The following is a 50503-nucleotide window of genomic DNA, read 5'->3' as shown; positions in this document are numbered from 1 at the left end:
GGGACAACCTCCCCGACACCATCCGCGCAGCAGCCGGTCTCCTGACCGACCAACAAGCAACCCAACACACCAAGGCACTCGCACTGCCCACCACACAGACCTGATCACAACACCGGCGACGAGCTCAACACGACCGCACACCAATCACGCACGAGGTCGTTAGCGCGCTCCAGCTCATCGAGGAGCACGACCCCGCCCAGTGCATCCGGTACCCGACACTCCGGGACCTTCGCGACGGACGTGCCGAGCTCCCGAAGTAATAGCCGTCGCTCACCCAGTACTGTGCGCACCGGTTTAGGGACTGCCATAGAACGGGGTGGCGGAGCAGGGTAAACCCGGCTCGACCGTGCATCTGGCGCATGATGCACTTGGTCTTCGTGTTCACGCCTTCGCTGCCGCCGTTGTATTAGGGCAGGGTGAGAGCAGCGCGGACGGCGTCGAAGTCCTTGGTTGAGGCCGCGGGTGAAGGCATGCAGGTGGGGCAGGTCGGCGGCACGGGCGGCGGTGGCGCGGCGGGGCGCTTCGGCGTAGGTGCCGGAGCCGTCCCGGCATACGAGCTGCACTCCGGGATGGGCGCGTAGCCTGGCTTCCAGGGTGTCGGCGGTGGGTGCGGCGAGCTGGGCGTGCAGCCACGGCGTGCTGCTGCACGGGCTGTAGAGGGTTGGGGACCCGGCCGATTAGCCCGTCGGTGCGTGGATGGCGATCAGCCTCACGAACACACCGGGCCAGCCGATTGTCCAGGCAGAAAGGCCGCCCGTTCGTCCGAAGTCAGCTCGCGGTTGACGCGCCGACAGATTTGCCGGATTGCTGCGCTGGGATCGGGGAGGACCGAATCCCACAGCCGTACGGTCTGGTCGGCGCTGCCGGTGGCAAGGGTGCGTCCATCGGGGCTGAACGCCACCGCCCGCATCGCACCCGTGTGGCCGGTGAGGGTGGTGCGGGTCTTGCCGGTGACCACGTCCCACAGCCGTACGGTCTTGTCGGCGCTGCCGGTAGCAAGGGTACGTCCGTCCGGACTGAACGCCACCGCCCACACCTCACCCGTGTGGCCGGTGAAGGAGGCGCGGGTGTTGCCGGTAGCCATCTCCCACAGCCTTGCGGTCTTGTCATCGCTGCCGCTGGCGAGGGTGCGTCCGTCGGGGCTGAACGCCACCGCCCACACCGCATTCGTGTGGCCAGCGAAGGTGACGCGGGGCTTGCCGGTGGCCACTTCCCACAGCCGTACGGTGTTGTCGGCGATGCCGGTGGCGAGGGTGCGCCCATCGGGGCTGAACGCCACAGAGGCCGCCGCGAACCCCGCGCCATGGGTAACGGTGAGGGTGGTGCGGGACTTGCCGGTGGCCACGTCCCACAGCCGTACGGTGTTGAAGCTGCCGGTGGCGAGGGTGCGTCCGTCGGGGCTGAACGCCACAGAGGTCGCCGCGCGCGTGTGGCCAGTGAGGGTGGTGCGGGTCTTGCCGGTGGCCACGTCCCACAGCCGTACGGTCTTGTCGTCGCTACCGGTGGCAAGGGTACGTCCGTCCGGACTGAACGCCACCGCCTCCACCTCACCCGTGTGGCCCGTGAAGGTGGCACGGGTCTTGCCGGTGGCCACGTCCCACAGCCGTACGGTCTTGTCGTCGCTACCGGTGGCAAGGGTACGTCCGTCCGGACTGAACGCCACCGCCCACACCTCACCCGTGTGGCCCGTGAAGGTGGCACGGGTCTTGCCGGTAGCCATCTCCCACAGCCGTACGGTCTTGTCGTCGCTACCGGTGGCAAGGGTACGTCCGTCCGGACTGAACGCCACCGTCTCCACCGCACCTGTGTGGCCCACAAAGGTCGCGCGGGTGTTCCCGGTGGCCACGTCCCACAGCCGCGCGGTTTGGTCGGCGCTGCCGGTGGCAAGGGTACGTCCGTCCGGACTGAACGCCACCGCCCACGCCGAGTCGGTGTGGCCGGTGAGGGTGGTGCGGGTCTTGCCGGTCGCCACGTCCCACAGCCGCGCGGTCTTGTCGGCGCTGCCGGTGGCAAGGGTACGTCCGTCCGGACTGAACCTCGCAACCCAGACCGCATCCTTGTGGCCCACAAAGGTCGCGCGGGTGTTCCCGGTGGCCACGTCCCACAGCCGCGCGGTCTTGTCGGCGCTGCCGGTGGCAAGGGTACGTCCGTCCGGACTGAACGCCACCGAGTACACCCAGTCGGTGTGGCCGGTGAGGATGGTGCGGGTCTTGCCGGTCGCCACGTCCCACAACCGGGCCGTGTGGTCCTTGCTGCCGGTAGCGAGGCTGCGCCCGTCCGGACTGAACGCCACAAAATTCAAGGCACCCCGGTGGCCGGTGAGGATGGTGCGGGTCTTGCCGGTCGCCACGTCCCACAACCGGGCCGTGTGATCAGTGCTGCCGGTAGCGAGGCTGCGCCCGTCCGGACTGAACGCCACCGACCACACCTCGTCCCTGTGGCCGGTGAAGATGGTGCGGGTCTTGCCAGTGGCCACGTCCCACAACCGGGCCGTGTGATCAGTGCTGCCGGTAGCGAGGGTGCGTCCGTCCGGACTGAACGCCACCGAGTACACCTCACGCGTGTGGCCGGCCAGGCGCTGATGCAGTGGGAGAGCCGCGGCGTCCTGCAGACTCGAAACAGCTTCGGGTGTATGGCTCGTGCGGTATGCCTGGATGGCCAGCAGTGACGCTAGATCGGGATTTGTGCCGATGAGACTGTTGGACTCCACAGCCAGCCGCCGGGACAGGGCTGCTTGTCGCTCGGCCTCGGCGGTCCGCCATTGCCACAGCGCGCCCCCGGCGGCGGCGAGTGCAAGGGCCAACACGGTAGCGAGGATCACATTGAGGCGTCTGCTGCGCCGGATGACCGCCTGTTGGCGTTGCTGACTGGCGGCCAGGTAGGCGGCAATGCCCGCTGGCAGATGACGTTGCTGTTGCCACTCGAGGCCCTCTGCGAGTGCTGTCCCTCCAAGCAGGTCTCCAGGGTCAGCCGCTTTGGCCCAGCGGGCATGCCGTGCGCGGGTGTGCTCGAGCCATTCCTGAAAGCGGTGGTCTTGACGGACCCACTCGTGCAGCGTGCCCCAGTCACGGATGAGTGCATCGTGGATCAGCTCGGCCACCGGTTGCCTGTGAAGGGTATCGGCGTCTTCGGAAGCGCCGGGCGTGTGGGTGGTGATGACGCGATGGCGTGTGAGGACAGCGAGGACCTCGTCGAAGGCTACGTCACTCTCTGGCGCGGTGTTGGGGTCGGTTGCCAGATCACGTAGTTCCCCCAAAGGGACCTGCGTGCGGACGGCAGGAATGTGATGGCCAGGATCAGCGGGTCGCACCAAGGAGGTCAGGATCCGCTGCGCGATTGGTCGTTGATCAGGGGCGAGCTGATTGAGGACGGTGTCGGCCCAAGTGGCAAGGCTGCCGGTTGTTCCGCCGATGCGCTGGTAGGCAGCGTGAGTGAGGTATCCCTCGCGGCGCCTCTGCCACAGCTGGCTGAGTGCCAGCTCAACGAGCGGTAGCACGGTGGCAGGAGCCTGACGGGTTGTCGCCCCTTCGGGGGTCGTGGCCAGCGCGTCGCTGATGATGTGTCCCGGCAGTCCAGGCTCGAAGTGGGCCCCCACGTCGTGGGCGGGGAAGGTGATGATGTCGTACAGGTCGCGCTCGCTGAGAACGGCCGGCACGTTGAGGAGTCCCGGCATCGCGGCTTCCAGCAGCTCGGGTGCCTGGGCAGCGAGCTGGGGATAGAAGTCATCGCGCATGATGAGGACCACACTGAGCTGGCCCTGGGAGTTGACCGCCTCGGCAATCTGATCCATGACGATCAGGCGGGCGTCGTGCTGGCCAGCAGTGGGCTGGATGAATTTCTCTTCGAACTGGTCAATGATCAGCAAGACGCGCTGACAAGTGGGTTCTGCCGCGAGTTTTTGGCTGACCGCTACGGAGATCCCGTCGCTGCCGACACCGGGCAGTCCCGCGTGTTCCAGTTCGGCCAGCAGATCCTGCCTCGGCCGCACGACCAAACAAAGCCAGCTATCGCTGCCAGGCAGCGCTCCTGCAGCAAGTGCAGGCAGGACTCCGGCTTGAATCAGCGATGTCTTTCCCGAGCCGGAGGGCCCAAGCAGCAGCGTGAGCCGCCGCTGACGCGCCAGCCTAGAAATCACCTGCCGTACCGCGTCTTCCCTGCCCTTAAACCAGCGAGCATGCTCAGCGGTGAACGGCTCCAGCCCCCGGTAGGGGAAAACCTCCTGCTCAGTCAGTTCGGGCCAGATCTCTCGCAGCACCTGCGTCGGGGTGACGTAGGCAATGCCTTGTCCCCTTTCGTGTTCATCAGGAGAGGTGATTTCGGTGAGCATGCCGATGACCAGACCGGTCACCTCATCGAGGACGGGGCCGCCGCTGAACCCCGTGGTTAGGTCGTTGGCAACAGTCAACTGCAGATGGATGCCCCTGCTCTCGGTACCTCTCAGCAAATCGCCGCACACACCAAACCCAAAGTGCCCACCAGGCGGGGCCTGGGCGGGGAACCCGAACGAGCGCACCTGGTGGCCCCGGCAACCTTCCGCGGAGCCCAACGGCAACCCAGTCATGTCGGCTGACGTGCTGCTCAGGCGCACGATGGCCACGTCTTCGTTTTCAGGAGAATGCCATGGCTCGTCTAGGACTTGCCCCTCCACCTGGGGAGCACCATCCACGTGAGGGAAGATCAGCTGTACTCTCCCGCCGGGACCGGAGCCGGCGGCGTGTACAACGTGCGCGCAGGTGACTAGGAGGCCTTCTGCTACCAGAAAGCCCGCCCCGGCCACCTGATCCTGCTGCCCGAGGACCTGAGCCACGGCATTCGGTAGCCCCCACGCATGTCCACTGTCAGAGCCCGTTCCAAGTACGTCCATCAGATCAGCCCCCGCCCCCCTCCAGGTCGGGATGTATGGACTCATTCCTTTTCCACATCACAGTCACCTGCAGGTGGCAATTGGCCCTGGTCTTGGTGATGACGGCTCCAGCCTCAACCGCGAGGTCAACACCGAACTCGACCGCGACCTCGTGGGGACCGGCCTTGCGCAGTTGTTCGAGTGTGGCGCGCGCCGCTGCAGTGACTGGTTCCAACGCCTCTTGGAGACTCCCCGGCAGGTCATGGATGGTGTCACTGACGCGGCCAGCCTTCACCGGCCCCTCCACTGCAGGCGACGCCTCGACCAGGATGCAGCCCCCACTCTCCAGCAGAATCCGAGCCAGATGTGACAAGGCGCCTCATTCCTTACTGTTCCGGCAGGTCTCTCGGTTGTGGCATGTGATGCAGGTCCAGCCGTTGGCTGCGGAAACAGGACGGGGGAGCCGACAAGTGGCCGAGAGCACGCTGGGCATGCTCGTCTTGATCGTCGTCGAATCCGACCGGGGGCGCATCCCGAGTAGCCTGTTCGAACGAGACCGACGGTCACACCGCCCCGGCGGCATCTGGGACGAGGCTAGAGGGCCTTGGCGCAGGTAGCGGCGGTTTCGGCGCGAGGAGTACGCCTAATGGAATGCGAAGGACGGTACGCGAGCCCAGGCCTACGACGAAGCGACCGCCTTCCCGAACCAGCAGAGTTCTCCCCCGAAGCAGCTTGACGCTTATCCGCGTGGGATGTCTTGTCGCCGCCCAGGTGGTCCGGCCAGGTGCGGGGATGTCCGCCGCCGGACCGGGGAACGCGTGCGAGGACGGGGGATCTGGCTCCCACGGTGACGCACTTCGGCATGCAGCACGGTCCCGCACGTTCCGCGACACCGCTCACGTAGCCGTGCTTCTAGCCGTGAACCACAGGCGAAACCTGCACATCCAGGCACCCCAGGTGTCATCCTGAAGACGAAAGAAGCAGGTAGGAGCCATGGGCTACAGGTCCTGTTGCCCTCCTAAAGCGGGTGTCGCAGGTTCGAATCCTGCCGGGGGCACCAGAAAGTACCAGGTAATGGGACATATCGACCCTCCGTGAGTGCCACGGAGGGTCGTTTTTGTCCCAGATGGGAACCTGATGGGAACGGCACGATGGGTGCCTTTGGATAACTCTACGTCGACGACGCGATTCGGTTTTACGAGCATTTGCCCGATTCAGTGACCAGCTACCGCGGCTGGCGATCTGCTTCCTGGGCGATGCTGAGCACAATGTGGCGGCGGTGGGCGATTCGCGGATCGTCGGCCGCGAGTCGTGCGGGTTACCGAGTACCAGGGTGCCGACGGATCAGGTCTACCCCGGCCTACCGCTGGCACCAGGTCTCCGCAAACCAGCAGGCGGTCGATGTCTCTCACGCCAACGTTCGCGCCGCGGCAGACCAGGCCATGGCCACCCTCAAGGCTTGGCGGCTCCTGCGCAAGCTCCGTTGCAGCCCGAGCCGCATCACCGAGCTCGTCCGGGCGGTCCTCGCTCTCCGCCTCAACATCCTGATGGATACCCAGACTCCGGGCGATGCCAGCGAGGGAGCGGTCCTTCGAGGAGCGCACCAGATCCACCGCGTCCCCTTGAACTCTGCGAGGTAATGCTTCCGCTTCACCACCATGGCCACTCCCCTGGATCGAAAAATCCAGCGTCCAGGTGTCGGAAGTGTCGGGGGTCACTCCACTCGACCCCGCCCCTGCACCTCGGCCCCTGCCCTCGCCCCGTCCGGGGCCCACGCCGGGCACTCACACAAAGAAGGGATTCTTGAATAAGTCCAGATATAATAAGCCCACCTATCCATACAGAGGTGTGCCGTGGACAAACCTGCCGAGATGTTCGACCGCGACTTCGAGTGGGCCGAGCTGACCCGATTCGCCGCCCTACCCGGCCCGCGTGCCACCCTCGGTGTGGTCTCCGGCCGCCGCCGCCAGGGCAAGACCTTCCTCCTGGACGCCGTCACGCGGGCAAGCGGCGGCTTCATGTTCACCGCCACCGAGACCACCGAAACCGATGCCCTGCGCCAGTTCGGCGAAGCCCTCGCCCGCCACCGCGGCCAGCCCACCCCGTTCCGCTTCACTCATTGGGACGAGGCCGTCACCGAGCTCATGCGCATCGCCGACAGGGGCGGCCCCACCATCGCGGTCATCGACGAGTTCCCCTTCCTCGCCAAGGCCTCCCCCGCCCTCCCCTCGATCATCCAGCGCGCCCTCGACCCAGCCGCCCAGCACACCAACACCCCCGTACGGCTCCTGCTGTGCGGCTCCGCCCTGTCCTTCATGGGCGGACTCCTCGCCGGCAACGCCCCGCTGCGCGGCCGCGCCGGCCTGGAACTCGTCGTCCCCACCCTGGACTTCCGCCTCGCCGCCGAGTTCTGGGAGATCACCGACCCGCGCACCGCACTGCTCACCCACGCCATCGTCGGCGGCACCCCCGCCTACCGCCGCGAGTTCACCCAGGGCGACGCCCCCGCCGGGCCCCACGACTTCGACGCCTGGGTCACCCGCGCCGTCCTCAATCCCGCCCGTCCGCTCTTCCGCGAGGCCCGCTACCTGCTCGCAGAGGAACCCGAACTCCACGACACCGCGCTCTACCACTCCGTCCTGGCCGCCATCGCCGCCGGAAACGCCGCACGCGGCGGCATCGCCGACTACCTCGGCCGCAAGTCCACCGACCTCGCCCACCCGCTCAGCGTCCTCCAGGACGTCGGCATGATCACCCACGAGGCCGACGCCTTCCGCCGCAACCGCTCCGCCTACCGCATCGCCGAACCTCTCATCGCCTTCTACCACGCGGTCATGCGCCCCGCCTGGGGCGATCTGGAACGCCCCGGACGCGCCCCCGCCGTCTGGCGCCGCGCCCAGTCCACCTTCCGCAGCAAGGTCGTCGGCCCGCACTTCGAACAGGTCTGCCGCGAATGGTCCCGCTGGCACGCGTCCCCCGCAACCCACGGCGGGCAGGTCACAAGAGTCGCCAGCGGCACCGTCAACGATCCTGCCGCGAAGACCAGCCACGAAGTCGACGTCGCGGTCCATGGCGAGACCGACAGCGGCCGCGAAACACTACTCGCCATCGGCGAAGCCAAATGGAACGACGTCATGGGAAAGGGCCACCTCGAACGTCTCCAGCACATCCGTGCTCTCCTCACCGCGCGCGGCACCGCCACCGACGTCACCCGGCTGCAGTGCTACAGCGGCACCGGCTTCACCGACGAACTGCGCCACCTCGCCGAGAACGACCCCGCCATCCAGCTGATCGATCCAGTTCGCCTCTACCACGGCGACTGACCCGGCCGCAGTCACCGCCCCTGTACCGGGAACATGACTCCACCATTACCGGCGTCCCGGAGAGCCTCAGCTCACGCCCAATCCCAGTCTGCTGACCTGCGAAAACGGCCACTGGTGGCCGATCTGGAGTTCGTTCACCCACTCCTAGGCCAGCGCGAGGCTCGGGGCGGTGCCGACCACCTGGTACGCGAAGTCGTCCAGCACGCGCAGGGAGTCCGGGTCGGCGTCCAGCCGAATCCGACGAATCCGCCCGGCACCCGCGTCTGGGAGCAGTGAGGGCACGCCACCAATCCCTGGCGGGCCTGGTCAGGACGGTTCCCTTCAGGGCGGGTACGACCTTGTGTAATTGGGGTCGGACGCGCATCCGGTGGGCGCTCCGGCAGGAACATCGAACGGCGTCGCTGCTGGTCACTCGGAGGGCCGGGGCCCCGCGGCGCGGCGGAGCCGGTTGGCGATCGCGAGTCCCAGCCCCTCCTCCACCGGCAAGGACGCGACGATGAGGTCGCACCCCCGCTGGTCGAGCTCGCGCAGGAACCCGTACAGCCCGCGCGCGTAGGCGGCCATCGAACCGGGGACCGCCACCACGGCGTGCGCCTTCACCGGAGCGTCGGCGAAGGAGGGGGGAAGAAAGATGCCCACCTGGTGCCCTAGCTCCTGCGCGAGCTGCGCTTCGGCGACGACCTTCTCGGGCTCGACGAGGACGACCCGCGCACGCGGCGCGTAGTGTGACGGATGCTGGCCCGGCACCCGAACGCGGCTCGTCGAGTGGACCGCAAGCGGGCACCCCAGCACCGCTTCGAGGTCCTCGCGCGTCACCCCGCCTGGCCGAAGGACGCTCGGGATCTCGCCCGTGGCGTCGACGATGGTCGACTCGACGCCGACCTCGCAGGGGCCGCCGTCCAGCACGAAGTCGACGGCGTCACCGAGCTCCGCACGGACGTGGTTCGCCGTTGTGGGGCTGACCGAGCCGAAGCGGTTGGCGGACGGGGCCGCGACACCGCCGCCGAAGGCCGCCAGCAGCGCGAGTGCGACGGGGTGGTCGGGCACGCGCACGGCCACCGTCTCCAGGCCACCGGTTGCTTCGAGGGGCACCCGGCGACCGCGCCGCAGGACCAGCGTGAGTGGCCCCGGCCAGAAGCGTTCAGCCAACAGGCGCGCCGCCGCGGGCACGTCCTCGACCCAGTCGCCCAGGTGCTCCGCGCCGCCGATGTGGACGATCAGCGGGTGGGAGGGCGGGCGCCCCTTGACCTGGAAGACGCGCGCGACGGCGGCGGAGTCCTCGGCGTTGGCGCCCAGACCGTAGACGGTTTCGGTCGGGAAGGCCACCAGGCCTCCGGCGCGCAGCACACCGGCCGCCTTCTCGATGTCACTGCTTGCCGTCACCCTCGCAATCCTCCCACTGTTCCGCTCTCCACATTCCGTGGTCTCGTCGGCGCATGACGAGGAACCAAGGCCGACGGCACCGCGTGAGCGAAGGCCGCACGAAAACCGTCACGGCGGCACCAGGGAACACCGCCAGCGCAGCCCGGCTCAGCGTAGAGCCCGCAGGCCCTACCCCGGCTGGCCGGTCACCGCCGGGCGTCGCCTGGTGCGGGCAGACTGGTGACCTCGGCGGTCGCCTCCGGCGGCGGCTTGAAGTAGCGGCGGACGTTCTGGATTGGGACCTGGGCGAGACCCACGGCACGGTGGCCGTCCGGATGCCCGCGCATCCGGTGGCCATCGACCTGCTCAACCAGACCGGGCCGCTGGCCGTCTCCAGCGCCAACCTGACCGGGCAGCCGTCCCCGCAGGACTGCGACGCGCCCCAAGCCATGCTCGGCGAGGCCGTGACTATCTACCTCGACGCCGGCCCCACCCCGGCGGCCGTGCCGTCGTCGATCGTGGACGTCACCGGCATTGTCCCCGTCCTGCTGCGCGCGGGCGCGATCAGCGCCGGCCAGCTCCGCAAGGCCGTCCCCGACCGCCTCCAGGAACGCTGAACACCGGGCGGCCCGCTGGCAGCGGGTTTCACCGTGCGGAGGCAGCAGCCCTGGTCAGGCCGTGGGAGGCGACCAGCTGCGCACTGCCGTCGGCCAGTCGGTAGGACAGACCCGCCACGGCGAGGCGGCCGGCGGCCACCCGCTCGGCCAGGACGCGGGAGCGGTCCAGCAGCAGGTCGACGGTGTGCCGGATGTGCTCATGGAGGATCTCCTCGGCCTGGTCGCGTCCGGCGGCGCGGGCCGCCAGCACGCTCGGGGTCACCCGCTCGACGACGTCACGGACAAAGCCGACGGGCGCCCTGCCGCCGTCAGCGACGTCGCGGGCAGCCGCGATGGCCCCGCACGAGTCATGGCCCAGAACCACGACCAGCGGGCAGTCCAGCACGCTCACCCCATACTCGATGCTGCCCAGCACCTCCGAACCGACCACATGCCCCGCCGTGCGGACCACGAACAGATCACCCAGTCCCCGGTCGAAGATGATCTCGGCGGCCAGCCGGGAATCGGAGCACCCGAACAGCACCGCGAAGGGACTCTGAGCCGGTGCGGTCTCGGTGCGGCGTGCGGCGTCCTGGTTGGGGTGCTCCGGCGAGCCGGTGACGAACCGCTGGTTGCCGTCCAGCAGCATCTCGAAGGCATCATCGGGAGTCGGCGTCGGTATCTCAGTCATGGCCGCAGGCTACGGCCGGCCCAGTGGAAACGCGCGGCCAGGGCCACGGACGGCGGCCGTCCGCACCTCCGCTGGCGGCACACCTAAACGCCGGGCGATGTCGCCCTCGACCTGCCTCCTCAGCGCGCTGCGGAACTGCTCGGCCCACAACGGCACGCCTGCGCCGCCTGGCCATGCGCCAGCCTATTCGCACCACTTTCGGCGATATGCCCGGCCGGAGGCTCGGTCGAGCCTCCGGCCGGGCGGCAGATCCCTACGGCGAGGTCCTTACGGCGCCGTGGCCTTCACCGGTTGTGCGGTCGTGACCTTCACCGGTTCGGTGTCCGGTGCGCTGTGCCGCTCGGCCCAGTTCTCCAGGGCCAAGCGGCAGGCGTGGTCGAGGTGGTGCAGCCCGGACAAGTCCACCTCGATCGGCCGGTCCTGGGGAAGGGCCTCCAGGCTGTCGAGTATCTTCGGCAGCCGCAGGAACGTCGCGTTGCCCGACAGGTACACCTGGATCGGCCCGGCGCCCTTGTCTATGACCTCCGTCTTCAGGTGCGATGCCTCCCAGGCGGTCTTGATCACCGCCAGGGCCAGACCGATGAGCACGCCCTCGAACATGTTCACCGCGACGATCGACACGGCCGTGACCACGAGGATCAGCGCCTCACCCTTGTGGCCCCGCCACAGCCCGGCGATCTGGCGGAACGGGATCAGCTTCCAGCCCGCGTGCACCAGGATGCCGGCCAGGGCGGGCAGCGGGATCAGCGCCAGCGCGGAGGGCAGCGCGGCGGCGAACAGCAGGATCCACACGCCGTGCAGCACACGCGACGCCTTGGTCTTCGCGCCCGCCTGGACGTTCGCGGAGCTGCGCACGATCACCGCGGTCATCGGCAGCGCGCCGAGCAGACCGCATACCGTGTTGCCCGCACCCTGAGCGATCATCTCCTTGTTGTACTGGGTGCGTGGGCCGTCGTGCAGCCGGTCCACGGCCGCCGCGCTGAACAGCGACTCGGCGGAGGCGATCAGCGCGAACGCGATGATGGTGCCCCAGATGGCCGGGTTGGCCAGTTCACCGAAGGCGTCGGACCCGGGCGGCTGGATGACGCCGAGCAGACCCTCCACCTCGACCGTGGCGACCGGCAGGCTGAAGGCGAGCGAGGCGAGAGTGGCCAGCATCACCGCCGCAAGGGCGCCGGGCACGGCCTGCACCTTCTTCGGCATCTTCTTCCACAGCACGATGACGGCGACGGTGCCCGCGCCGATCGCGAGCGAGGTCAGGGCCTCGGTGCTGCCGAGCGCGTCGGCGAACGCCCCGGGCAGGCCCACGATCTTGCCGATGCCGGTCTCCGGGGCCTTCAGGCCCGACGCTGCGTAGAGCTGGCCGGCGATGATCACCAGACCGATGCCGCAGAGCATGCCCTCCACGACGGCGACGGATATCGCCCGGAACCAGCGGCCCACCCTGAGGAAGCCCATTGCGAGCTGGAGCAGCCCGGCCATCAGCACGATCACGCCGAGCGCGGCCACTCCGAACTCGCTGACCGCCTCGAAGACCAGCACAGTCAGGCCTGCCGCCGGCCCCGACACCTGAAGACTGCTGCCGGGCAGAAAGCCGGTGACCAGCCCGCCCACAATGCCGGTGACCAGGCCCAGCTCCGCGGGGACACCGGAGGCGACCGCCACGCCGACGCACAACGGCACAGCGACCAGGAAGACGACGATGGAGGCGGCGAAATCCTGCCGCAGGTAAGGGAACCTCGACATCACAGGCATGGTGTCCCTCACAGCGCCTCGAACGTGTCGGTCTCCGCGCGGCGTTCGCGCACGGCTCCGGTGTGCACCTCGTAGTACCAGCCGTGCACCCGGAGTTGGTCCGCCTGCAGGCGCTTCTCGATGCAAGGGTAGGAGCGCAGCCGCAGCAGCTGCGTCAGGACGTGGTGCTGCACAGCCTCGGCGACCGTCGGGTCGGCGGGGTCGGAGCACTTGGGCTCGTCCGCGGCGTGCGCGAGCCAGTCACGCACGGCGGGTACGGCGTTCAGGTCGTCGCCGCGCACCACAGCGCCCACGGCGCCGCAGTGCGAGTGGCCACAGACCACGATGTGCTGGACGCCGAGGACCTCCACGGCGTACTCGATGGTGGCCGCCTCACTAGTGGGGTGCTCGGAGGCGTACGGCGGGACGATGTTGCCCGCGGTGCGCAGCTCGAAGAGCTCGCCGGGGCGGGCGCCGGTGATCAGGGCCGGAACGACCCGGGAGTCGGCACAGGTGATGAACAGGACCTCTGGCGACTGGCCTTGGGCGAGGCGGGCGAACTCCTCAGGGCGCTGTCCGAACGTGCGGGCGTTGTCGATGAGGGGTTGCATGATGTGGTGATTCCTCCTGGCGCGCCGTGGGGGCGCGTCGGCTTACAGGACAGGTGGGGGGACTGCTCTGCTGCTCAGCAGCGGAACACCTGAAGTGCCGCCGGTGAGTGGGCTGCCGAGGCTCTCGACGTGCGGTGGTGCGCGGTGCGGGATGTGCCCGGCTCGCCCGCTTTCGAGGCCCCCTGCCTCAGGTGTGGACGGTCGGGTGCCTCGGGTGCACAGTCGGCGGCAGTGCGGTACCGGTCGCGGGTGCGCAGGGGACCGGTCGGGTCCCCGTGGCGGCCGGCGTCCCGGCAGGTGACGATCTCGTCGCGCAGCTCCTTCCCGGAGGGCTTGATTCCGGGCTGGCCCTTGGCTACGGCATGACGGGCCGTGTGCGCGGATGCGAAGGATGCGGTGGGCGCGAAGACCTGAAGGCCGAGCAGGATGGCGGCGAGGATCGACACCACGGTCCGGGCCGTCGTACCTCGGAACATGAGCCTCCCTCCAGGTAGTTCACGTCTCTAGAGCATGCCAACGCTTAGTCAATGATCAGCCAAGAAACACAATAACCTTGCAAAATCATTTGCAGGGTTAACTTAAGGTTTCGACCTGAAGGGAGCCTGAAGGCGTGTCGTGGGTGGCGTGAACTGGCCCTTGATGTGCTGAAGTTGGCCGCCCGGGGCCCGGACACGAGCTCGACGAGCCGCTGGGCGTCCAGGTCGGGGCCGTCAGCTCGGAGATTGCCCGGATGCCCTTCCTGCGGTAGCCGCCCTTCAATGTCTCCTCGCTGAACAGCGAGCCGAAGAGCAGCCCGGAGGCCAGGACCGGCACCTCAACGGCGTACAGCCGGTCTGCGAGGACGACAAGCCGCGCTGCTGACGGGTATCGGCGACAGGCGCATGAAGTACGTCCCCCGCTCCGAGTTCCTCGACTTCGCCCGCGTACAACTGAACAAGAAGCGCCGCTCCGGCCGCTCGACGACACCCCGCCGCCCCGCGGCACTCCCCCGAGCTGAGGAGGTCGCTCACTCCCAACGCCAGATAGCCCGGCTCACGGAACTCGAGGCGCGACAAGCAGCGGCCTTGGCCAACACCCGGCAGGCACTGAAGAAGCACCGCGAACGACTCAAGCGGGCGCGTCAGGGGCTCGCCGCCGAGATCGCTGCAGTCCACCGACTCGAACACACGGAAGGAACGTCACTAGCCGTCAGCCGATCAGCAGCTCGTCGAGGCGCTGGATGGACCTCGGGGTGCCCATCTCGTCGGCCATTGCCACCAATCGCGCGTGATAATGCCGCGGGATAGGTAGGGCGTCCTCATAGATCCACGAGCACATGGTGTCGAACGCCAACGCCTCTTCACCGTGCGAGAGCAGATGGCGCACATCCGTGATGACAGCCTCCGAGGTGAGCGGCGAGTCCTCCAGGAGCACCGCTACCCGTGCTCGATACGACAGGCTCACGAGCTGTCCCCATGCCAGTGCTGAACGGACCGATGACGCCCACATCCTCGCCGCTCGATGGAGGGATGGCGACTCATCTGATCAGTTACGGGACACCCCTTAGCTGGGCAAAGAGGGAACGCAGTGGCCCGCGGCGTCCTCGTCTGCGCAGTTCGATCTTGCATCTTCCATGTAGCACCACTGCTTCTGCTGACCGGACGGCCAGAGATTAAAATCGCCTCTCATGTCGAAGCCTGACGAACTGCTCGTTGACGTCGCCACCCTGGTGGAGTCCGGGCACAGCAATCAGATGTCTCTGACCGTGGTCGCCGGTGGTGCTGTTATCACGGGTCGGCTGGCTCCCGAAGCCGTCTGGAGGCAGCGGGTGTCGGAGGTTCTGGCCGACTCGGCCCGCCTGAGCGATTTCTCCGCCGTTTTCACCGCTACTGCGGACAAGGAGGGGCCGCCCACACATCTGCATTTCCATGTGGCGCGGATTCTGCAGGGCACGGTGGGGATCCCGGAGACGGGCGGGATGTACCGCGTGGCGATCGAGGACGTCAGTGCCTGGACCATGGGCGACTTCAGCTACTCCGACCACTGACCCCCGCCGCGTGGAGAAGCCGCCCGTATGCGTTGAGGGCCCGACCGGGGCATGCCGGTCGGGCCCTCAACGCTGTTTTGGTGGCGGCTCGCGCCTGCCCGTCGGTCAGACGACCGCGGGGGCGCCGAGCATCGCGGAAGCCTGTTGGAACGGGGTGAGGACGCGCGTGGGCACGGCGGCCTTGGGAAGGCCGCGGCAGGTGAAGCCGAGCTGGGTCATGGCCCGGAGGACTTCACCGACGCTGAAATCGCGGCGGTCCTGGCGTGTGACGACCTGGCCGACCTGCTTGACGGGGTAGGTGCGGCGGCCGATGATCACGGACTCGCCGAAGACCTGCTCGGGCCTGATGCCCTTCATCGATTCCAGGACGCCGCTCTTGGTGAGGTCGAACGGGAAGCGGGCGATGACACAGCGCATGATGCCTCACAAGAAGAAGAACGAAGGGGGATGGTTCTGCCGCGGTGAGGCGGTTCAGCCGGCAAGGGCGAGGACGCCCAGAGCACTGCCTTGTTCGTCGACGACAGGCAGAGCATCGAGCCGGCGGCAGCGCATCGCATGCTCGGCCTCGGCCATCGAGGTCACGGGCGAGGTGAACGGCCGGCGGTCGCCGAGGATGTCGCGCAGCTGGACCCGGTCTGTGTACGCGGAGCTGTCGCGGACTGCGGCGAGCTGGGCCTGGGTGACCAGTCCGGTGCACAGGCCGTCGTTGTCGCAGACGAGCAGGTGCCCGGTGCCGGCGCTTGCCATGACGGACAGGGCGACCTCGATGGTCATGTCGTCGCAGACCTGCGGTCCGCCTGTGTCCATGGCGTCGGCCGCCGTCCTGTGTACGGGGGTGGCATTCGCCGAGCGGGGCTGCACCTGAACCAGCGTCAAAACGTGCCTCCTGCAGAGATAGGCCAGTTTCCTGATCACGAAGGTTCTAGGCCGCCGCATCGAAGGAGGACTGCCGCACGGTCACGCGCCGGGCAGCCGAAGCGGGGCTGCGTCGGCCGCGTGAGGCCGCGCTGCGCTTACGCCGCTCGGCCACCGGCGCGGTGATCGTCACGGGGATGCCGGATGGGGTCTGGGCGCCGGTGATCTGGCTGAGTGCCTCTGCGCCGGAGCGGACCTGGGTGGTCTGGGGCACGATGCCGGCGGCCGTCATGAGGCGGGTCATGTCGCGGCGCTGGTTGGGGGTGACCAGGGTGACGACGCTGCCGGACTCGCCGGCCCGCGCGGTGCGGCCGCCGCGGTGGAGGTAGTCCTTGTGGTCGGTCGGCGGGTCGACGTTGACGACGAGGTCGAGGTTGTCGACGTGGATGCCGCGGGCGGCGACGTTGGTGGCGACGAGGACGGTGACGTGGCCGGTCTTGAACTGGGCCAGGGTCCGGGTGCGCTGCGGCTGCGACTTCCCGCCGTGCAGGGCGGCGGCCCGGACACCGCTGTTCAGCAGGTCCTGCGTCAGCCGGTCGACGGCGTGCTTGGTGTCCAGGAACATGATCACCCGGCCCTCGCGCGCCGCGATCTCTGTCGTCGTCCGGTGTTTGTCGGTGCCGTGGACGTGCAGCACGTGATGCTCCATCGTGGTGACCGCACCCGCAGACGGGTCGACGGAGTGGACGACCGGATCGGTGAGGTAGCGGCGGACCAGGAGGTCGACGTTGCGGTCGAGGGTGGCGGAGAACAGCATCCGCTGGCCCTCGGGGCGTACCTGGTCCAGGAGCGAGGTGACCTGGGGCATGAAGCCCATGTCGGCCATCTGGTCGGCCTCGTCCAGGACGGTGATCGCAACCTGGTTCAGTCGGCAGTCACCGCGGTCGATGAGGTCCTTGAGGCGGCCCGGCGTCGCGACGACGACCTCGGCGCCACCGCGCAGCGCGCCGGCCTGCCGACCGATCGACATTCCGCCGACGACGGTGGCCAGGCGCAGCTTCAGCGACCGGGCGTAGGGGGTGAGTGCGTCGGTCACCTGCTGGGCCAGCTCACGCGTCGGCACGAGGATCAGGGCCAGCGGCTGGCGGGGCTCGGCGCGCTGTCCGGCGGTGCGGGCCAGCAGCGCCAGGCCGAAGGCGAGGGTCTTGCCCGAGCCGGTGCGCCCGCGTCCCAGGGCGTCGCGGCCCGCGAGGGTGTTGGGCAGGGACGCGCCCTGGATCGGGAACGGGACGCTCACGCCTTGCGCGGTGAGCGCGGCCAGCAGCTGCTCGGGCATGTCGAGGTCGGCGAACGCCTCGACCGCGGGCAGCGCGGGAGTGATCGTCTTCGGCAGGGCGAACTCGCCCTGGACCGCTGCGGGCCGCCGGCCGTGGCCGCCCGAGCGGCTCGGACCCCCTGAACGGCTCTGGGCGGGCGAGCCGAAGCGGCCGCCCCGAACCGAACCGGCGCCGGAGCCGAAAGCGGGGCCGTCGGTGCGGCGGGGGCGGGAGGAGCGGCCGTTCGTACGTGTGGGGTTCATTGAGAACCTTCCTTGATACGGCACGTATCAAGGAATTCCCGCAGCGGAAGAGCAGCGCGGGGAATCACAAGAACGGGCCGAATAGAATGCGAAAGCGAATCTGGCTTGCAGTGAATCCGGTGCGGGGTGCTGGCGATGAAATGGGTGACGTCATGTGGACGTGAAATCCCGGACGTCGACGGATGCAGCTCCGAAGAGGCGCGCATCCCTGGGAAAGGGGCTGCGGGCGGTGTTGTCCCACAGGTGACACCACTGCGGGAAATGCCCGCAGCTGGGGCCCGCACCCCGAGGGATGCGGGCCCCAGCTACAAAGTGCGCGTCAGCGTCAGGCGAGAACGATGTTCTCGGCCGTCGGGCCCTTCTGGCCCGGCGCGATGTCGAAGGTGACCTTCTGGCCTTCGAGCAGCTCACGGAAGCCCTGGGCGGCGATGTTCGAGAAGTGGGCGAACACGTCAGCGCCTCCACCGTCCTGCTCGATGAAGCCGAAACCCTTGGCTGCGTTGAACCACTTCACGGTACCTGACGCCATGTCATATCTCCTTTGGGGCAGTACGCCGTGACTCGCGATGCACGGATTCCGGGTCGCCGCGATGATGCCCCGTCCGGAAAATGACCGGCAATACGAAAACGCTTCCAGTGGCTGAAAATACCGGCGAAGGCGCTTAAAGTTTTGGGAACCACAACTGCAACTAAGACCGACAGTAGCATGGGGTAGTGGCCCGCGTACGGTAAATAATTCCACTCTGTTAGTTGCGGTAAAAACACTCCCCGCGTGGCGCGTTAAACCCTCACCTCCCGGTCATAGATATTGATCCACCCGGAGCACAGCGTTTCAGGAAGAGCGGTCGCCCTTCACGGCTCGGAGGACACGACTATTCCGGTGCCACGATCCGTACCGTTCAGCCCGGCGCCGACCTCATCGGCCCGTACGCCGGTCCCAAGATCAGGGCCGCGCAGCTGTTGCGGCGCGGCCCTGATCACGTGCGCCGGCCACCTCGATGCTGTCCGGGTCCGCGGTCAGGTCCAGAGTGCAGGCGCCGCCGCCGTGGCGCAGGGCGCCTTCCGCATGTCGTGGGAGGCGTTCATCGACTGGAAGGCATGAGGCATGGCTATGGAACTGTGAAGTGGTTCGACGCGGAAAAGGGCTTCGGCTTCATCGCCCAGGACAGCGACGGCGCGGACGTCTTCGCCCACTATTCCCCGATCAACTCCTTGGGCTTCCGTGAGCTCCAGGAAGGCCAGGCCCTGACGTTTGACGTCACCCAAGGCCAGCCTTATGATCATGCTCCTAAAGCGGGTGTCGCAGGTTCGAATCCTGCCGGGGGCACCACAGAATTGCAGCTCAGCGCACTAAAGGTCTTCCAGGGAACCACCCTAGAAGGCCTTTGGGTGCGCAATGGGAACATCCTGGGAACATGGAACTGCGCATTAGTCGCACTTCGGACATTCTTCAACGATCTGACGGAAAGCCCCCGTCTCTACGGCCAGACGAGCCTCAGTGTCGGCGACGGCTGGGAGAGACCGCCGACACCTGGTCGATGCGGGAGCGTCGATCGTTGGCCTGATGGTGGATGCCCGCGTCATTGCTCATTCCGCGTGGCAAGGTTGTTCGCGCAACGGAGAAGGAGCGGCCGCGGACCTTCGGGTACCGCTGCCGCTCCTTGCTTACTCCCGCTGCGTCGCTGCGTGGGTGCTCGGTCGGCTACCTGAGGTACACCAGTCCGTGGTGATCGTCGGGCGGCCGCTGGTGCCAGCCACGACGATCTTGACCGTGTGCTTGGCGCTCGTGCTCCAGGTCTTGGTCCAGATCGCGTCGCGGTACCTGGTGGCGGAGGACTTCAGGTCCACGGTGGCCAATTTGGCGCCATCGACGTACACGTACGCCTGGCCGGAGGTGGAGGCGCGGGAGACGACCCAGGCGGCCGAGCGGCCGGTGAAGGTCCAGGTCAGGCTGGCGATCTTCGAGGAGCTGGAGGAGGACTTGCCGCCCAGGTAGCTGGTGGACGACCAGACCGCACTTGTGCACGGTGGTGTGAGTGGCCAGCACGTAGCGCGGGAGGAGCGCCCTGACCGGCGCGGTACTGGACGTCAGCCGCCTGAGGGCATGCGCAAACAGCCGGAGCGCCTGTCTCAGATCGACGCCCAGCTGTACCCATGCAGGTCCTCCCGCGTGCTTCGGCGTAGACCTGGTCGGGTCGACGGGGCGGAGTGGTCAGTGTTTGAAGGCGTCCTTGATCTTTGCCGCGGCCTGCTTCGTGTTGCCCTTCACTTGGTCGGCGCGGCCTTCGGCCTGCAGGCGCCGGCTGCCGGTGGCGCGGCCGACAGCCTTCTTGGTGCGGCCTTTCACCGCTTCGGCTTTGTGCGCGATCTTCTTCGAGATAGTCATGGGTGGCCATCCTGGGTGAATTATCTGCTGGGGGTCCGGTGGCAGGAATACCGGGACCATCTGCCATTGAGTGGCCGTGCCTCACTCAGGGGGCTACTGGTTCCGCCCGCCGCCAGCGGTGCCCTTGGACCTGCTCTCACCGGCATTCTGGCCCTGCTGCTTGGCCTGCTCCTGCAGGCGCCGGGCCTGCTCCTGATCTGAACCACCGAGCACGCGGAGAAAGCCGACCGGGAGCGCGCGAAGAGAGCAACTCGGCAACCCACTAGCGAGAATCCGGTCATGGTGCGCCTCGCCGAGGTGCCCGCGAGGACCGGCCGGACGGGTCGTGAGGGCCGGGCGGGTGGTCAGGTGCTGAGCAGGCGGTCGAAGAAGGACCGGTATTGGCGCAGGGCCAGGCGCAGGTCCTCGGTGGCGACCTCCTCGCCGCGGTGCCATTGGCCTTCGAGTCCCTTTTTGTGGTCGGCGAAAGTGGTGGCGAGCAGTTGCATGACCTCGGCGACGAGCCCGTCTGCCGCAAGGACCGACTGCTGTGGGTCATCGACGAATCCCTGCTGGATCTCCTGCCACCTGGTGCGGAGGTCTTCTGTCTCCTGGGGCCCGAGGAGCGGGGCAGTATCGGGTTCCTGCGCGGAGGCGTCGCGTTCGCCGACTGCGGCGGCCGGTTCGTTTCCGGCCTCGTCCGTGATTCTGGTCCTGGGTGCTGCCCGGTCGGCATCGGGGACTGCCGACAGGTCATCGTCCGGGCGCTGTTGCGGTGCATCTGTGCGAGGCCGGGCGAAGTCCTCGGTGGACAGACTCTCTTCGACGGGTTCGGGATACTCGTCGCGTCCGGATGCTCTCTGCATGTCCCTTCACCTCCATGGGGTGGTGGCACAATCCCGGCTACTGGGCACTCATCGGCGTTTCTCATCCGGCGAACCGGTGCCGTCATGCAGCAGTTCCTCGAACAGCGCCCGGTAGTGGACCATCGCGCTCCGCAGTTCCTCCGTCGAGGTGTCCCTGCCTCCGGCGCGCTCGTTGATCTCATGGGCGACGCGGTAGTGCTCCAGCGTCCGGGAGTGTTCGACCGAGAGGTCCCGCTTCTGTTGCTCGTAACTGTCGGTCGGGTAGCCACGCTCGCTCATGAGCGTGGTCACGAGCCGGTCCGCCTCACCCACGGCCTGGTCGGGACGGTCGACGAAGTGCTCCTGCACACTGGTCCAGTCCCGGGCGTACCGGTCCCGGACCGTCGACGGCAGCGGCCTGAGCTCCAGAGTTTCGTGCCGTTCCTCCCTCGCGCGCAGGTCGCGGTCGGCCGCTCCACGACTGTGCTTCGCCTCGACCGTGCGCTCGTATTCCGGCCCGAAACGCTCCCGCAGGTGCCGGCGCCGGGTCATGGTCCGCAGGGCCAGCGCGACCAGAGCCAGGACGACCACGACAGCCACGATGATGACGATTGTCTCCATCGCATCCTCCACTCATTGACAGCTCACACCGGCAGCCAGATCTGGGGCGAACGAGGGTTACCCCCGCGGGTGCCGTCCCTTGGTGTGCCACATTCCAGGATTTCACGAATTGCCCTATTTGCGCCTTTGGGGTAAGTGGCGGATTGAAGGTCGTCGCGTGCGACACCTTTGGTGCTCGCCGCTCTCGAGGCCCTGGCCAGTGGTCGGGCCCTCCGGCCGCACGTGCAGGGCATCGGCCTCGCCACGGAGGGCGGCGGGGGTTTCGTCGCCGCTGGATGCCTCTTCTCCCGCCGTGGGTACGCTAAGAGTGGGTGTTCTTCATGGAATGGCTGACACGGCTGCCTGTGATCGCACGGCTGATGCGTACGCACGTATGGCGCGCGTACGAGCGGCTGGCCGACGTCCACTGGGCCCGGCTCGCCGCCGCGATCACCTTCACCAGTTTCGTCGCGCTCTTTCCGCTGATCACGGTGGGCGCGGCGATCGGCGCCAAGCTGCTGAGCGAGGAGCAGCTCGGGAAACTCCAGGACAAGATCGCCGACCAGGCGCCGGGCCTTTCCGGCCTGCTGGACCTGGACAGCCTCGTCGCACACGCCGGAGCCGTCGGGCTCATCGCGGGCGCGCTGCTGCTCGTGATCGGCATCAACTGGGTCGGTGCCCTGCGCGGGTGCCTGCGCGCGGTGTGGGAGAAGGAGCAGGACCCGGGAAATCCGATCCTGCTTAGAATCAAGGACACAGCGGTGCTGGTCGGTCTCGGCGCGGTCGGGCTGGTCGCAATCGGCAGTTCGGTCTTCGCGAACAGCGCGGTGGGCTGGGCCGCCGACAAGGTCGGGATCGAGGGCGGGGCGGGACGGGCGGTGCTGTTCTTCGCCGGCCTGGCCATCGCCCTGCTCGTCGACTTCCTGCTGCTGGTCTACCTGCTCACCCGGCTGCCGCGGGTGCATCCCGGCCGACGCGCGGTCGTGGTCGCCAGCCTGATCGGCGCGGTCGGCTTCGAACTGCTCAAGCTGCTGCTGACCGGCTATCTGCAAGGCGTCGCAGGCAAGAGCATGTACGGCGCCTTCGCTGTGCCGGTCGCCGTCGTTCTGTGGATCAACCTCATGGCCAGGCTGCTGCTGTACTGCGCCGCCTGGACGGCGACGGCGGTGCAGCCCAGCAGAACAGCCGAGACTGAGGGCCCGGATTCGGAGATCAGCCCCGCAGGCAACAACGCACCACAGCGCGCGGCGGCCGACAGCGGCGCACCAGCAGCACCGCGCCGCACGGCGCCTCCAGCGCGCGACCTGTAACCCGAGCGCGGTCAAAGCCGCCGATTTTGTGCTTGTCCTGCCGGTCAAGCTGGTCGGCCCCTGGCAGACTCCACCGCCGTCACGAGAACGTCGACCGTCAGGAGACGAGGTGAGTGCCTGAAGGGCGGGCTGACGTGCCACGTTGAGGCTGCGGAACCCCGTACGGATGGCGATCACCGAGGCCACCACGGGGCGGTGATCGACCCAGTGCAGCCCACGGCGGCGTTCCCGCGGTCTCTAGCGCGGTCCCGGTGACGCGTTGGACGCATGTGGGACCTGACGGAAGAGTCCCAGAGGCCGAAGAGCGGCGTGCCGAGGTCGCGCTGCTTCTTGCTGAGGTAGAAGCCGATGTGCAGGGCCTGATCGAGACACGCAGAGACCATGCTGTCAGCGCATCGCGGCCTCTCGAGGTCGGCCGTTCGCGCTGTGCGCCCTCTCCCCAGTCCAGTCAGGGGTGACCAGCTCCGGGTCCGTATCTCATCCTCGGCGTTTGAGTGCGTGTGTCACGCGCGGGATCTCCTCGTGCACCAGCCGGCCGACCAGGACCCCGCCGAAGACGACGACGCCCACGCCGACCAGCCAGGACTGGATGACCAGGACGGTTCCGACGGGGCCGTAAGTGACGGCGTTGGATGCGATCAATGGTGAGAAGACGAGCCGGGAGAAGACCCTCAGGCCGAGCAGCACGATCACGGTGGCCACCGTGATCGGGCAACAGGGCACGCCAGCGGATCCGCCCGCCGAGCAGCATCCGCTGGGACCACCAGATGAACAGGACGGCGCTCAGCGACGCGACGGCCCCACCCGCCAGGGGTTCGCGCCGCAGCGTGGTGGTGGCCGAGACGAAGAGGTATCCGGTGAGGACGACGAGCCACACCACATGCCGCCACCTGGCCCACCAGCGGGCCGGCGGCAGATCCCAGACCTTCTCGTAGCCGGTCTGCACCGCCGCACCGAAGGTCAGGCCGAACACGGCAAGGGCGGCGATACCGAAGGCGGTCGTGGTCCGTAGTGCCTGACCGGGGCCGGTGAACAGCTGCTCGACCTGCTGCCTGGAGGCCGTCGCAACGCCGAGCCCTTCCCCCAGCCACTGCGCGAACCCCCGCCCGTGCTCGGGGTCGGCAGAGGAGACAATGATCAGCAGCGGCACGAGCGTGAGGAACCCCAGCGCCGCGAAGCCCAGCGAACGCGACCCCAGCTCAAGATCCCTGCTCCGCCGCCATCCACGCCCGACTGGTGAACGGCTGATCATGCGGCGCAGCCGCCCGAGCAGAGATGGACGGCCTGCGCTACCGGAAGGCGTCAGCGGCATGGCTGTCGACTACCACGGTCGGTACCGTCACCGCGCGAGGCGCGACGCAGAGGTCCCCGATAGCCTGGAAGAGCAAAGTGCCACCGGGCTCAGCGGGCTGCGACTGCCTGTGGGGGCCAGCTCGCACCGGCCCGGATCAACGGCAAGCCTGCCATCGCCTCCCAGCGCGCAGGGACCAGAAACCGGCTCCCCGGGTGCTCCTGCCGGTTCGGCTGGGCAGGGCCACATCTGGCCGGGGCCGCTACACGACGGAGCCGCCCGGCGGCCGCCACATTAGTCCTGTGTGCCGAGTGCGCCGCCACCATCTTCGCGGAGGCGCGGCGATGCAGTCCCCCGGTTCAACCGGCTGTCACGGTGTGAGACCGGCCTGGCCGGGAAACCGCATGTCAGCGGCCTGCGCGGCCGCCGGCCGGCAAAGCAGGCGTCGTCCTTGAATTCTCCGCGGGCGCGGGGGCGATTTCCCGTGGGGGAGGACCCGCGTCCATACCTGCGGCTCAGTCTGAGCGGGCCCGGGGTTGCACCGAGCCGCCGGCCCCTTTCGCAGAGAGTTTCACCATCATGATCAGGAACACCGCGGCCCGTCCCTCGCCGCCGGAGGCGTCCGGCAGCGACTTCGCCCGGCTGTCGAGGAAGATCACTGACGCTGGTCTGCTGGGGCGCCGCCCCGGCTATTACACGGTCCGGATCACAACGGTGGCCGGGCTCTATGCCGGCGGGTGGACCGCCTTCGCGCTCATCGGCGACAGTTGGTGGACACTGGCGGTCGCCGCCTTCCTGGCCGTCGTCTTCGGCCAGGTCGCCCTGGTCGCCCATGACGTAGCTCACCGTCAGGTGTTCCGTCGGCGCCGGGCCAGCGAGGTGTCCGGGCGGATCGCCGGAGCCGGTATCGGGATGGGCTACGGGTGGTGGCATGACAAGCACACCCGCCACCACGCCAACCCCAACCATGAGGAACTCGACCCTGACCTCGACCCCGACCTGCTGGTCTGGTCCCAGGATCAGGCCCGGATCGCCACGGGGCTCCCTCGTCTGATCGGCCGCTGGCAGGCGTTCCTGTTCTTTCCGCTCCTGACGCTGGAGGGCTTCAACCTGCACGTGTCGAGCGTGAAGGCGCTGGCCAATCGCTCGCTCAAGAACCGAACGCTCGACGGCGCCCTGCTGTTCGCGCACTTCGTGACCTATCTGACCGTGCTGTTCTGGGTGCTGCCGCCCGGCATGGCGATTGCCTTCCTCACAGTCCAGCAGGGTCTGTTCGGCGTGTACCTCGGCCTGCTGTTCGCGCCCAACCACAAGGGCATGCCGATCCTGAGTGGCAAGGACCGTCCGGATTTCCTCCGCCGCCAAGTGCTCACCTCGCGCAACGTGCGCGGCGGCTGGTTCACCGACGTTGCACTGGGCGGGCTGAACCACCAGATCGAGCATCATCTGTTCCCCAGCATGCCCAGCCCTCATCTCCGCAAGGCCCGGCCCATCGTCCGGCGCTACTGCGAGGAACTGGGGGTGGATTACGTAGAGACCGGCCTGATTGCCTCCTACCGGCAGGCCCTCACCAGCCTCCATCGGGCCGGAGCCCCGCTGCGGAACGCCCGCGTCCCCGCCTAGGGACCAGGCAGTCCTAGACGACGACTTCCCCTCGGCAGCCTTGCCGCCCCCAGCGCGCCTGCCCAGGGACCCAACCCAGCCGACTGGCCCGGCTTTAACAGTTGCAATCTGCCGCGGGGAGCAGTGGCCGGTGAGCCGGGCTGGCGCGGAGAAGTCCGATGCAGCACTCCAGCGTCTGGACCCGTGAGCCGTTCGGGTCCTTTCCTGGCATTTCGCCCCGGCGACTCCGTTCCCTCGCGGTTTGCTGTCGTGGTGCGGGGGAAATCCGACGCCGGTGCTCCCAGCCCGCCTGCGTACGCGGTCGCACCTTCGAGGAGATCGCCGAGGACAGTCGAGACAGGGGCCCAGGATGCATCGCGACAAGCTTGGGATCTACCTGAATGACCACCTGGCCGGTGCCACCTTCGGCATCGGACTCGCGCAGCGCATCGCCCACCAGCACCGCCACTCGGCACGCAGCGCCGACCTGCAGCGCATCTCCGACGAGATCGCCCAGGACCGGCAGACCCTGCTCGAACTGATGGACGCACTCGGCGTCCCCGCTCTCCGCTACAAGGTCTACGGTGGCTGGGCGGCCGAGAGGCTCGGGCGCCTGAAACCAAACGGCGTCCTGTACCGGCGCTCCGGGCTGAGCACGTTCATCGAGCTCGAGACCCTGCGGCTGGGAGTCGAGGGGAAGACGTTGATCTGGCGCACGCTGCTCGTCGTGGCCGCGGGCGAGCCCCGTCTGGATGAATCCCAGCTGCAAGATCTGCTGGACCGGGCGCGGGGCCAGATCGACACGCTGGAGAAGCTGCGCCTCACGGCAGCGGCGGCGATCTTCTCCCCCGGAGTGCGCAGCGTGACTTCAGACAGCCCGTGACTACGGGCGACGTCGTCGCCCGTAGTAGTCGACAGGCATACCGATGAAACCCTCCGATGCCGCGGGTCGTTCATCTCCGCCGCGGGCCACGTCCCGGACCGGCGGTGAGTGCCCACCGGCACCCACCGGAGGGGCTTGGCTCCTGCCCGTTCTGCTTCATTCCGACGATGAGGTCGCCGGCCCTCTGCCGGAACAGCCGCGCCGCACCAGGGGCGGCACACTGGGACAGCCCGCTGAGAGAGCCGGAGTCATAGCTGGACCCGGGCCGCCGACGACGAGGGTGGCTGTGCTCACGGAGTGTCGCAGTAGCCGTGACTCAACTGAGCCTGAGCAGGTCAACGCCTTCTGATTCACCCGATCGGCCCACTCCGATGGTCCGATCAGGTGCTGGCGTAGTTGCATGGACGAGCGGGATGGGGCCCGGTCCGCAGCCCGTTACCCGGCTTCGCCCCAGGCAAGCGATCCACGGCCCGCTGGGGCTTTAAACCAGGGGAGAGGTCGATGTACGAGATGATCGCCGACCCTGCGACGACCGGTGCCGAAGTCATGTGGCACGTACGGGCCAAGGATGATGCCCGCACCACACTTTGCGGACTGCAGGTCGCACAAACCGTGCGTACGAGGCCGGTCTTCAATGACCCGCCGACCGAACGCTACTGCTCGCCATGTATGACCGCCGTCCACGAGAGGATGCAGTCTGAGGCACGCTGATCGGGCGCACCCCCACTGGCGTCGGGCGTCGCACAGTGCTCAGCATTTCGCTCAAAGTTGCAGTCGGTTCTTCAGTGTTCAGCGCATTGCGGCCTCTCGGGGTGCCGGTGGCCGTCGTTCTGTGGATCAACCTCATAGCCAGGCTGCTGCTGTACTGCGCCGCCTGGACGGCGACAGCGGTGCAGTCCAGCGAAACAGTCGCGGGGGAGGAACCGGAGCCTGGGATCAGCCCCACAGGTGGCGACGCGACGCAGCGGGCGACGGCCAACGGGCGTGCACGGGCAACACCGCACCGCCCGTGAGCCGAACGCGAGGCCGCGATTTCCGTGTTTGTCCTGCCGGGTCATGTCGGCAGGACCTGACCCGGCTCCACCGCTGTCACGAGGACGGCGACGGTAACCGGGCCGGGGGCGCCCCTTTGCGCTGCCGCGGCCACCGCCGCACGGACGGCGAGGGAGACATCGAGAGCGCGATGAGTCTCGGCGACCGCCAGCTGGATCTGGACGTGGCGCCCGGGGGGCTCGTCGCTGTCCTCGATCTGGACGGGGCGAGCAAGTCCTCCCCTGGCCATGGGCGCGGGCAGTCCTGGAACGGGGGCGAGGCGGGTCACGCCGGGGACAGCCATGGCAACGGTGGCCAGTTCCGCTGCCGGGTCCCGCACCGGCACCGGCCCGGGCGACGGGTGCCCGGGCTTGGTGACCGCGACGTGCGAGGCACTGGTTTCTCCGGCTGCACTTTCGGAGGCTTCGGCCGCGGTCGGCTGCTGCGCCGACGCCGGAACCTCCAGCAGGTCCGTCACATGCAGATCGACCTCGGCCACCACCAGCCCGAGACGTTCGACAGCCGCTGAGAGCAGCGTCTGCCGCAGCTGCTCCGCGATCTGGGGCAGGGGTTGCCGTGCCGGCGCCGAGAATTCCGCCTCGATCCGCAGCGGTCCGGGCGGCAGTGCGGTCCACGGCGCCGGAATACTTGGCTCCGGCGCTGCTTCCGGGTCGGCCAGGCGGATCCGCAGCGTGCCCGGCCGAATCCCGGATACTCCGGAGGCTGCGCGGCTCAGTACTCCGCTGGCCGCTTGTTCGGTGATCCAGGACCCGTCCTCGGGCCCGCCGAGCGGCAGTAGTCGGCCCAGGCCGAGTTGCTGCCGTACGGCCTTGGCCCATCCGTCACCCGTCATCGGCTCTCACCCCTTCTCTTACCGCGTTCTTTCGCTGCCGTGATGCGCCCAGACTGCCGAACTACCCTGTTGCGGCTGCTCATGCCACCTGTTCGGTGGGGCGGTCCCACGCCTGCCGCATCCCTGGAGCCGTGCCATCGAAACGGACCTAGGGTGGAAAAGCGGGCGGCAGGCTCCTCTTCTGGGAAAGGGACGACTGGCTATGACCGAGACCGGACAGCAGAACCGGCCCGAGACCTCCGGCGCGGAGTCCACGGGCGAGGGCGCCTGGAAGAACGCCGGGGTGAAGCGCGGCGACCCCGGCACGCGGGGCCGGACCACCATCGCCGATGGTGTGGTCGAGAAGATCGCCGGAATGGCGGCCCGTGATGTGGCCGGTGTCCATGCGTTGGGCAGTGGAATCTCCCGGGCCTTCGGTGCCGCGCGGGAACGCGTGCCCGGCACCACCAAATCCGTCTCGCGCGGAGTCAAGGTCGAAGTCGGCGAGACGCAGACGGCGATCGATCTGGAGATCGTCATCGACTACGGCGTCTCGATCACGGATGTGGCCGGCGCTGTGCGGGAGAGCGTGATCTCCGCCGTCGAGTGGATGACGGGCCTGGAGGTCGTCGAAGTCAACATCGCGGTCAGCGACGTGAAGCTTCCCGACGAGGAGGACGAAGAGGAAGAGCAGCCACGGCTGCGATAGCGGGTTCGATGGAACACGAAGGAGCGCACGATGAGCATGGCCGTGGTGGGCTTGGTTGCCGGGATGGCGCTCGGCTTCGCCGGGTACTTCGGCGGCTTCGGGGCTTTTCTCCTGGTGGCGGCGCTGGGCGCCGTCGGATTCGTCGCCGGGCGGTTCGTGGACGGGGACCTGGAGCTCGGTGACTTCTTCCGGCCCCGCGAGCGCGTCGACCGGCGACGGTGACCGGTGGCCCAGCCAGAGGCCGCCGCTCAGGCCGTGCCCGCAGGCGGGCGCGGTGCGATCCGTGTCGCCGATCGGGTCGTCGCGAAGATCGCCTCCCAGGCGGCTCGTGAGGCACTGCGCGGATTCAGCGAGTCCGCCCACCGCGTCCCTCCCGGCCACTCCAAGCCGCACGCGACGGTATCGGTGCGGCCCGCACCTGAACGCGAAACCGCCGCGCGGGACCCCGCCGACACGGGCGCTGCCGGGCGGAGAACTGTACTGGGCCAGGCGCGAGTGCACATCACTGTGGAGTTGGGCTACCCGTCCGACATCGGCGCGCAGTGCGGTGCGGTGCGTCGCGCAGTCGCCGAGAAGCTGAGCGGGCTGGCAGGCATGGACGTGCACCCAATCGTGGTGTCGGTCGAACAGCTGCATTCGGCGCACACGCGGGGCATGAGGCGGGGGAGGACGAGATGAGCGAACAGGAGCCGGAGTCAGCAACCCAGCGTGTGCCGGCCCTCAACCCCGATCTCCCTTCCGGAATCGGGCGCTCGTCCACCCGGGCGGGCACGCCCGGACCGGGCGCGACGGTAGGTGACGACTCCGGTCGGCACGTGCACCGGTTCTGGTCCGCGCGACGCGTGCCCGCGACGGTCGTGGCCATTCTCGCGGCAGCGGGCACGGGGCTCTTCCTGTACGACGTGGCCGCCGTACGGGCCGGCCAGTCCGCGATGCGCTGGCGGCGAAGGCTCGCCGAGGAACTGGCGACCCGGCCCCTCGACGACGGCTGGATGATCGGCGGCGCCGCGCTGGCGATGGCCGTCGGCCTGTGGCTGATGATCCTCGCGGTAACCCCCGGTCTGCGCGGACTGCTTCCGATGCGGCCCCCCGCAGAAGCCGCCGACATGCACGCGGGGCTCGACCGCACCGCCGCCGCGCTCGTGCTGCGTGACCGGGCCATGGAAGTGGCGGGCGTCCAGTCTGCCCGGATCGACGTCGGCCGTCGCAAGATCAGGGCAAGGGTGCGATCCCACTTCCGCGAGCTCGACGAGGTCCGGGCCGACCTGGAAGCGGCATTGGAAGACGGCGTACGCCAGCTCGGGCTGGCCCGGCCACCGGCCTTGTCCGTGGACGTCCGCCGCCCGAAGAAGGGGTGAGGCCACGCATGCTCAGGACTGTCAACCGGGTGCTGCTGGGACTGGCCGGGCTGGGTTTGTTCGCCCTGGGCGGCGCTGTGTTGCTCGGCGGGCTCGACCTCCAGCGTCGCTGGGACTTCCAAGTGCCCATCTGGTGGCCCTTCAGGGGACCGGCCGACGTGATCCTCGGAGACGAGGGACGGACCCGGTTCCGGGACCAGGGGTGGTGGTGGCCGGTCGTCTTCGCGGTGCTCGGCGTGCTGTTGGTCCTCCTGCTGTGGTGGCTGCTGGCTCAACTGCGCAGAAACCGCCTCGCTACGGTCCTCGTCGACAGCGGTGACGGGGCAGGAGCACGGTTGCGGGGACGGGCACTCGAAGACGTCCTGGCCGCTGAGGGAGAAGCGATGGAAGGCGTCGCGCGGGCGCACGTACGGCTGACAGGCCAGCCCACGGCCCCGCAGACACGGATGCACCTGGTACTCGAGGCGCATGCCGAACCGACAGTTGTGCTGGCGCGGTTGAGTCGGGAGGCGTTGCGCCCCGCCCAAGACTCGGCGGGCTTGGACAGCCTCCCGGCCGAGGTCCGGCTCCGGGCAGTCCACCACGCGGCTCGCCGGGCGACCTGACGGTCCAGAATGAAGGCATGGCTACGTTGGGGATCACGGTGTTGTCTTCCGGAATAGCCGTTCCTGCCCCAGTCAGGCAAGGAGATCCGGCGGCGGGCTGATGCCGGGCCGTGATCCGGCGGCGAGCTGGCCGAAGAAGCTGCCAGGCGTCGGCGCCGTCGACCGGTGGCCTGTAAGTCCTTCGAGGTACGGCCGCCCCCCTGACCAAGATCAGCCTGCTGGAGAACGGCCGCACCGCATCAGCCCACGCGATGTACGTGATCCTTGCGCGACCTATGGGGTCCAGGAGCGGCAGGTCGTCGACTCCCCGATGAAGATGGCCAGGAAATCCGGACAGCAGGGCTAGTGGAACGCCCGGCGACGTCCCGTACAGCGTCCGCATCGGCCTGGAGGCGGAAGCAGCCGCCATCCGCTCCTGCGAACCCCAGGTAATCTCCGGCCTTCTGCAGACTCCCGCCCACGCCCGAGCGGTCATCACAGGAACGATCCCTCACGCGCCCACCGAACAGGCCGCCACACGCCTTGAGGTACGGCTGCGCCGCCAGGAGCGCATCAGCAACCCGGGCTGTCCGCTGCGATTGTGGGTCGTGCTGGACGAGAGGGCGCTGCGTCGCGTCGTCGGCAGCCAAGAGATCATGCGTAAGCATCTGGAGCACCTGGTTCACATCAGCACCCGACCGCACATCACCGTGCAGGTCCTCCCGCACGACGCGGGAGCACACCCGGGCGTCTCGGGACAGTTCTCCATCCTTCAGTTCGCTGGAGAAACCTTCCGACGTGCACGCCTACGACTCCATGTACGCGCACTTGCAGGCCCAGGCCCCAACCCAGGCGAAGCAGTTCCGGTTCCGAACGGAGCAAGGACGAGCTAGCCTGTAGTCAGGCGGCTGACCTGCGAAAACGGCCACTGGCTCAACCCCCGGGCCAAGGGAGCGAGCCTGTTACTCCTCCAAAGCATCTGCGGTGCTCAACGGAACCCGACTGGGCGACGGAGCTGCGTAGACACTCCTGCCGACTCTCGAAGACCGTTCCCAAAGCCTCAGTTGGGAACCTGGTGGGAACAGCAGGACAAAGAAAGCCCGCGAAGGATCGTGAAAGATCACTCCCCCGCCTTTCCCCATCAGGCCGCTGACCTGCGAAAATAGCGAAACATCAAGCCAGATAAGGCAAGACGAGTAACCTTATGATCATGCTCCTAAAGCGGGTATCGCAGGTTCGAATCCTGTCGGGGGCACAAAGTATTAGCGCTCTGCCCTGGGGTTTCTCCCCCAGGGAGGCGTTGTATCCGGCCTCGGACTCCTCGTCCGGGGCCGTTTGCGTGGGCGGCGCGTGAGCGGACGGGTCGCCGGCTCCCGAGGTGGTTGCCATGCTCTCCCACTCGGGGAGATGTACGCGGTCCGATCCGGCTCGGTGGAGCGGCCAGGGTTGTTCGTCCCGGCCAGCGGGGCTGCTGTCTGCTCAGTTCAGCCCCACGGGCGGGGCGCCTCCGCCTCCTCCGCAGCGGCAATCGCGGGAACCTCCCCCGGTGTTCCTACGCGGCGCCCGCAGCAGTCAGTAGCGCGACCGGCAGCAACAGAATCCACTGCGGCAGCCGGAGCAGTGGCTTCGGCCAGCCGACCGACAGCGAGACGGCCAGGAAGGCCGCTGCGTAGGCGAAGAAGTGCGCGGCGACGAACCACGCGACCAGGTCGGCCCCTGCCGTACCGTCCGCCAGGGCAAGGTAGACCAAGCCGGCTGCGGAGAGCACCAGGTCCACGGTGACCATGTGCCACACGGCATGCATGACGCGCTTGGGTTCGTCTGCGAGCCCGCAGGAGAGCAGTGGGCGCACTACGTCCCGGTGCCCGGCGACGATGTGTACTGCGGCCACGCCGAATGCGGTGATGCCCGCTGCGAGAAGCCAGCCGTTCATCGGATCTCAATTCCTTTGGCTACGACGGTAGCCAGCCGGCCGGCCAGCTGCGGGGTGGGGTGCTCTCCGACCAGTCCGATGTGGAAGAACACTGCTCCTGCCAGCGTGTCCAGGACCAGGTCCACGGGTGTATCGGCGGCGATCTCCCCGCGCAGCACGGCGCGTTCGAAGACGATCAGCAGCCGTTCCTTCGACGGCGCCAGGAAGTCGCTGCGGATGCGCGCCTTCAGGGCCGGGTCGGCCGCGAAGTCAGCGAGCAGCCCAGGGAGCGCCGCTGCAGCGGCAGGCGAGTGGAACTCCTCGACCAGGCCCTGCAGCAGTACGGTCAGATCCCCGGTCAGCGTCCCGGTGTCCGGTATCGGCGCTTGGTCGGTAGTGGTGAACACGGCCTCGAAGACCAGCTCCGGCTTGCCCGACCAGCGCCGGTAGATCGTGTCCTTGCCGACACCGGCCCGCGCAGCCACGCCCCCGATCGACGTCGCGGCATAGCCCAACTCGGCCACCAGCGCTGCGGTCGCGCTGATGATCGCCTCGTGCGAACGGGGATCCCTGGGGCGCCCCCTGGAGGGCGGAGAGGAACTCATGGCATTTATCTTACGGGTCGACCCGTTTGATAAACACACCGGGTAGCGGATCGGCTGGTACACATGGTCAGCGGTTGCGGTCTGGAACCCGATCAGGGCCCCGGACAGGGCTGACTTGTGCGCCGCCGCCCGGCCCGGGGCAGCCGAAGCACCAACGCCGCGACCGTCGTGGCCGAGGCGGTCCCCCCGGCGATGACCGTGCTCCAGAGCAGGGCGGCGGACACCAAGGACGCGCCGAAGATACGCGGGCATGCTCACCCGCGGTCACCGGAAAGACCGGATCAGCCCCGAGCCGCCCGTCCCGAGCCGCCGGCCGCCCGCCGGAACCGCTGACGCGGCGGCCCGGGATGTCCTACCGTCGGTTCGTGCGACGGATGGGCGGTGCTGTGACCGGTATCAGGGCAGGCTTGAGCACGTTACGACCCCCCAGGAGCAGGTGACCGTGGGACCGGAGCGCCATCGTGTCGCCGCCGTGCTCGGCTCCCTCCAGGGCACCGGCTACCTCCTGACGGACCGTCTGGTCCTGACCTCCGGGCATGTCGTGAAGAATCGCTACCTGGTGAAGGTGGCCGCTCTCGACGGCGTCGGTGAGGTCGACTGCATCGTCGTGTGGGCGCGGAACGACCGCGAATGCGATGCCGCGCTCCTGGTCGCCAGGCGGGATCTGCTGCCTCCCGAGCTGGCCGGCCAACTGGAGCCTGTGCGCTGGGGTGTTCCCTCGGGACTTGAGCCCGTCGAGTCCTGCCAGGCGATCGGCTTCCCCCAGATGCAGCGCGACAGCGAGAACGGCCTCGACACGGAGCAGATCGTCGGCACGTTCAAGCCCGGCTCGCGCATGGTCCGCTCCCGGTACGTCCTCGACAGCCCCCATACGCCGCCCCTCACCCCGTCGGACGGCCAGTCACCGTGGGCGGGCATGTCCGGGGCCGCGCTGTTCGCCGAGGGAATGATCATCGGCGTCGTGGTGACCGACCCGGAGAACTGGCAGCACGGGCGCCTCGAAGCCGTACGAAGCCGGGTGCTCTTCGGCGATCCGGACTTCGTCGGGCAACTGGTGGAAAACACCGGCCACCAGCCGACCGTGGACGCCCTGTCGGGCCCCGACCACAACCCGCATGCCGAGTTCGAGCGCCGGTACGCCGCCTACGTGGCCGAGTACTACAGCGAACTCACCATCTTCGGGCTGGACTTCAGCCGCCAGGAACACGCCCAGTGGCCGCTGGACACGGCCTATCTGAGTCTGGAGCTGGCACCCCACCACACCAGGCGGTCAGGATCACAGACGCCCGCCGGTGATACAGACGGCCGGTTCCGGGACGCGGTCGGGGGCGAAAGGCGGCGCGTGGAGGCAGCGTTCGCCCGCCAGACCCGCATCCTGCTGCGCGGCCAGGCCGGCTCCGGCAAGACGACGCTGGTGCAATGGCTCGCCGTGACCGCGGCCCGGCAGGACTTCCCGCCAGGGCTCGGGCATCTCCAGGGCTGCCTGCCCTTCGTACTCCCCCTGCGCACCCTCACCCGTCGCGACGCGCTGCCGGAACCGCACGAGTTCCTCGCCGCGGTCGGCAATCCGCTGCACAGCCTGCAGCCCGACGGCTGGGCGGACCAAGTCCTCCAGTCCGGACGCGGGTTGCTGCTCATCGACGGTGTGGACGAGATTCAGGAGGGCGACCGGCAGCAGACCCGGGACTGGCTCACCAAGCTCATCACCCTCTATCGCGACTGCGTCTTCCTCGTGACGACCCGCCCCTCGGCCGTGGACGACGGCTGGCTGAACCGCCAGGAGTTCACCGAGCTCAACCTGCTGCCCATGAACCGCCAGGACGTCACCGCGTTCATGCACCGCTGGCACCGGGCAGCCGCCCGGACCGTCCAGCATCCCGAGGAAAGGGCCAAGCTGGAGGAGTACGGGCAGGTACTGGCCGATGCCCTGCCGCGCAAGAACGACCTGGCCCGCCTCGCCACCAACCCCCTTATGTGCGCGATGATCTGCGCCCTCCACCGGGACCGCGACTCCTATCTGCCGCAGAACCGGCTACAGCTCTACAAGGCCGCGCTCAGCGCGCTGCTGGTCCGCCGTGACGCGCAGCGGCAGGTCTCCGCAAAACTGGACATCAACGAGGACGCGCAGCTGTGGCTGCTGCAGCGGCTCGCCTACTGGATGATCCGCAACGGCCAGACCGAGGCCGACCGTTCCCATGCGCTGAAGGTCATCGCCGACGCGCTGCGCTCGATGCCCCAGGTCGCCTCGCCCGACCAGGCCGACCGGGTCCTGGACCACCTTCTGCTGCGAAGCGGCATCCTGCGCGCGCCCTCACCCGACACCGTGGAATTCGTCCACCGCACCTTCCAGGACTATCTCGGCGCCGAGGCCGCAGTGGACAGTCAGGACCTCCCTCTGGTGGCCGCGCACGCCCACGAGCCGCAGTGGGAAGACGTGGTGCGGATGGCGGTAGGCCACGCCCGCGCGGACGAACGCGCGATGCTGCTGCGCAGGCTGCTCGAGCTCGGCAACCGGGCGGCTTCACCGCAACGCGAGCGCCTGCACCTGCTCGCCGCCGCGTGCCTGGAGCATGCGACGGTCCTCGACCCGGACGTCCACGCCGAGATCGAACAGCATGCGGCCGCCCTGGTGCCCCCCGAGAGCCTGGCGGACGCCGAGCTCCTCGCACAGGCCGGAACGGTGGCTCTGGATCTGCTCCCGTCGCCCGAAGGGCTCACCGCCACTCAGGCCAAGGCAGTCGTCCGCACCGCCCGCCTGCTGGGCGGGGAGCACGCGTACCAAGTGCTGCACACCTTCCGGACACATCCGGACCTGGGCGTACGGCAGGAACTCGCGGACGCGTGGGAAGGCTTCGACTCCCAGGCGTATGCGGAGGGCATCCTTGCCCACACCTCCTTGGAGGGGGTACGCCTCACCGCGGCGGGCACGGAACAGCTCTCGGCACTCGCCGGCATCGGCACGGTCCCCGTGCTCCGCTGTGTGGGCGACCTTCCGGCAGCAGCCCTGTCGCCTGTGCTGGTCCGCGCCCGCCCGGACGACTTCACCCTGGAAGCCAACGACGTGCTGTGGAACCTGGACCTGCTGGCATCGGACCTGCCCGACCTGTCCACACTGCGCCTCTCCGACTGCGGCGGCCTGACGGACTATTCCGCACTTCCGCAGCTGCGCATGAGCTCCATCGTCCTGCGGAATGTGCCCAGCGGCTCCGACCTGTTCCCGCTGCGGGATGTGGAGACACTGCGCGATGCGACGTTCCAATGGCACCGGGGCGGGACGGTACGCCACCTCAGCCTGTCGGCGGACTTCCCGCTTCCCGAAGGCCTCCAAAGTCTGGGGCTCTTCGGCAACTTGAGCGTCCAGGGCCTCGATGCCACCGCCCGCTTGCGGCATCTCGCCTCACTCACCCTGTCCTGTATGCCGTTACCGGCCGAGGAGCTGGCCACGCTCAGCCGGCTCCCGTCGCTGAGGGACCTGACCTTCGCCGTCGAAGACCTCTGCCGGCGGGATGTCTCCGAGGTGGTCGCCCTGCCCGGAGTGACCAGGGCTGAGGTGACGCTCTACGCCACCGAGGACTTCTGCACGACGGATCACCTCCGGCGTATGCTCCCCGCGCTCCGTGCACTCGACCTGTGCATCCAGTTCGTGCACTCGGGCCGCCGGCCGGTGACGCTGGACCTCTCCCCGCTCTCCGACCTGTCCGACGTCTCGGTCGCTGTGGAAGGGGTGTCCCCCCAAGCCCTGCGCGTCATCGCAGCCGAACAGCTGCCGCACGGTTCCGTGGTACACGGGCAGTGGGCCCAGGCGCGCCCCGCATTCATCGCTCCGCGGCCGACCGCCCCCTGGTGGCGACGCCGCCTCGGCGGCCGCTGAGCCCGCCGCTCAGCCCGGCGCCGAGCCAAGCCGACTCACCCCTCACGCGCGGCAGTCCGCCCTCATCTGGGCCGCCGCGTGGTGCGCCCCGTCGCGTTCGTCGCTGCCCCAGTCCTCGCCTCGGTCCACCAGTTGCACCGCCAGCTGCTGGTTGCTGACCGGGATCTTCTCGACGATCAGGCCTCTGCCGCGCAGCGATGTCTGGTCGATCTCGAAGGACTTGATCGCGCTGTCCCCGTCGTCGGGATCGGCCAGCACGAGGTACGTCGTCGGCTTGCCCGCCACATCGCGGTCCCGGTCGCTTTCCGGGATGACGACGGACACCGAGCAGGTCGTGTAGCCGCTGCCCACGTACCAGGACCAGGTCGCCGTGCCACCGCTGTCCTTGGTCGTGCTGCCCGACATGGGGATCGCGGTGAAGGAGCCGTCGCAGCCGTCGCCCTTGTGGCCGCCCACTTGCACCGTGTACCAGCCGCCGTCGCCGTCGCTGTAGCGGCCCCGCTCGCGGTAGCGGCCGCCGCCGGTGCAGCCGGGGCCCGCCCAGGCGGAGTACGACGGGCCGTTGGCATTCTGCGGAGGCTTCGGCTTGCGCGGACCGATCCGGGTCGGGGTCGGCAAGGGCGAGCGGGATGCGGAGGGAGACGGGGAGGTGCCGGGCAGTGCCGTGGGTTCGATGCGCTCCGGGGCTCCACCGAGGTCGCCGGGGACGAAGTCGGAATCGTCGGCCGCCTCAGCCGGAGCCGAGTCGTCCCCGTACAGCGTGATCGCCGAGACGATCAGCGCGAACGCGGTCAGCACAGCTCCCCCGGCCAGCAGGATCTTTCCGGTACGGGAGAGGAGAGAAACGCGTCCCGCCAGCGTCTCCCGTGCAACCCACGCCCCGCCCGCGCCCCGACTGTCCCTGTCGCCCTCACTACCGCTACCGCCCACACCGCCCACACCACACTCCAGACACCTCAGACCTGGCAGCGCGCCTCTGCCGTTGCCACCGCATCGTTCGCACGCCATGCCACACCTGAACCAGTAGACCAACCAAGCGGTATGTCAAGGCAGTCCACTATGCATCAGCGCGCCAGGCGGAGATAGGTGTTAACGCCGGTAATGGGACAGCGGCCGTAAGAGGGTCAGCGGAGTTCGTCGGGACAGGGCGTCCCGCGCGGCAGTTGGTAGGGGGCCGCCAGCCGGTAGACACCCGGGGCGGGCGCGAGCAGTTCGGTCCACTCGTCGCCTTCCGTGTCCTCCTCCGCCTTCAGCAGGCAGCCGTTCCGGTTGTCGAAGGTCTTCGGCCCCTCCTCGCGCGCCTTCGACTCCTCCGTCTCCTCCGGCCCCTTCACCTTCTGGCCCTGCTCGTCGACGATGCTCAGCCACGGCGAGTACGGGACCCGGATCAGCACCCGGCCCGCCGTCTTCACCTGGATCGTGAGCTCGCCCGCACCCGCGTGGTCCACCGTGGCCGGCGGGTCGGCCAGCGGCATCGGATCCTTCACCGCGAACAGCTGCCAGTTCGCGTCGCTCCAGATCCGCGTCAGATACGGCTGCCCCTCACGCACCAGCTCCGCCTCCTGCTTCGCCCCGCTGGAGTCGGGCGAGCCCTTCGGCAGCACCACATAGTGGACCGCCCACCGGTCCAGCCAGGCCCGGTAGCCGTCCGAGGTCAGCGTCTTGTCCTCGTCGTAGAAGAGGGGATTGCGCTTCATGTCCGCCTGCCGGTTCCAGCCGCGGGCCAGATTGACGTACGGAGCCAGAGCCGACGCCTCGCGGTGGCTGCTCGCGGGAACCACCTCGACCCGGCCACGCTCGGCGCGGACCTGCTGGAGTCGGTTGACCAGCGGTGCGAGCTCACGGTTCCAGGACGCGGCCGGGGCCGTACGCACCATGTCGTCCACGGCTTTGAAGCCGATCCAGAAGTTCAGCCCGAGGAAGGCGAGGACGAGCGCGTACCACTTGCGGGAGCGCGGCACGGTGTACGGCAGCGCCGCCAGCAGCACCACGCCCGCGAAGAGCATCGGGAGCCGGGACACGTTCGAACCGATCTGGGAATCGATCGCCCAGGTCAGCAGCGTGCCGAGGGTGTAGACCGCCGCGGCGGCGCGGACCGTGCGCCAGTCCTTCGGTACGAGAACGAGGACGAAGACCCCGTAGAGGAACGGCAACGAGGTCGACCAGAACGACATCGGCTGCGTACCGGAGAAGGGGAACAGCCAGGCGGAGAGGGCCACGACCACGACCGGGGCGATACCGAGGGCGTACGCGCCCGGGCGGCGGCGGTTCAGGAACAGCGCCGCCGCGACGACGCCGAGGAACAGCCCGGCGACCGGGCTCGACGCGGTGGCGAGGCCGGCGAGCGGGGCTGCCACCGCCGCTTTGGCCCAGCGATTCATTCTCCAGCGGTGTGGCCAGCAGAAGACCGCGGCCACCGCGCCGAGCGCGAACATCATGCCGAGGCCGAAGGTCACCCGGCCGGAGAGCGCGTTGCAGAGGAAGGCGAAGACCCCGGCCAGCGAGCAGGCCACGGGATTGCGGACGGCGCGGACGCGGACCAGTATCAGCGCGGTCAGGGCGGCGGAGACCGTACCGGCGATCATCATCGTCGAGCGGACGCCGAGCAGGGACATCAGATACGGCGAGACGACGCTGTACGAGACGGGATGCATCCCGCCGTACCAGGCGAGGTTGTACGCGGAGTCGGGGTGGCGGCCGACGAACTCTGCCCAGGCGTCCTGGGCCGCGATGTCGCCGCCGCTGTTCGCGAGGAAGAAGAACCAGATCAGGTGCGTGAGCGCGGCGAGTGCGGTCGCGATGAGTACGGGGTGGCGGCTCAGCCGGTCGCAGAGGTCGTCGAGGGGGCTGGGGTCCACCTTGCCGGGCAGGGGGATACGTATTCGCGGCCCTGCGTCGGGGCTGCTTCTGCCGTCCGCCTGTGTCGGCTCAGCGGTGGTCACTGCGGCTCTCCCCGTCCTCCCCGGCTGTGCCGTTGTCCCCCGGCCTGCCAACCTCCGACGTGCTTCGTGCTGACGACGTTCCGCGCGTTCCGTACTTACGTTCCATGCTCAAGGACGCTGTCCCGGCGCCCGAAGTTGCCCCGGGACGCTAGCACGCGGGCGTCCCGGGACCCCGGGACGCCCGCGCCGACGGCCGGCTGCTAGCCGATGCGGGTGAGCCTGTCGCCCAATCCAGGTTCCGCCAGGTCCCGCTGGAGCGCTACCGGTGAGCTGACCCTGCCGGTACCGGTGCCGACGGACAGCTGGCCGACGATGGTGCCCGCCTTGGCCGAGTGAGGAACCGTCCTGCCTCCGTCGGCGAGCTCGATCTCGACCTTCAGACCGGCCCAGCCGACTGCCTTGAGCTCCTTGGTGGCGACGACGGGGGTCCGGCCGCCGAGGCCGTCGTCGACGTATCCGACGACATCGCCCTTCTTGATGACGGTCGCGGAGGTCACGCCGTCCTGGGCAGCCTCGATCACCTTGATGCTGTGGGTGATCGCCAGCTCCAGCTTGTCGTTGAGGATGGCGGCGTTCTGGACGCCCATCGTGATGCCGACGATGCGCCGCACCTTGCCGTCGACCACGGCGTTGGCGGACCAGAGCAGGTTGCCGCCGGCCGGGGTGGACGAACCGGTCTTGATGCCGCCCACGCCCTCCTTCAGCAGGGCCCTGTCGTTGTTGTTCCTGATATTCCCGTCGATGCCGGGGATCGTGGTGAAGGTCGTGTTGACGATCTCCCGGAACACGTCGTTCTGCATGACCGCCTTGGCCAGCTTGAGCTGGTCCTGCGGGGTGGAGACGGTGGTGGCCTTCAGTCCGCTGGGGTCCGTGTAGGTGCTGTTGGTCATGCCGAGTTCCTTGGCGGCGTCGTTCATCTTCTTGACGAACTCGGCTTCGGACTTGGCGTCCCAGCGGGCGAGGAGGCGTGCGGCGTTGTTGCCGGACGGGATCATCAGCAGTTGCAGCATCTGCCGCTCGGTGAACTGCTGCCCCTTCGAAATCGGCGCGGTCGACTCGTCGCCGAGCTTCGACTCGTCCTCGGCCTGCTGGTCGACCGTGATCTTCGGGCCGACTTCGGCGCCCTTGATCGGGTGGTCCTTGAGGATCACGTACGCCGTCATCGTCTTGGCGATGCTGGCGATCGGGGCGGGCTTCTGGGCGCCATACGTCCCGAGGCTGCCGACGCCCTCGACCTCGACGGCCCCCTGCCCCTCGCCGGGCCAGGGCAGGGCGAACCGCCCGCCCTTGAAGGTGAAGGTGGGCTCGGTCGAGAGGGCGAGCTCGGGGGCGGGGAGCGGACGGAAAGCCTGCGCGATCGCAAAGATGATCAGCAGCAGCACGACGAGCGGCGTCCAGATCTTGATCCGCCGCACGACGGTGCGGACGGGAGTCTGGGGTGGCGGCGGGGTGTTCGTCAGCTCGGCGAGAAGGTCGAGCGGCGGCAGCGGCGGCATGGGCTGCTGCTTGGTCCGCTCGGCCTCGGTGAGCGAGACGGGAGGCGCGGGTTCCTCCGGCTTGGCGGGGGCGGGGGTGCGTACGGCTTCGGCCCGCAGCGGCACGAAGGTGCTGGTCCGCTCGGCGGGCGCCTCTGGCCGGGGCGCCGGGGGCACTTTGAGCGCGGTGGTGGGCTGGTCGACGGCGGGCCGCCGGAGCGCCTTGAAGACGGCGGTGGGCTGATCGACAGCGGGCTTGGACGGCTTTGCTTCCGCAGATCCGGGTGCGGTGGGCGCGGCCTTGGCCTCGGCGTCGGGGGACGCGCCCGGCTTGGCGGCCTCGCCCTCCGCGGCGGCGGATTCCGGCGAACCGGAGGCCCTGTCCTTCGGCGCGTCGGCGCTCCGCGTGGGGGGCCTGTCGCCGGGGCCTTCCTCGGCATCGGCGTTGCCGTCCGTCTCCTCGGAAGCGCCGGCTTTGTCCTTGGCGGATGGCGCTGCTTCGTCCGCCACTTCGCCGGACTCCGCCGAATCGGCCGCACCGTCGCCGGGGGCGTCCTCGGTGTCAGCACCGGTCTCGCGGGCATCGCCGGAGGCGTCCACGGCGACCGGAGCGTCCCCGTCCGCGTCGTCGACCTGCGACTCCGCCTGCTCGCCCGCGTCCGCGCCGTCGGCGTGCGCGTCGTCGGCGCCCGCAGGCGCGTCCCGCCCTACGGCCTCAGACGTATCCTCAGCCCCACCGTCGTCGCCGGAGGCATCCTCGACGGCCGGAACGTCCTCGTCCGCGTCGTCGGCGCCCGCAGGCGCGTCCTCGCGCCCGTCGGCATCCGCGGCGTCGTCGCCGGAGGCGTCCACGGCGACCGGAGCGTCCCCGTCCGCGGCCTCGGCCTGCGACTCCGCCTGCTCGCCCGCTTCGGCGTCGCTGAGGCCCGCAGGCGCGTCCTCACGCCCGTCGCCGTCCTGTTGCACGGCGTCAGACGCATCCGCATCCGCGCCGTCGTCGCTGGAGGCGTCCACCGCGACCGGAGCGTCCCCGTCCGCGGCCTCGGCCTGCGGATCCGCCTCCTCGCCCGCGTCCGCCTCTTCGGCGCCCGCAGGCGCGTCCTCACGCGCGTCAGGATCGCCCGATCCCGCGTCGCCAGACGCATCCGCATCCACATCCACATCCACGTCGCCAGACGCGTCACCGTCCGCGTCCCCGTCCGCGCTCGCCACCCACGCCGCCACCGCCGCGCGCAACCTCGTGTCGTTCTCCACCGAGCCCGACTCCGTGCCCGGCTCCGCGACGGACCGCGAGTCCTGCCCGGCGTCCTGGTCCGTGCTCGGTCCGCCGCTCCGCTCGGACGGTGGCAGCTTGAACACAGCCGTCGGCTGGTCCACCGCGGGGGCCGTCGCCCCCGGCGATGCCTGACGGAACACGGCGAGACGCGGGTCGCGTTCACCCGGAGTCGTCTCCCCCGACGACTTCCGCTGCTCCGACTTGTCGGGGGACTCGCCCGCCACCGTGCCTCCTTCATGAGTCATACGTCTTGCTTCATGAGTCATACGTCTTGCGTCTCGCGTTGTGCGTGTTGCGCAATAAGCACGTCGCACGGGCGCCGTCATCACGACAGCCCGTGTTGTCCGAACCATCTACCAGTGTCCTGTGTGAGAGCACGCCCCCAGCGCATAGACGAGAACGACATACCTGCCGGTTCCCATAGAAACCACCCAGGCGCTCTCGACAGACCAATGTGAGAGGGGTCACCCTGTCATTCATCCACGCGGGGAGGCATGGATGGGCAGGAGCCGCAGAACACTTCCGGAGGAGCTACTGCTGCTCGCTCTGGACCCGACCACGGGTACCACAGCGCAGCCGCAGTCGCTCGACATCGGCCTGGCCGGAGCTCAGCTAGTAGAGCTGGCTCTGGCAGGACGGATAGCCCCAGACGGGGATCGTATCGCCGTGGTGATGCCACGGCCGACCGGAGATCCGACTTTGGACTCCGCGCTGGAACTGCTGCGCAGACGCGGCAGCCCAGTTCGGGCTGTCCACTGGATTGGCGGGCCCCGACTGGGGTTGCGCCAGATTTACCTCTCGCATCTGGAGCGGTGCGGCATGGTGCATGCCGTGGCGGGCCAGATGTGCGGGGTACTGCCGACGACTCGCTACCAGGCGACGGACACGGCGATCAGCCGGGACATCAGGGCCCGGCTGGACAGTGCGATCCGCACCGGCGTACCGCCGGACCCGCGGACCGCGGCGCTCGCCGCGCTGGCCCACGCGGTCGGACTCGGCAAGCACCTCTACCCCGGGAACGAAGGGCGTTCCTCGAGGTCCCGTCTGCGGGATCTCATCAGGCACGACCCCATGGGCGGACTCGTGGCGCACGCCGTGATGGACGTTCAGAACGGTGCGGCCGCTCAGCCCCGCCGTAATCCCGCCGCACCGGCAGGCAGCCGACAGCCGACGGCAGCCGTGTCGATGCAACCACGCCGCGGAAGCATGGCCCGCGTGGCCGCGCACTGACGCAGCAGCACGAACAGCACCAACCGCACCACGCGTTTCAGGAACAACCGCACAAGATCCGCCGCGCCGACGTCCCCATGACCCGGTTCGGGAGCCGCACAGGACGCGCGGGGCAGCCACGGCGCTGCCCCGCGCGTTCGCGCATGCGTCCTGTGTAGCCATTTGGCAGCGCAGCCACGACCATTGGTGGCAATCTGCTGAGCAATAGATACGCTCAGCTACGCAGCCGGAGGTGCAGTTTCCGTGGCGTCCAACGTCAACCCCACCGTCAGGCGACGCCGATTGGGCCAGGAGCTGCGCCGGCTCCGCGAACTCAAGGGCATGACGGCCGAAGAGGTGGCGGAGCGCCTTCTCGTCTCCCAGTCGAAGATCAGCCGCCTCGAGAACGGCCGCCGCTCGATCAGTCAGCGCGACGTCCGCGACCTGTGCGGGGTGTACGAGGTCGAGGACCACCGGATAGTCGACTCGTTGATGCAGATGGCCAAGGACTCCCGCCAGCAGGGCTGGTGGCACGCCTTCGGAGACATCCCGTACAGCGTCTACATCGGCCTGGAGACCGACGCGGCCAGCCTGCGGGTGTACGAACCGCAGGTCGTCCCCGGTCTGTTGCAGACCCGGCAGTACGCCGAGGCGCTGATCGCCGGCGCACTGCCCGAGAGCGGCACCACCGACGTCGAGAAACGGGTCAGCGTCCGCGTGCGCCGCCAGGAGCGGATCAACGACGCCGAGCACCCGCTGCGGCTGTGGGTGGTGATCGACGAGGCCGCGCTGCGCCGTCTCGTCGGCGACAAGCAGCTGATGCGCGAGCAGTTGGAGCATCTGGTGGAGCTGTCCCAGCTGCCGCATGTCACCGTGCAGGTGCTGCCCTTCGAGATGGGCGCCCACCCGGGCATCAACGGCCAGTACGCGATCCTGGAGTTCCCGGACACTTCCGACTCGAGCGTCGTCTACATCGAGGGCGTGACGAGCGACCTGTACCTGGAGAAGGCCAACGATGTGCAGAAGTACAGCGTCATGTACGAGCATCTGCGCGCCCAAGCCCTGAACGTCGATCACACGAGACAGTTCATCGCGGACATCGCCAAGGACTACGCACGCTGAATACACCCGCTGAAAGGTCTCTGCGGCGAGGGGGACCGTACGGTACACCCCAGCAACGGCGGGCGGAAGGGTCGGATGGAATATGCCATCCGGTCGAGTGAACGCCTGCCTCGCGCACCCATCGCGGCGAGTAGCGTCGATCACGCCAGCAAGAACGTTGGCGCAAATCACACCACTTGCCGAAGCGGAGCGAACATGGCAATCATTCAGGGCGCCACGGATACCTGGACGAAGTCCTCGTACTCCACGGGAAACGGCGCATGCGTAGAGGTCAAGTCCCCCGTCGTGCAGGCCATTGCCGTCCGGGACTCCAAGGTCCCCGCGGGCCCGTCGATCACCTTCGTCCCCGAGTCGTGGACCGCGTTCGTGAACGAAGTGGGGCACGGCGCGTTCAGTCTCGGCTGAGCACGACGCCGAGGAGCGCGCCGGGGAACCCCGCGAACCGACGCAGCACAGAGCACCACCAGCACCATGTGACAGAGCCCTCTCGACTGGTCCGCCGTCCCGGCCGAGGGGGCTCGGCCATCCCCCACGGGCATCCCCACCCGCTTCCGTCTCGCGCTTCGGCTCAGCGCAGTTGATCGACGTAGCGGTCGGTGCCGGGGACCGTCGGGATGAAGGGAGCAACCAGCTCCACCCGCCCGAGCCCCGATTCGACGACCGCTGCGTCGAGCCCGGCGAAGGCAGACTCCCAATGCTCCCTCGGGTCGTCCTCGAGGAACCACAGCAGCGTCAGCCTGGTGTCTACGCCCTCCACCTGCTTCACATAGGTCATCCGGTCGCCCGGCAGCGGAGTCGGCCGGAAGACCGTCACCATCGCCGCGCAGGAGCCGGCCAGCCGCTTCGGCAGATGCTTCGTACGCAGCCACTCCAGCAGCTCGGCCCGCCGCTCGGGCCCGTCGGCGTCGATCACCTCCACCACCAGGCCCGCGTACGGATGATCCAGCGCGTGGTAGTCGCGCGGGCCGGCCGCGCCGTCCCGGTAGACGGTCGTCTCATGGTCCTGGAAGGCCGTGAAGACATGCGTACGGTCCTGGTAGACGCGCCCGTCCCGGTTGAGCCGCTTGTTGATGCCGACGGTCCACTTCATGTGGTCGCCGTAGCGGCCCTCGGTGATCCAGTACGTGGAGATGTAGCAGCCCGAGGTGACGGGCTGGGCCACCGCCGACTTCTCGGGGTAGCGCAGCAGTTGGAGCTCCTTGGTGGCGACCCAGCGCCGTCCGGCGTACATCCAGGGCATCGCCATCGCGCCCGCGTAGTAGTGGTCGTCCTCGTACCAGCGGTTGTACGCGTGCTCATGGCCGAGGTGCGGTTCGACCATGGTGATCAGGGCGTGGCCGGGGCGTACCCCGTACGGTCCGACGCCCGCCAGCTCCGCGTACACCTCGCTGCGTGTGTCCTCAGTCATCCCTCCGGTGTATCTGATGGAGCATCAGTTGGCGAGAGGCGGGGCGGGGCAACCTCATTGACACCTGAACGGCCGTCAGGAACATGATGAACGGCGCCTACTGACGCCGACGCCTCCCTTCCCTCCGCATTCCCCTGCCCGTACTCTGACGCACCGTCAGGTACGGCCCGGCTGCGAAGGAGCGCGCCATGCTGCTACAGGGGAAGACAGTGATCGTCTCCGGCGTCGGGGCCGGACTCGGCCATCAGATTGCGGCCACCGTCGTACGGGACGGGGGCAACGCGGTCCTCGGCGCGCGCACCGAGGGGAATCTCGCCAAGTCGGCCGGAGAGATCGACCCCGACGGCTCTCGGAGTGCGTACCGGGCCACGGACATCACCGACGAGGCGCAGTGCGACGCGCTGGCCGCGCTCGCGATCGAGCGGTTCGGCCGGATCGACGCGGTCGTCCATGTCGCCGCCTGGGACAGCCATTTCGGCGGCCTGGCGGACGCGGACTTCGAGACCTGGCAGGGGGTCATCGATGTGAATCTGCTGGGGACGCTGCGGATGACGCGGGCCTGCCTGCCTGCGCTGAAGGTGCGGGGAGGCTCGGTCGTCATCATCGGTACGCAGTCGGCGGTGGCCGCGCCCTCACAGGTGTGGCAGGCGGCGTACGCGGCATCCAAGGGCGCGCTGACCTCGGCGATGTACTCGCTGGCGCGCGAGCTGGGCCCCGACCGGATCCGGGTGAACACCGTGCTGCCGGGCTGGATGTGGGGGCCGCCCGTCCAGGCGTACGTCCAGTTCACCGCGCACACCGAGGGTGTACCGGAGAACGAGGTGCTCGGGCGGCTCACCGAGCGGATGGCGCTGCCCGAGCTGGCCACGGACGGAGATGTCGCGGAGGCCGCGGCCTTCCTCGCCTCCGACCGGGCCCGGGCGATCACGGGTCAGTCGCTGCTGGTCAACGCCGGCGAACTGATGCGGTAGTAACGCCAGTTGCCCTCACCCTTTCCCAGCCGCACGGGACCCGCATCCCGTGCGGTCTTTCGCTATCCGCGGAGCCTGACGAAGTGCCTGCTCATCGTGTGGCCGCCGTCACGTTCACGACAACGCCCAGGGAGGTCAAGAACAAGCAAAATCGTTCGGCTTTCTGATCTGTGTTCACATTTATGACCGCACATCCTCTTGACCCGCCACCCGGCCAAGCGGTTCAATCCCCGAAGTCCCCGCTCCCGCACGGGGGCGCCGCTGATCGGACGTACTGACGAAGAGCTTTGACGTTCACAAGGCGGACCCAAGGAGGGGGCACATGAACAGTCTCGACTGGACCGTGCTCATCAGTTACTTCGGTGTGATGGTCGCGATCGGACTCTGGTCGCACAAGCGCGTCGACAACGTCAGCGACTTCTTCACCGCGGGCGGCAAGATGCCGTGGTGGCTGTCGGGCATCTCGCACCACATGTCCGGCTACAGCGCGGTGATGTTCACCGGCTACGCGGCCATCGCGTACACCTACGGCGTCACCTCGTACGTCACCTGGTCCTTCCCCATCGCGATCGGCATCGCCATCGGCTCGCGGGTGTTCGCGCCCCGGCTCAACCGGGTGCGCTCACGGCTGCATGTGGCCTCGCCGCTCGAATACCTCAAGAACCGCTACAACCTGCCCACCCAGCAGGCGCTCGCCTGGTCCGGCGTACTGCTGAAGATCGTCGACGTCGGCGCCAAGTGGGCCGCCATCGCCACACTGCTCTCCGTCTTCACCGGTGTCTCCCTCAACACGGGCATCCTGATCACCGGAGCGGTCACCGCCGTGTACTGCACCGTCGGCGGCCTGTGGGCGGACGCCCTCACCGAACTCGGCCAGTTCATCATCCAGTTCATCGCCGGCATCGCGATGCTCGTCGCTGTCATGGCCGAACTGGGCGGTTTCAGCTCCCTGTGGAACGTCTGGGACGAGCCGGAGCTCAAGGGCCACGCGGAGCCGCTGGCCGGCCCGTACATGATGGTCTTCCTGATCGCATACCTCTTCATCAAGACCTTTGAGTACAACGGCGGCATGTGGAACCAGGCGCAGCGCTACATGGCCACCGACTCCGCGAATTCGGCGGAGCGGTCCGGCCGGCTGTCCGCCGTGCTGTGGCTCATCTGGCCGCTGGTGCTGTTCTTCCCGATGTGGGTGGCGCCGCTGATCATCGACACGAAGGTGCCGGCCGACTCGTACGCGCTGATGGCCGAACAGCTGCTGCCGCACGGTCTGCTGGGCCTGGTCATCGTGGGCTTCTTCTCCCACACCATGGCCATGTGCTCCTCCGACGCGAACGCGATCGCGGCGGTCGTCACCCGCGACATCATGCCCGCCGTGTCCCACAAGGTCCGCGAGTGGGACACCCGCGCGGGGCTGCTGGCCGCCCGCTGGGCCACGCTGCTCTTCCTCGGTCTCTCGATGGCCGTCGCGACCCAGGTCAACTCGGACTTCTTCGGTGACATCATCACGGTCGTCATCAAGTGGGTGGCGGGGCTCATGGGTCCGATCGCGATTCCGCTGATGCTGGGCATGCTGCCCTGGTTCCGCAAGAGCGGACCGACGGCGGCGCTGGTCAGCTGGGGGCTCGGCCTGATCACCTTCTGGCTGGTCAACTACCCGATCAGCTGGAGCGTCGACGGCGGCGTGCCGCTGCAGTACCAGGTCTCCATCCCGCTGGCGGTCTCGCTCGTCCTCTACATCCTGATCGGCCTCGTCAAGCCGGAGGACACCCCCGAGCGCGACGACCTCATCGCCCGGATCAACTCGGACGGAGACGGCCCGGGCCCGGCGTTCGCCGCGGCGACCGTGCCGACGCCGGCGGAGCCCGCCGAGGCGAAGGTCCTCGGCCGCGAGGGCGTGGACGGCTGACGCTCTCGCGCTTCGCTGCGTACGAGGGCCCGGCTCCCGAGGAGGGGAGCCGGGCCCTCGTACGTACTTCAGCTGCGCGGGTAGCGCGACAGCCAGCCGGGCGCGGTGACCGTCGGGCCGTGCAGGGCCGGGCCCTGGGTCATCTCCATCGCGAAGTCGTCGGCCAGCTCAAGGATCGTGGGGCGGCCCTCCAGCTCGCAGAGCCAGGCGGGCGGCAGCGCCGTCTCGCCGTGCAGCGCGCCCAGCAGCGAGCCGGTGACGGCGCCGGTGGTCTGAGAGGGGCCGTCGTGGTTGACGGCGAGACGCAGGCCGTGCCGGATGTCCTCGCCGACGAGAGCGCAGTAGACGGCGATGGCAAGGGCGTCCTCGGCGTTGTGGCCCTCGCCGAGCGAGGCGATCCTGGCGGGGCTCGGAATGCCCTGGCGTACGGCGCCGAGCGCGTGCTTGAGGGCGTCCGTGACGGGCTGGTGGCCGGGGCGCGCGGCCAGCTGGGCGAGGGCGCGCTGCACCGAGCCGTCGAGGGTCTCGCCGCGGGCCAGACCGTGCACGATGACGGCGAGCGCGCCGGCCGAGAGATACGCGGTGGGGTGGCCGTGCGTCTGCGCCGCGCACTCCACGGCCAGCTGGCACACCAGCTGCGGCTCCCAGCCGACGAGCAGCCCGAACGGCGAGGAGCGCACCAGCGCGCCCGCGTCGCGCGCGGCGGGGTTCTTGGGTGCTTCGAGGGTGCCCATGGTCTCGTCGCCGAGCCCGATGAGGCAGACCTTGGCGGGGT

42 protein-coding genes, 1 tRNA gene and 7 pseudogenes (1 of these 50 cut by a window edge) are annotated in these 50503 nt (G+C 68.6%); 21 read left to right on the top strand and 29 right to left on the bottom strand.

Annotation, left to right across the window (positions count from 1 at the left end; translation table 11 throughout):
- Nucleotides 1-307: 307 nt before the first annotated feature.
- From ACZ3H8_RS27045 to ACZ3H8_RS27035, 3 genes and pseudogenes are all read right to left on the bottom strand, one after another.
- Nucleotides 308-506, bottom strand: a pseudogene (locus tag ACZ3H8_RS27045) (ISL3 family transposase); the annotation flags it as partial.
- A 203-nt stretch (nucleotides 507-709) separates the two neighbouring features.
- Nucleotides 710-4864, bottom strand: a complete 4155-nt coding sequence (locus ACZ3H8_RS27040) for an nSTAND1 domain-containing NTPase (protein WP_467406107.1) — start codon at nucleotides 4862-4864, stop codon at nucleotides 710-712.
- Nucleotides 4865-4868: 4 nt separating this feature from the next.
- Nucleotides 4869-5216 carry a CU044_2847 family protein gene (locus tag ACZ3H8_RS27035; RefSeq protein WP_467406104.1) on the bottom strand — a complete coding sequence of 116 codons (348 nt, stop codon included), beginning with the start codon at nucleotides 5214-5216 and terminating at the stop codon, nucleotides 4869-4871.
- Nucleotides 5217-6207: 991 nt separating this feature from the next.
- Here ACZ3H8_RS27035 and ACZ3H8_RS27030 point away from each other — a divergent pair.
- Together ACZ3H8_RS27030 and ACZ3H8_RS27025 are read left to right on the top strand one after the other, a co-directional pair.
- Nucleotides 6208-6381: pseudogene (locus ACZ3H8_RS27030) on the top strand (IS5/IS1182 family transposase); the annotation flags it as partial.
- Nucleotides 6382-6714: 333 nt separating this feature from the next.
- Nucleotides 6715-8166: an AAA family ATPase gene (locus ACZ3H8_RS27025; protein WP_467406155.1), complete on the top strand. Its 1452-nt coding sequence runs from the start codon at nucleotides 6715-6717 to the stop codon at nucleotides 8164-8166.
- A 144-nt stretch (nucleotides 8167-8310) separates the two neighbouring features.
- On the opposite strand, the gene ACZ3H8_RS27020 is transcribed toward ACZ3H8_RS27025, so the two are convergent.
- The 3 genes from ACZ3H8_RS27020 to ACZ3H8_RS27010 form a co-directional block, all read right to left on the bottom strand.
- Nucleotides 8311-8448, bottom strand: coding sequence for a hypothetical protein (locus ACZ3H8_RS27020; RefSeq protein WP_467406101.1), 138 nt, complete (start codon nucleotides 8446-8448; stop codon nucleotides 8311-8313).
- Nucleotides 8449-8574: 126 nt separating this feature from the next.
- The gene (locus tag ACZ3H8_RS27015; RefSeq protein ID WP_467406100.1) at nucleotides 8575-9549 is read right to left on the bottom strand and encodes an L-threonylcarbamoyladenylate synthase; all 975 of its coding nucleotides are present in this window, start codon (nucleotides 9547-9549) and stop codon (nucleotides 8575-8577) included.
- Between the two features lie 185 nt (nucleotides 9550-9734).
- Nucleotides 9735-9875, bottom strand: a complete 141-nt coding sequence (locus ACZ3H8_RS27010; protein ID WP_467406162.1) for a hypothetical protein — start codon at nucleotides 9873-9875, stop codon at nucleotides 9735-9737.
- Between ACZ3H8_RS27010 and ACZ3H8_RS27005 the strand changes: the two are divergent.
- A pseudogene (locus ACZ3H8_RS27005) lies at nucleotides 9819-10145 on the top strand (L-threonylcarbamoyladenylate synthase); the annotation flags it as partial. The gene ACZ3H8_RS27010 and the pseudogene ACZ3H8_RS27005 overlap by 57 nt on opposite strands.
- 28 nt (nucleotides 10146-10173) lie before the next feature.
- On the opposite strand, the gene ACZ3H8_RS27000 reads toward ACZ3H8_RS27005, so the two are convergent.
- The 6 genes and pseudogenes from ACZ3H8_RS27000 to ACZ3H8_RS26975 all read right to left on the bottom strand — a co-directional run bounded on the left by ACZ3H8_RS27000 (nucleotide 10174) and on the right by ACZ3H8_RS26975 (nucleotide 14603).
- Nucleotides 10174-10815 (bottom strand): carbonic anhydrase, encoded by a 642-nt coding sequence (locus ACZ3H8_RS27000; RefSeq protein ID WP_467406098.1) that lies wholly within the window; start codon nucleotides 10813-10815, stop codon nucleotides 10174-10176.
- A gap of 267 nt (nucleotides 10816-11082) precedes the next feature.
- A complete protein-coding gene (locus tag ACZ3H8_RS26995) occupies nucleotides 11083-12561 on the bottom strand; it encodes a SulP family inorganic anion transporter (protein ID WP_467406096.1) in 1479 nt (492 codons plus the stop codon).
- 17 nt (nucleotides 12562-12578) lie between these two features.
- Entirely contained in the window at nucleotides 12579-13160 is a 582-nt protein-coding gene (locus ACZ3H8_RS26990; protein ID WP_467406094.1) for a carbonic anhydrase, read from the bottom strand.
- A 74-nt stretch (nucleotides 13161-13234) separates the two neighbouring features.
- Nucleotides 13235-13636, bottom strand: a complete 402-nt coding sequence (locus ACZ3H8_RS26985; protein WP_467406092.1) for a hypothetical protein — start codon at nucleotides 13634-13636, stop codon at nucleotides 13235-13237.
- A gap of 229 nt (nucleotides 13637-13865) precedes the next feature.
- Nucleotides 13866-14021: pseudogene (locus tag ACZ3H8_RS26980) on the bottom strand (cell division protein ZapE); the annotation flags it as partial.
- 327 nt (nucleotides 14022-14348) lie between these two features.
- Nucleotides 14349-14603: a MafI family immunity protein gene (locus ACZ3H8_RS26975; protein WP_467406089.1), complete on the bottom strand. Its 255-nt coding sequence runs from the start codon at nucleotides 14601-14603 to the stop codon at nucleotides 14349-14351.
- Nucleotides 14604-14826: 223 nt separating this feature from the next.
- Here ACZ3H8_RS26975 and ACZ3H8_RS26970 point away from each other — a divergent pair, with 223 nt between their 5' ends.
- On the top strand, nucleotides 14827-15186 hold the full coding sequence (locus ACZ3H8_RS26970; RefSeq protein WP_467406088.1) for a hypothetical protein: 360 nt from the start codon (nucleotides 14827-14829) through the stop codon (nucleotides 15184-15186).
- 105 nt (nucleotides 15187-15291) lie between these two features.
- Here ACZ3H8_RS26970 and ACZ3H8_RS26965 read toward each other — a convergent pair whose 3' ends face one another.
- The 4 genes from ACZ3H8_RS26965 to ACZ3H8_RS26950 all read right to left on the bottom strand — a co-directional run bounded on the left by ACZ3H8_RS26965 (nucleotide 15292) and on the right by ACZ3H8_RS26950 (nucleotide 18149).
- The gene (locus tag ACZ3H8_RS26965; RefSeq protein WP_467406085.1) at nucleotides 15292-15603 is read right to left on the bottom strand and encodes an SCO5918 family protein; all 312 of its coding nucleotides are present in this window, start codon (nucleotides 15601-15603) and stop codon (nucleotides 15292-15294) included.
- 54 nt (nucleotides 15604-15657) lie between these two features.
- Entirely contained in the window at nucleotides 15658-16062 is a 405-nt protein-coding gene (locus ACZ3H8_RS26960) for a CBS domain-containing protein (RefSeq protein WP_467406083.1), read from the bottom strand.
- A 46-nt stretch (nucleotides 16063-16108) separates the two neighbouring features.
- Nucleotides 16109-17620: a DEAD/DEAH box helicase gene (locus ACZ3H8_RS26955; protein ID WP_467406080.1), complete on the bottom strand. Its 1512-nt coding sequence runs from the start codon at nucleotides 17618-17620 to the stop codon at nucleotides 16109-16111.
- A gap of 325 nt (nucleotides 17621-17945) precedes the next feature.
- Complete coding sequence (locus tag ACZ3H8_RS26950; RefSeq protein WP_467406078.1) at nucleotides 17946-18149, bottom strand: cold-shock protein; 204 nt, start codon at nucleotides 18147-18149, stop codon at nucleotides 17946-17948.
- A 569-nt stretch (nucleotides 18150-18718) separates the two neighbouring features.
- On the opposite strand from ACZ3H8_RS26950, the pseudogene ACZ3H8_RS26945 reads away from it, so the two are divergent.
- Both ACZ3H8_RS26945 and ACZ3H8_RS26940 read left to right on the top strand, forming a co-directional pair.
- Nucleotides 18719-18847, top strand: a pseudogene (locus tag ACZ3H8_RS26945) (cold-shock protein); the annotation flags it as partial.
- Nucleotides 18837-18950, top strand: a tRNA-OTHER gene (locus ACZ3H8_RS26940). The pseudogene ACZ3H8_RS26945 and the gene ACZ3H8_RS26940, both read left to right, overlap by 11 nt.
- A gap of 335 nt (nucleotides 18951-19285) precedes the next feature.
- Here ACZ3H8_RS26940 and ACZ3H8_RS26935 read toward each other — a convergent pair.
- The 4 genes and pseudogenes from ACZ3H8_RS26935 to ACZ3H8_RS26920 all read right to left on the bottom strand — a co-directional run.
- Nucleotides 19286-19627: pseudogene (locus tag ACZ3H8_RS26935) on the bottom strand (hypothetical protein); the annotation flags it as partial.
- Between the two features lie 205 nt (nucleotides 19628-19832).
- Entirely contained in the window at nucleotides 19833-20006 is a 174-nt protein-coding gene (locus ACZ3H8_RS26930; protein ID WP_467406075.1) for a CsbD family protein, read from the bottom strand.
- A 344-nt stretch (nucleotides 20007-20350) separates the two neighbouring features.
- The gene (locus ACZ3H8_RS26925; protein ID WP_467406074.1) at nucleotides 20351-20851 is read right to left on the bottom strand and encodes a hypothetical protein; all 501 of its coding nucleotides are present in this window, start codon (nucleotides 20849-20851) and stop codon (nucleotides 20351-20353) included.
- Nucleotides 20852-20899: 48 nt separating this feature from the next.
- Complete coding sequence (locus tag ACZ3H8_RS26920; RefSeq protein ID WP_467406071.1) at nucleotides 20900-21451, bottom strand: hypothetical protein; 552 nt, start codon at nucleotides 21449-21451, stop codon at nucleotides 20900-20902.
- Between the two features lie 320 nt (nucleotides 21452-21771).
- Here ACZ3H8_RS26920 and ACZ3H8_RS26915 point away from each other — a divergent pair, with 320 nt between their 5' ends.
- Nucleotides 21772-22740 carry a YihY/virulence factor BrkB family protein gene (locus ACZ3H8_RS26915; RefSeq protein WP_467406069.1) on the top strand — a complete coding sequence of 323 codons (969 nt, stop codon included), beginning with the start codon at nucleotides 21772-21774 and terminating at the stop codon, nucleotides 22738-22740.
- Between the two features lie 477 nt (nucleotides 22741-23217).
- Here ACZ3H8_RS26915 and ACZ3H8_RS26910 read toward each other — a convergent pair.
- A pseudogene (locus ACZ3H8_RS26910) lies at nucleotides 23218-24052 on the bottom strand (ribonuclease BN).
- A 558-nt stretch (nucleotides 24053-24610) separates the two neighbouring features.
- Here ACZ3H8_RS26910 and ACZ3H8_RS26905 point away from each other — a divergent pair.
- Together ACZ3H8_RS26905 and ACZ3H8_RS26900 are read left to right on the top strand one after the other, a co-directional pair.
- Nucleotides 24611-25654: a fatty acid desaturase family protein gene (locus ACZ3H8_RS26905; protein WP_467406068.1), complete on the top strand. Its 1044-nt coding sequence runs from the start codon at nucleotides 24611-24613 to the stop codon at nucleotides 25652-25654.
- A 349-nt stretch (nucleotides 25655-26003) separates the two neighbouring features.
- Nucleotides 26004-26516 (top strand): hypothetical protein, encoded by a 513-nt coding sequence (locus tag ACZ3H8_RS26900; protein ID WP_467406065.1) that lies wholly within the window; start codon nucleotides 26004-26006, stop codon nucleotides 26514-26516.
- Between the two features lie 1054 nt (nucleotides 26517-27570).
- On the opposite strand, the gene ACZ3H8_RS26895 is transcribed toward ACZ3H8_RS26900, so the two are convergent.
- Nucleotides 27571-28401, bottom strand: a complete 831-nt coding sequence (locus ACZ3H8_RS26895) for a hypothetical protein (protein WP_467406063.1) — start codon at nucleotides 28399-28401, stop codon at nucleotides 27571-27573.
- A 202-nt stretch (nucleotides 28402-28603) separates the two neighbouring features.
- Here ACZ3H8_RS26895 and ACZ3H8_RS26890 point away from each other — a divergent pair, with 202 nt between their 5' ends.
- The 6 genes from ACZ3H8_RS26890 to ACZ3H8_RS26865 all read left to right on the top strand — a co-directional run bounded on the left by ACZ3H8_RS26890 (nucleotide 28604) and on the right by ACZ3H8_RS26865 (nucleotide 31924).
- Complete coding sequence (locus ACZ3H8_RS26890; protein WP_467406060.1) at nucleotides 28604-29089, top strand: Asp23/Gls24 family envelope stress response protein; 486 nt, start codon at nucleotides 28604-28606, stop codon at nucleotides 29087-29089.
- A gap of 30 nt (nucleotides 29090-29119) precedes the next feature.
- The gene (locus tag ACZ3H8_RS26885) at nucleotides 29120-29311 is read left to right on the top strand and encodes a hypothetical protein (protein ID WP_467406059.1); all 192 of its coding nucleotides are present in this window, start codon (nucleotides 29120-29122) and stop codon (nucleotides 29309-29311) included.
- Nucleotides 29312-29314: 3 nt separating this feature from the next.
- Nucleotides 29315-29767 (top strand): Asp23/Gls24 family envelope stress response protein, encoded by a 453-nt coding sequence (locus ACZ3H8_RS26880; protein ID WP_467406057.1) that lies wholly within the window; start codon nucleotides 29315-29317, stop codon nucleotides 29765-29767.
- Nucleotides 29764-30447 carry a DUF6286 domain-containing protein gene (locus tag ACZ3H8_RS26875; RefSeq protein WP_467406055.1) on the top strand — a complete coding sequence of 228 codons (684 nt, stop codon included), beginning with the start codon at nucleotides 29764-29766 and terminating at the stop codon, nucleotides 30445-30447. Before ACZ3H8_RS26880 ends, ACZ3H8_RS26875 begins: the two co-directional genes overlap by 4 nt.
- An 8-nt stretch (nucleotides 30448-30455) precedes the next feature.
- Nucleotides 30456-31052, top strand: a complete 597-nt coding sequence (gene amaP / locus ACZ3H8_RS26870; protein WP_467406054.1) for an alkaline shock response membrane anchor protein AmaP — start codon at nucleotides 30456-30458, stop codon at nucleotides 31050-31052.
- A gap of 380 nt (nucleotides 31053-31432) precedes the next feature.
- Nucleotides 31433-31924, top strand: a complete 492-nt coding sequence (locus tag ACZ3H8_RS26865) for a DUF5753 domain-containing protein (RefSeq protein WP_467406153.1) — start codon at nucleotides 31433-31435, stop codon at nucleotides 31922-31924.
- Between the two features lie 659 nt (nucleotides 31925-32583).
- Here ACZ3H8_RS26865 and ACZ3H8_RS26860 read toward each other — a convergent pair.
- Both ACZ3H8_RS26860 and ACZ3H8_RS26855 read right to left on the bottom strand, forming a co-directional pair.
- On the bottom strand, nucleotides 32584-32964 hold the full coding sequence (locus ACZ3H8_RS26860) for a hypothetical protein (protein ID WP_467406052.1): 381 nt from the start codon (nucleotides 32962-32964) through the stop codon (nucleotides 32584-32586).
- Nucleotides 32961-33548, bottom strand: coding sequence for a TetR/AcrR family transcriptional regulator (locus ACZ3H8_RS26855; protein ID WP_467406051.1), 588 nt, complete (start codon nucleotides 33546-33548; stop codon nucleotides 32961-32963). Before ACZ3H8_RS26855 ends, ACZ3H8_RS26860 begins: the two co-directional genes overlap by 4 nt.
- Nucleotides 33549-33984: 436 nt before the next feature.
- On the opposite strand from ACZ3H8_RS26855, the gene ACZ3H8_RS26850 reads away from it, so the two are divergent.
- Nucleotides 33985-37419, top strand: a complete 3435-nt coding sequence (locus ACZ3H8_RS26850; RefSeq protein WP_467406048.1) for an NACHT domain-containing protein — start codon at nucleotides 33985-33987, stop codon at nucleotides 37417-37419.
- A gap of 42 nt (nucleotides 37420-37461) precedes the next feature.
- Here the strand turns inward: ACZ3H8_RS26850 and ACZ3H8_RS26845 are convergent, their stop codons facing one another.
- The 3 genes from ACZ3H8_RS26845 to ACZ3H8_RS26835 all read right to left on the bottom strand — a co-directional run bounded on the left by ACZ3H8_RS26845 (nucleotide 37462) and on the right by ACZ3H8_RS26835 (nucleotide 43357).
- Nucleotides 37462-38349 (bottom strand): adhesin, encoded by an 888-nt coding sequence (locus ACZ3H8_RS26845; RefSeq protein ID WP_467406047.1) that lies wholly within the window; start codon nucleotides 38347-38349, stop codon nucleotides 37462-37464.
- Between the two features lie 194 nt (nucleotides 38350-38543).
- Entirely contained in the window at nucleotides 38544-40277 is a 1734-nt protein-coding gene (locus ACZ3H8_RS26840; protein WP_467406152.1) for an MFS transporter, read from the bottom strand.
- Between the two features lie 284 nt (nucleotides 40278-40561).
- Nucleotides 40562-43357: a serine hydrolase gene (locus ACZ3H8_RS26835; RefSeq protein ID WP_467406044.1), complete on the bottom strand. Its 2796-nt coding sequence runs from the start codon at nucleotides 43355-43357 to the stop codon at nucleotides 40562-40564.
- 253 nt (nucleotides 43358-43610) lie between these two features.
- Here ACZ3H8_RS26835 and ACZ3H8_RS26830 point away from each other — a divergent pair, with 253 nt between their 5' ends.
- The 3 genes from ACZ3H8_RS26830 to ACZ3H8_RS26820 all read left to right on the top strand — a co-directional run bounded on the left by ACZ3H8_RS26830 (nucleotide 43611) and on the right by ACZ3H8_RS26820 (nucleotide 45848).
- The gene (locus ACZ3H8_RS26830) at nucleotides 43611-44342 is read left to right on the top strand and encodes a GOLPH3/VPS74 family protein (protein WP_467406042.1); all 732 of its coding nucleotides are present in this window, start codon (nucleotides 43611-43613) and stop codon (nucleotides 44340-44342) included.
- 243 nt (nucleotides 44343-44585) lie between these two features.
- The gene (locus ACZ3H8_RS26825) at nucleotides 44586-45443 is read left to right on the top strand and encodes a helix-turn-helix domain-containing protein (RefSeq protein WP_467406041.1); all 858 of its coding nucleotides are present in this window, start codon (nucleotides 44586-44588) and stop codon (nucleotides 45441-45443) included.
- A 195-nt stretch (nucleotides 45444-45638) separates the two neighbouring features.
- The gene (locus ACZ3H8_RS26820; RefSeq protein ID WP_467406038.1) at nucleotides 45639-45848 is read left to right on the top strand and encodes a DUF397 domain-containing protein; all 210 of its coding nucleotides are present in this window, start codon (nucleotides 45639-45641) and stop codon (nucleotides 45846-45848) included.
- Nucleotides 45849-46011: 163 nt separating this feature from the next.
- On the opposite strand, the gene ACZ3H8_RS26815 is transcribed toward ACZ3H8_RS26820, so the two are convergent.
- Nucleotides 46012-46851, bottom strand: a complete 840-nt coding sequence (locus tag ACZ3H8_RS26815) for a hypothetical protein (RefSeq protein ID WP_467406036.1) — start codon at nucleotides 46849-46851, stop codon at nucleotides 46012-46014.
- Between the two features lie 188 nt (nucleotides 46852-47039).
- Here ACZ3H8_RS26815 and ACZ3H8_RS26810 point away from each other — a divergent pair, with 188 nt between their 5' ends.
- Both ACZ3H8_RS26810 and ACZ3H8_RS26805 read left to right on the top strand, forming a co-directional pair.
- Entirely contained in the window at nucleotides 47040-47822 is a 783-nt protein-coding gene (locus ACZ3H8_RS26810; RefSeq protein WP_467406033.1) for an SDR family oxidoreductase, read from the top strand.
- A gap of 322 nt (nucleotides 47823-48144) precedes the next feature.
- Entirely contained in the window at nucleotides 48145-49728 is a 1584-nt protein-coding gene (locus ACZ3H8_RS26805; protein ID WP_467406031.1) for a sodium:solute symporter family protein, read from the top strand.
- A gap of 68 nt (nucleotides 49729-49796) precedes the next feature.
- Here the strand turns inward: ACZ3H8_RS26805 and ACZ3H8_RS26800 are convergent, their stop codons facing one another.
- Nucleotides 49797-50503, bottom strand: partial view of an ADP-ribosylglycohydrolase family protein gene (locus ACZ3H8_RS26800; RefSeq protein ID WP_467406029.1) — the 3' portion only. It continues 409 nt past the right edge of the window; the window shows 707 of its 1116 coding nt (coding positions 410-1116); the start codon falls outside the window, past its right edge — the gene reads right to left on this strand; its stop codon occupies nucleotides 49797-49799.

This window comes from Streptomyces sp. NPDC002868 (genome assembly GCF_055563295.1).
The sequence above is the reverse complement of the archived record's forward strand: the minus strand, read 5'-3'. Positions and strand labels throughout refer to the sequence as shown.

What these genes read in the sequence shown, in the direction of transcription:
- ACZ3H8_RS27040 (WP_467406107.1), bottom strand. Translation starts at nt 4,864, where the DNA reads ATGGACGTACTTGGAACGGGCTCTGACAGTGGACATGCGTGGGGGCTA.
- ACZ3H8_RS27025 (WP_467406155.1), top strand. Translation starts at nt 6,715, where the DNA reads ATGTTCGACCGCGACTTCGAGTGGGCCGAGCTGACCCGATTCGCCGCC.
- ACZ3H8_RS27010 (WP_467406162.1), bottom strand. Translation starts at nt 9,875, where the DNA reads ATGCGCGGGCATCCGGACGGCCACCGTGCCGTGGGTCTCGCCCAGGTC.
- ACZ3H8_RS27000 (WP_467406098.1), bottom strand. Translation starts at nt 10,815, where the DNA reads ATGACTGAGATACCGACGCCGACTCCCGATGATGCCTTCGAGATGCTG.
- ACZ3H8_RS26995 (WP_467406096.1), bottom strand. Translation starts at nt 12,561, where the DNA reads ATGTCGAGGTTCCCTTACCTGCGGCAGGATTTCGCCGCCTCCATCGTC.
- ACZ3H8_RS26990 (WP_467406094.1), bottom strand. Translation starts at nt 13,160, where the DNA reads ATGCAACCCCTCATCGACAACGCCCGCACGTTCGGACAGCGCCCTGAG.
- ACZ3H8_RS26985 (WP_467406092.1), bottom strand. Translation starts at nt 13,636, where the DNA reads ATGTTCCGAGGTACGACGGCCCGGACCGTGGTGTCGATCCTCGCCGCC.
- ACZ3H8_RS26970 (WP_467406088.1), top strand. Translation starts at nt 14,827, where the DNA reads ATGTCGAAGCCTGACGAACTGCTCGTTGACGTCGCCACCCTGGTGGAG.
- ACZ3H8_RS26965 (WP_467406085.1), bottom strand. Translation starts at nt 15,603, where the DNA reads ATGCGCTGTGTCATCGCCCGCTTCCCGTTCGACCTCACCAAGAGCGGC.
- ACZ3H8_RS26955 (WP_467406080.1), bottom strand. Translation starts at nt 17,620, where the DNA reads ATGAACCCCACACGTACGAACGGCCGCTCCTCCCGCCCCCGCCGCACC.
- ACZ3H8_RS26950 (WP_467406078.1), bottom strand. Translation starts at nt 18,149, where the DNA reads ATGGCGTCAGGTACCGTGAAGTGGTTCAACGCAGCCAAGGGTTTCGGC.
- ACZ3H8_RS26930 (WP_467406075.1), bottom strand. Translation starts at nt 20,006, where the DNA reads ATGACTATCTCGAAGAAGATCGCGCACAAAGCCGAAGCGGTGAAAGGC.
- ACZ3H8_RS26925 (WP_467406074.1), bottom strand. Translation starts at nt 20,851, where the DNA reads ATGCAGAGAGCATCCGGACGCGACGAGTATCCCGAACCCGTCGAAGAG.
- ACZ3H8_RS26920 (WP_467406071.1), bottom strand. Translation starts at nt 21,451, where the DNA reads ATGGAGACAATCGTCATCATCGTGGCTGTCGTGGTCGTCCTGGCTCTG.
- ACZ3H8_RS26915 (WP_467406069.1), top strand. Translation starts at nt 21,772, where the DNA reads ATGGAATGGCTGACACGGCTGCCTGTGATCGCACGGCTGATGCGTACG.
- ACZ3H8_RS26905 (WP_467406068.1), top strand. Translation starts at nt 24,611, where the DNA reads ATGATCAGGAACACCGCGGCCCGTCCCTCGCCGCCGGAGGCGTCCGGC.
- ACZ3H8_RS26900 (WP_467406065.1), top strand. Translation starts at nt 26,004, where the DNA reads ATGCATCGCGACAAGCTTGGGATCTACCTGAATGACCACCTGGCCGGT.
- ACZ3H8_RS26895 (WP_467406063.1), bottom strand. Translation starts at nt 28,401, where the DNA reads ATGACGGGTGACGGATGGGCCAAGGCCGTACGGCAGCAACTCGGCCTG.
- ACZ3H8_RS26890 (WP_467406060.1), top strand. Translation starts at nt 28,604, where the DNA reads ATGACCGAGACCGGACAGCAGAACCGGCCCGAGACCTCCGGCGCGGAG.
- ACZ3H8_RS26885 (WP_467406059.1), top strand. Translation starts at nt 29,120, where the DNA reads ATGAGCATGGCCGTGGTGGGCTTGGTTGCCGGGATGGCGCTCGGCTTC.
- ACZ3H8_RS26875 (WP_467406055.1), top strand. Translation starts at nt 29,764, where the DNA reads ATGAGCGAACAGGAGCCGGAGTCAGCAACCCAGCGTGTGCCGGCCCTC.
- amaP (WP_467406054.1), top strand. Translation starts at nt 30,456, where the DNA reads ATGCTCAGGACTGTCAACCGGGTGCTGCTGGGACTGGCCGGGCTGGGT.
- ACZ3H8_RS26860 (WP_467406052.1), bottom strand. Translation starts at nt 32,964, where the DNA reads ATGAACGGCTGGCTTCTCGCAGCGGGCATCACCGCATTCGGCGTGGCC.
- ACZ3H8_RS26855 (WP_467406051.1), bottom strand. Translation starts at nt 33,548, where the DNA reads ATGAGTTCCTCTCCGCCCTCCAGGGGGCGCCCCAGGGATCCCCGTTCG.
- ACZ3H8_RS26835 (WP_467406044.1), bottom strand. Translation starts at nt 43,357, where the DNA reads ATGACTCATGAAGGAGGCACGGTGGCGGGCGAGTCCCCCGACAAGTCG.
- ACZ3H8_RS26830 (WP_467406042.1), top strand. Translation starts at nt 43,611, where the DNA reads ATGGGCAGGAGCCGCAGAACACTTCCGGAGGAGCTACTGCTGCTCGCT.
- ACZ3H8_RS26820 (WP_467406038.1), top strand. Translation starts at nt 45,639, where the DNA reads ATGGCAATCATTCAGGGCGCCACGGATACCTGGACGAAGTCCTCGTAC.
- ACZ3H8_RS26815 (WP_467406036.1), bottom strand. Translation starts at nt 46,851, where the DNA reads ATGACTGAGGACACACGCAGCGAGGTGTACGCGGAGCTGGCGGGCGTC.
- ACZ3H8_RS26810 (WP_467406033.1), top strand. Translation starts at nt 47,040, where the DNA reads ATGCTGCTACAGGGGAAGACAGTGATCGTCTCCGGCGTCGGGGCCGGA.
- ACZ3H8_RS26805 (WP_467406031.1), top strand. Translation starts at nt 48,145, where the DNA reads ATGAACAGTCTCGACTGGACCGTGCTCATCAGTTACTTCGGTGTGATG.